The following is a 57,671-nucleotide window of genomic DNA, read 5'->3' on the forward strand; positions in this document are numbered from 1 at the left end:
CTACGATAATAGTGGCAGGGCCTTTAAACCGTGTTCATTTTCTAAGCTTTTCTGTGAGATTGATTATCTGTAGATCAGTATAACATCAGTTCCTTTACATCGCAAGAAGAATCACACACAATATATATGTATGTGTGTGATTCCTTAAGAGAATTGTCATCATCTATTCTCTTTGTTATCTTTTTTCATCTTTTAGTCTGAATGTCTTATTCCGATTCATTATCAACATCATCAAAGAACCGAGCAGTGGCTTCGCTGATAAAGTAGTTCATGAAGTTTTCCAACACCTGCTCCCGCACTTCTCTTTTGGGAGGGGTGCCCCTTATCAGCTTGTCGATCAGCACATGCGCTAATGTGTTGATCGTATTGTTGATTGATCCGAATGATGTCGATTTGACCGCGTACTTTCCGTCGCTCAGTTCATCCGAAACGATCAGGATGCCGGATGATTTGAGCTCTGCTTTGGGATCGGCTTCCAGTTTCTTCCTTGCGGCCTCCAGTCTTTTTCTGAAGCCCTGAGTATACAGAAGATCTGATAGCGGAAAGCTGAAACCGACGGTTTCCTTTTCGATATCGTGATTCTTTTTCTGTTCGTTCTTATCCATTATACGAACCTCCTTTATATTTATAATATGTATCTGCTATAGAGGAATAGTTTTTTCAAACCGATTCCGCTGTTGTTGATTGCAGTGTTAATGTCATCGTACCGATCTATTGCTCTCTGATCGATCCTACTCTGAGCGACGGTCTCTCTGCTGTCTCTTTCAGTATACCCAAATCCCGATCCTGACAAATGATATAATTCATCTTTGCGTTGGTTTCAGCGTTATGGATAAACAACCTGAGCGTTACAGCATTGATATTCCCGGGGCAAAACCATACCGGGGCATCATGATAGAATCCTGTGCCGATCCGGAGCCGATACCTGCCCTCATCATCTCTGTCGGTGGTTTCTATGTCGCCCTGTTCGATCAGCCTGTGCATTAAATCGCTGTGATCGTTATACAGATCTTCAAAACGGCTGTAAAAGTTATCTCCGCTATCGAAAACATAGAACTCCGAATATTTGGCGGTATTGATGCCTTTTTTATCATCGTTTCGGTAGTTGGCGATGATTTGTTTTGTGATATCGATCACCGACTTTTCATCATTGCAGATCAGTATGGCGCCGCTTACGGGAATCGAATATACTTGAGTTAAGAAGTAGGGGAGTAACCCTTCTTGCTTTGAAAAGGTCTTCATATCATGATTTGTCCGATAGACAGGGATGATCTTTCCTCTTCCTCCGAAAAAGCCTAAGACCCTTGACCCCTTAAATACGGTTGACCTGACACCCAGCATGCGCTTGAAATCCAACGCGGTATAGAAGTATACTTGATGATTGCTTTGGTCGATCGTCTCCGAAATATCCGGCTTTTCATCGGATTCATAGGGGATCCCCATACGGTCGAGGAGGGCGTAAAGATATGCGAATTGCCTTTTTCTGGTTCGGTGCTTGATATCGTACTGCCGATTATCGTCCTCGAGACAGCTCTTATACTTTATGTAATGAGGGTGTGAGGTCAGCAACTTCCCAGAGTTTGTCAGGATATATCCGATAGCGCCGTCTCTGCTGATCCGCTTGATATATCCTCTTTGCTTCAGGATCGAGATTGCCTTTCTGAAGTTGGTGCTTGACATATTCATGTGTTGATATAGATCGCTGGGGATCTCTTTTGAATAATACAGGATATTCAAAAGACGGTCATATCTCGAGTCGTATTTTTCTCTGCTGAAGTCGATGTGATATCCGGGATTGTTTTCATTATTTGACATCTTTTGTTCTCCTTATCATTATAGTATTTTGCTACACTGTTTTTGTACTTTATATTTTTGTTCCTTAGGAAGGTGGAGCGGCGAATTTGTTTCAATCGTCTCTCGAACCGCATCAACAGTGAAATGCCTGAATCATTACCCCTGTCACGTTACTTGATTTTGTTTTTGGGTATTTGTGACAGGGGTAATTCAAAGATTTGTGACACCTAAATTACGAGTTGCCGTCACGGCGTATATCATGTATCAGAAACATAAGATCAATTTCATGTTCATTATCTGTGATATAGATCTCGGTTTTGTTCTGACCGACTCCTTTCGATTTGCAGTAATAGGCGGTGTCACACGTATATGGTGAATCATCGATCAGAAAGTGACCGATCAATCCGTTGATGATGACGGACGCTTCTTTATTGTCATTGTCAATGGCAAACTGCGGATGATTGCAGTAGGTCAGAAACGCCACCTTTGCGTGCTCAAACGGTTGGATGCCGTTTTTTATGCAGAAGTGATGCACAGCCTCGTTGACCGTTTGTGCCAGAGCGTTGTTGTAATCCTCCTTTCTTCTGCGCATATTGGGCAGGAGCATCGGGAGTGTGATCTTGTACATCGGGAAGTCAAAATCTGCAACCTGTTCGACAGAGATACCCATGATCTCACATTCGATATGGTTGATCCGGTCAAGCCCCGGAAAGGATGGAATAGATTCTTTGAGCGAAAGCAAAAGCTCCCGATACAATAAAAACATGTTGGAAGTAATGCGCGCTCCCTTTTTGGTTGTGCTGACAAAACGATCAAAATCACACTCGTCTTGATGCTTTTGCAACAATCGCGTGTTGGTGAGCAGCTCCTGAGATAATTGCTGTATTCTCTCTGTGTTGTTATAAATGGTATCCATCGTTTTTCCCCCTTTGCTGATACCTCAGCGTATGTTTTTCTTCGTCATTATGTACTAATCAAGGCCGGCTCTTTTGCCTAAATCTAACATTGCAAAGCAGAATTTTTGCCGAGTTGTCAATGTTGTCAGTGACTGGTCACCCTCGCGGATACGCAGGGTGCGGCGGATCTCCTTGGGGATGACGACGCGGCCGAGGTCATCGATGCGTCTGACGATTCCTGTTGCTTTCATATCTGAATCTCCTTGTTTTGGTTTACAAAAGTTTGCAGATATAGTGTTTGCACCCATCATAAGAAAATACGGAAATCGCGCAGGAAGAATCTGTCAGCGGAAAATCTTGACAGAAACAGCGGTATCACATAGAATAAAGGAAAGAATTCGGGAGGTGAGAGGATGCCGCGCGTTACGATCAACGGCGATGATTTCGGGATGAACGAGAGCTGTACCAAGGCGATCCTCCGCGCACTGCGCGAGGGGTTGATCACCGATACCACCATGATGGCGAACGGGTCGTTTTTTGATGAAGCTGTTCAGATGGCGAAGGAGTTCGGACTGACCGATCGGATCGGCGTCCACTTCAATCTGACCGAGGGTCGACCGCTGACCGACGGGATCACAAAGGCGCCGCTGTTTGTCAAGGACGGCGGATTTCACCGCGCGTTTTTGCAGCAGCCGCGTGAGTTGGATGCGGCGGAGCGCAAGGCGGTTTTTGATGAGCTTTGCGCGCAGGCGGAACGTATCCGAGGCGCGGGTATCGCGATCACCCATGCCGACTCCCATCATTATTTGCACACCTATCAAACTCTCGCACCGATCTTCGCCGAGGTTTGTCGTCAGTGCGGGATCGACAGTATCCGCCTGAACCGCACGCTCGATACACCCGCGCATCCGCGCGTGACCGACGGGCGGATCGATAACCGATTCTGGCGGGATCAAGGCTTGCGGACCTCGGAGCATTTCGGCAGATATCCCGATCTGTTTGATTCGGAGATCCCGGATCGTACCGAGATATTGGTGCACCCCGATTTGGATAAGGACGGCAGGTTGATCGACCGTACCGCTGTGATCAACGGTCACCCGAGTGGAATACTTTTGGATGGAGCAATCTATCGGGAGAAGTCGCTCACCCTGTGCCGCTATCAAGAACTGGTAACGTAAAAAGATCCGAAGCGTATTGCCTCGGATCTTTTGTCATTTACCAATGATTTTGTAATACTGAATCCTTGTTTGTAAGAGTAAATGTCGGGTATTACTTGCGTTTACTTTTACAATTAACGAAAAGCGATGCGATCCCAGAGTCCCGTTTATTGTCATGATCCTTTGTTATAATAAGATTGTAGGAGTTAGAATGAAAAAGTAAATGTCGAGGAAAGGGTGAGAAAAGTAGAAAAAGTATTGCGTTTAGTATTGCAATAAGGTAGTGTAAAAGTGAGTGGTTACTGTCTGCGGGAAAGAGGTAATCATGAAACAAATTACACTGAGTGACAGAATCATTATCGAAGCCGGATTGTGTTCCGGAAAGTCCATGAGAAAGATATCCGAGGATATCGGTAAATGTCCTGAGACCGTGTCCAGAGAGATACGCGCCAACCGCACAGTTATCCGCGGCTCGTTCTATATGAACAACGACTGTGTCAACGCCAGAAGGTGTGCTCAGAAGAATCTCTGTCCTGAAAACTACTGCAGTATATTGTGTGTGAAATGCCGGTACTACAAGTGTAGCGACATTTGCCCGAGGTACAGACCGTCTAAGTGCTCGGTCGTTGAGCAACCGCCGTATGTATGCAACCGCTGTGCCCGTAAGGATAAATGCAGCAAGAACAGATACATTTATTCCGCAAAGCTGGCTGACGCGGCGGCGAATAGAAGACGGTCGGATTCGAGACGCGGCGTTCATCTAACAGCAGAACAGTTAGATTCCCTTGACAACCTTCTTAAGAAGCAAGTGAATAAGGGACAGCCGCTGTCACATATTTACGCCGAGCATGAAGCGGAAATGCCTGTATCGCTCAGGACGCTGTACAACTACATCGACAGCGGGATCCTTTCGGTGCGTAACATCGATCTGAGAAGAAAGGTAAGGTACAAGCCGAGAAAGCGAAAAAAGCAGGTTGCGTTAAAGGGCGATCATTTTGCCTACCGCTATGAGCATACCTATGAGGACTACAAGAGATTCATAGAGGAACATCCGAACTGCTCGATCGTACAGATGGATACTGTGGTCGGTACAAGGTCAAAAGGACAGCGAATACTTACGATGCTGTTTGTGAAGTCGAACATCATGCTGATGAAGCTGATCCCCGACGGTAAGGCTCAGACGGTAGTCGATTTCTTTGACAGTCTGCTGGATGTTTTGGATATGCCGGAGTTCAAGTCGCTGTTTACAGTGATCCTCACGGATAACGGACCGGAATTCAGGATGACGGATTATCTGGAATACGCGCCGTATACCGGCGAGCAGAGATGCAGAGTATTCTACTGTGATCCGATGGCTTCATGGCAAAAGGCAGAGATCGAAAAGAACCATGAATACATCCGCTATGTGATTCCGAAAGGAAAGAGCCTTGACGGTTACACCGATGATGACATTACCTTGCTGATGAACCATATTAACAGTACCAAACGCATGAGTCTCGGCGGAAAATCTCCGTATGAGATGGTCGCTGAGGGTGATGAGAGCATGAAGTGGTTGATGCAGATAATGGGAATGGACGCCATCCCTGCGGATGACGTCCACCTCAAGCCGGATCTGTTGATCCGGTAACCACAAAATAAATCCAACACGCAGACAGTAAAGCAGACTCGCTATTCAATATTTTGAAGTCACGGCGTATTGCGTTTACTTTTGCGAATCTAAACGCGGTAGGTCAGCTTTGCTGTGCCCTGTGATGTTGAATTTGTGTTCATTATACCATGTTTTCTTCATTTTTCTACCCCTGTTTTCACTTTTAAACACTCTTTTTTCAAATTGCATGATTTGATATGGACATCTACTCTTTCATTCAAGCTAAGATTGTAGGAACGAACAATGCTTATTTGTAAAGGAGAATGACCATGTTATTCGAAAGAACTTTTGACAAGCCCGAGAACATTATGGACGCCGCCGCCCAGGAGACTTCCTCCATGCGCGATATGCGCATCATGCGCGCACAGCGCAGTGAGAGAGGCTGGCTGCTCAAATACATCACCCTCGACGATGATTATCCCATCGCAGCCATCGAGCGCAGTCTGACCCGTAAGCTCGGCGAGGCGGTCAGCATGGTGAATCTGCACTATGACTTCGACACCGCCGCAAGATTGATCTACGCATAAATAAAACAGTATAGCACTGCAAAATATTCCCAACCATCAAACAAGGCTGCCTGATATTCGATCAGACAGCCTGTTATTATATGCTTCTTTCTTTTCGGATCGTTTCCAGCAGCGCCCGACATCCTTTTGTGATATCGTCCCATGTCGCCGCAAAGTCGCCCGTATACCACGGGTCGGCGACGTCGCGCGTACTGCCCGCGTATTCCATCAGCAGGCGCACCTTGTTCTCGGGGTCACTGCCGATGATCCGCATGATGTTGCGCTGATTGTTCCGATCCATGATCGGGATGTAGTCGTAGCGCTCATAATCGGCGGCGGTCATCTGACAGGCGTACTTGCCCGAGCAGGACAGACCGTGCTTTGCAAGCTCTCTGCGCGCGGGAGGATAGACGGGATTGCCCAGCTCCTCGCGGCTGGTGGCGGCGGAGGCGATCTCAAATTCCTTCTCCAGTCCCGCCTTTTTGACATAATCTTTCATCACGAATTCCGCCATCGGACTGCGGCAGATGTTCCCGTGACATACGAATAATATCTTGACCATATCGCACCTCAACACTTTTATTCAAAACAGACATTGTAAGGGGCGCAGAGGATAAGGGTGAGATTGCCGCGTCGAAACGATGTTCCTCCTCGCAATGACAATCTGAAATGCGCCCCGTGGTGATCTCAGCCGATCAAATGATTCTGATATCATTATACCACACTAAGGTAATATTGTACAGTTTTCCGATCATAATCTTGTACGCTATGAGGATAGAAAAAACGTCGACAATACTGGTATAATATAAATGATAGCCTCCCTTTCCTAAGGGAGGTGGGCGCGCTTGCGCGCTCGGAGGGTTGAATCAAAATAACTCCCAGGAGGCACCTATGAAGCAATATATCATGGCGCTGGATTCCGGCACGACCTCGAACCGCTGTATCCTCTTTGACCGCGAGGGCAATATGTGCTCGGTAGCGCAAAAGGAATTCACCCAGTATTTTCCGCAGCCCGGATGGGTCGAGCATGACGCCAACGAGATCTGGCAGACGCAGCTCAGCGTCGCGCGTGAGGCGATGCGCAAGATCGGCGCGACCTATGACGAGATCGCCGCGATCGGCATCACCAATCAGCGCGAGACCACCATCGTGTGGGACAAGGCGACGGGTCAGCCGGTCAGTCACGCGATCGTCTGGCAGTGCAGACGAACCGCCGATTATTCCGATCAGCTCGTCGAAAAGGGCTTGACCGAGAGCTTTCGTGAAAAGACGGGTCTGGTCATCGATCCCTACTTTTCCGCGACAAAGCTGCGCTGGATCTTAGAGAACGTCGAGGGCGCGCGTGAACGCGCCGAGCGCGGCGAACTGCTCTTCGGCACGGTCGACACATGGCTGATGTTCAAGCTCAGTAAGGGCAGGATCCATGTCACCGACTACTCCAACGCCTCGCGTACCATGCTGTTCAATATCAATACCCTTATGTGGGATGAAGATATTCTGCAGGAGCTCGATATCCCCGCCGCCATGCTGCCCGAGGTCAAGCCCTCGAGCTGTATCTACGGCACCTCCGACCCCGAATTCTTCGGCGGCGAGATCCCGATCGCGGGAGCCGCGGGCGATCAGCAGGCGGCGCTGTTCGGACAAACGTGCTTTCATGAGGGCGAGGCGAAGAATACCTACGGTACCGGCTGTTTCATGCTGATGAACACGGGCGAAAAGCCTGTTTATTCCGAGAACGGACTGCTCACCACCATCGCGTGGGGGCTTGACGGAAAGGTGAATTACGCGCTCGAAGGCTCCGTCTATGTCGCGGGCGCGGCGATCCAGTGGCTCCGTGACGAGCTCAAGCTGATCGACGGCTCCCCCGACAGCGAGTACTTCGCGACCCGCGTCAGCGATACGGCGGGCTGTTATGTCGTGCCCGCGTTCACGGGCTTGGGCGCGCCGCATTGGGATCCCTACGCGCGCGGCGCGATCATGGGACTGACCCGCGGTGTGAACAAATACCACCTGATCCGCGCGACCTTGGAATCGCTCGCCTTCCAGACCAACGACGTGCTCCATGCCATGGAGCTGGATTCCGGCATCCGTCTGGATTCGTTGAAGGTCGACGGCGGCGCGAGCATGAACAACTTTTTGATGCAGTTCCAGGCGGACGTGATGAACGCCCCCGTGCACCGTCCCGCCTGCGTCGAGACCACTGCGATGGGCGCATCGTACCTCGCGGGTCTGGCAGTCGGTTTCTGGGCAGATAAAGAGGACGTCAAGCGCCAGTGGCGCATGGAGCGCCAGTTCCTGCCCGAGCGCGACGATGAGTGGCGTGAAAAAGAGATCACCGGCTGGAACAAGGCAGTCGCCGCCACCAAAGGATGGGCGAAGTAGAGTGAGGAGCTAAAAAGGCTTCCCCTCGGGGGGAAGCTGTCAGACAGATTGTCTGACTGATGAGGGGATAACCTATCCTTACGAACTTTTTTACAAAGAGTGGTGAACGATGCAGAATAAACTAACCGATTTTTCGCAAAATCTCCGTAAGAATATGACAAAGGAAGAGAAACACCTTTGGTATGATTATTTGAAACGATTGCCGATTACGGTTAATCGACAAAAGGTGATCGGAGAATACATTGTTGATTTTTATATTTCCGTAGCAAGAATTGTGATTGAACTCGACGGTTCACAGCATTATTCAAAAGAAGGGGAACAAAGCGATAGAAAACGTGATGATTACCTGAGAAGAATCGGAATAAAAGTTTTACGATATACCAATCGTCAAATACATGAAGAGTTTGACGATATATGTAATGACATTGAGCGGAAAATCCGGGACTCAATAAAAGACAAAAAACTCTTTGTATAATAGAGTTAGAGGAAAAGTGAGCCCCTCATCCGTCAACATTGTTGACACCTTCCCCCCGAGGGGAAGGCTATTGATCCAATAAGTGAGGAACAAGATTTATGTACGACATCATCATCCTCGGCGCGGGCGTGATCGGTTGCGCCGTGGCGAGAGAACTCAGCAAATACAATGCCAAGATTCTGGTGCTCGAGAAAAACGAGGACGTATGCTCCGGCACCAGCAAAGCGAACAGCGGCATCGTCCACTCGGGCTATGACGCGCACAACGGTACCCTCAAGGCGAGGTTCAATATCGAGGGCAACCGCATGATGGGCGACGTCTGCGACGAACTGGACGTTCCCTTCGACCGCATCGGGTCACTGACCGTCTGCACGGATGAAAAAAATATCGCCGATCTCGAAGCGCTCAGGGAGAGGGGAGAGAAGAACGGCGTAGAGGGGCTCAGGATCCTCGACCGCGCGGAATTGCTCGCGATGGAGCCGCATATCGGCGACGAGGTCGTCGCCGCGCTCTACGCGCCTACGGCGGGCGTGATCTGTCCGTTCAAGCTGACCATTGCCTTTGCCGAGAATGCCGCCGTCAACGGCGCAGAATTCCGCTTTGACAGCGAAGTGAAAAAGGTATATTGTGATGACGGCGTATGGCACGTTGTGACCGATAACGGAGAATACACCGCCAAAGCGGTAGTCAATGCCGCGGGCGTTTACGCGGATGTATTCCACAATATGGTATCCGAAAAGAAGCTGCGCATCACCCCGCGACGCGGCGACTATATCCTGCTCGACCGCGCGGTACAGGGCTTTGTGAACCATACCGTTTTCCAGCTGCCCACCAAGCTCGGAAAGGGCGTTCTGGTCACGCCCACCGTCCACGGCAATACCATCGTCGGACCCACCGCCGTGGATATGGACGACAAGGAGTGTACCGCCACCTTTGCCGACGGCATCGACAGCGTGATCGAAAAATCGGCGCTCAGCGTCAAAGACCTCCCGACCCGACAGGTCATCACCTCCTTTGCGGGCTTACGCGCGCATGAGGACGGCGGGGATTTCATCCTCGGCGAGCCTGATGACGCGCCCGGCTTCTTTGACTGCGCGGGCATCGAAAGCCCCGGCTTGACCGCGTCGCCCGCCATCGGCGTGTATATCGCCGAGTTGATACGAAAAAAATACAGCCTGAGCGAGAAAGAGGATTACATCGCCCGGCGAAAAGATATTCTGAACCCCTCGACCTTATCGCTCGAGGAGCGTAACGAGCTGATCCGCCGTGAACCCGCATACGGCAACATCATTTGCCGCTGTGAATCCGTCACCGAGGGCGAGATCCTCGACGCGATCCGCCGTCCTGTCGGCGCGCGCTCACTCGACGGCGTCAAGCGCCGCACACGCGCGGGCATGGGTCGCTGTCAGGCGGGCTTTTGTAGCCCTAAGGTGATGGAGATTTTGCGCCGTGAGCGGAACATCGACCTGACCGAGGTCACGAAGAGCGGCGGCAGTTCCAAGATCGTTTTCGCACGGACAAAGGATGGTGACAGCAATGAATAAGGTAGATATCGTCATCGTCGGCGGAGGTCCCGCGGGATTGGCGGCGGCTGTCGCGGCATATGATGACGGCGCAAAAAACATCCTGATCTTAGAGCGTGACGAACAGCTCGGCGGCATCCTCAACCAGTGCATCCACAACGGCTTCGGTCTGCACACCTTCAAGGAGGAACTGACCGGCCCCGAGTACGCCGACCGCTTTATCCGGCAAGTGAATGAGCGCAAGATCCCGTATCTGCTGAACACCATGGTCATGGAGATCTCACCCGACAGGGTCGTGACCGCCATGAACCGTGAGGACGGCATGTTTCAGATCGAGGCAAAGGCGGTCATCCTCGCGATGGGCTGTCGTGAACGTCCGCGTGGGGCATTGAACATCCCCGGCTATCGACCCGCCGGCATTTTTTCGGCAGGAACGGCACAGCGCCTCGTCAATATCGAGGGCTATATGCCCGGCAAAGAGGTCGTCATCCTCGGCTCGGGCGATATCGGACTGATCATGGCGCGCCGCATGACCTTAGAGGGCGCGAAAGTCAAATTGGTCGCCGAGCTGATGCCGTATTCGGGCGGCTTGAAACGCAATATCGTCCAGTGTCTGGATGACTTCGATATCCCGCTGCGGTTATCACATACGGTCGTGGATATTGAGGGCAAGGAGCATATTACCGCTGTGACCATCGCCGAGGTCGGCGCCGACCGCAAGCCGATCAAGGGCACCGAGGAGCGTTATACCTGCGACACCCTGCTCCTGTCCTGCGGTCTGATCCCCGAGAATGAGCTGAGCACCGCCGCGGGCGTACAGCTCAATCCTGTCACAAACGGTCCCGTCGTTAACGAAAGTCTGGAGACCAACATCGAGGGCGTTTTTGCCTGCGGCAATGTCCTGCACGTGCACGACCTCGTGGACTATGTTTCCGAAGAAGCGGCAAAAGCGGGCGTGACCGCCTCACGCTATGCGCGCGGTGAGCATACCGCCGACAGCGGCAGAGAGATCTCTGTCAAAGCCGAGGGCGGCGTGCGTTATACCGTGCCCGTCACCGTCCGACCCGATCATGTGGAAGATCAGCTGACGATCCGTTTCCGTGTGGGGGATGTGTACAAGGATTCCTATGTCAGCGTGTATTTTGACGATACCCGCGTCCGCCATCAAAAGAAGCGCATCTTAGCGCCCGGCGAGATGGAACAGGTCGTCATCCTGAAGAAACAACTGGAAGAGATCCCGGATCTGAAAACGATCACGGTGAAGATAGAAAACAACTGAATGTAGGGGCGGGTCTTGACCCGCCCGACGGATCATCAATTTGATGATCCGGATGGATACACATCTATTCACTTTGCGAACGGGCGGGTCAAGACCCGCCCCTACAATGAAAGGAACAACAATGGAAACAAAGGAACTCACCTGTATCAACTGCCCGATGGGCTGTCTGCTGACCGTCGAGATGGACGGTGATGAGATCAGGGATATCAGCGGCTATACCTGTCCGCGCGGCAAGACCTATGCCGAAAAAGAGGTCACCAACCCCACCCGCGTCGTCACCTCGACCATCAAGGTTGTCGGTGGCAAAAAGGATCGCGTCGCGTGCAAAACGCAGTACGATATCCCCAAGGATAAGATCGGCGCGGTGATGGAGGCGATCAACGCGGCTCAGGCACAGGCGCCCGTCGTGATCGGCGAGGTGCTGATTGCGGACGTCGCGGGCACCGGTGTAGACGTTGTCGCCACCGCTCACGCGGTTTAGTGAGTTAAGGCAATACCGCATCATTCCGGTGTGCGGATTGCGTAGTCATATTTTTCGTCAGAGTGTACAAATAATCCGCGTGCATACTGTCGTATGGACAAGGATTTTTGGGCAATCTGACGGAATAATAGGCAAGCAAGGCGTGCGCCGCGAATTGTGCGGTATTGCCTTGAATCGTTGAAAAGTGCGCAATAATCCATCCTTATCAAATCTCATATTTGGTGAAAACAGAGTAAATGCCGATTGTCCGTTGACTTTCGGCATTTTGTTGTTTATATTCATATTTGACAATCAATTTTGATTTCCAATCGGGCGGGTCAAGACCCGCCCCTGCAAAAATGGGGGATAACCAATGTCCAAAGTCAAAGCGTTTTTAAAACGCAAAAATATTGAGATCTCGTGGAAGCGCTACGGTATCGACGCGCTCGGCGCGATGGCACAGGGCTTGTTCTGCTCACTGCTGATCGGCACGATCATCAAGACCATCGGCGTGCTGTCGGGCTGGCAGTTCTTCACCGATATCGGCACCTACGCGATGGCGGTGTCGGGTCCCGCGATGGCGGTCGCCATCGGCTACGCGCTCAAGGCCGATCCCATGGTGCTGTTTTCGCTGGCGGCAGTCGGCTGGGCGGCAAACGCCGAGGGCGGCGCGGGCGGTCCGCTCGCCGTTTTGATCATCGCAATCATCGCCGCCGAATGCGGCAAGGCGGTCAGTAAGGAAACCAAGGTCGATATCCTCGTGACCCCCGCGGTGACGATCCTCGTCGGCGTGGCGCTGGCGAAATTGATCGCGCCCCCGATCGGTACGGCGGCAAGCTGGTTCGGCTTGCTGATCGACTCGGCGACAAAGCTCCAGCCTTTCCTGATGGGCATCGTGGTATCTGTGCTGGTCGGTATTGCGCTGACCCTGCCGATCAGTTCGGCGGCGATCTGTTCGGTGCTCGCGCTTACGGGACTTGCCGGCGGCGCTGCCGTGGCGGGCTGCTGTGCGCAGATGGTCGGCTTTGCGGTGATGTCCTTCAAGGAAAACCGTTGGGGCGGACTGGTCAGCCAGGGGCTTGGCACCTCGATGCTCCAGATGCCGAACATCGTCAAAAACCCGCGTATCTGGATCGCGCCCATCGTGACCTCGGCGATCACGGGGCCGATCGCGACCTGTGTGTTCAAGCTGCAGATGAACGGCGCGCCGATCAATTCGGGCATGGGCACCTGCGGACTTTGCGGTCAGATCGGCGTGATCACCGGCTGGTTCAACCCGTCTGAAGAAGCGGTCGCCAAAGGCGCTGAGGCGATAGCGCCCGGCGCGATGGACTGGATCGGACTGATCCTGATCTGCATCGTGCTCCCCGCCGTGATCACCCCGCTGATCAACCTGCTCCTGCGCAAGGTCGGCTGGGTCAAGGACGGCGATTTGAAGCTGGCATAATCAATGAATTGTCATTGCGAGGAGCGAACATGCGTGTTCAGCGACGTGGTAATCTCAACCGATATTCATTCAAAAAGCGGCATCCCGAGAGAGCTTATCTCGGGATGCCTTTTTATATACCCAAAAGTCAGGAATATCATTATAAAAAGTCATTGCGAGGCTCCCTGACACGCGTGGACACGCGTGTCAGGGAGCGGTGGCAATCTCAACCTTTTTGTAGGGATGACCATCGGTCATCTGCAAAAAGATGGGCGTTTCCGTTGTCGAAAACGTGTGATTGTGGAGAAATGCTTCTGCCGTGCGGGTCGTCATAAATGTCGACCCCTACAAAACTGTTTCAGCGTTTGTTTTACAGTCCGAACTTCTCCTCAAACTCTGCAAGATCGTTGCCGCAATGGATGGGTTCACCCACGGATCGGATCGCGGAGTCGATGTCCTTGAGCCCGTTGCCCGTGACGATAGACACGATAGTCGTGTCATGCGGCAGCTTGCCCTCGCGGCTGAGCTTCATCAGACCCGCTGTGGCGGTCACACCCGCGGGTTCACCGAACACACCGGCGTTCTTCGCCAGATATTTTTGTGCTTCTCTTATCTCGTCATCGGTGACGTTGACGCAGATGCCGTCGCTGTCTTTGATGGCGTTGATCGCCTTATCCGGATTACGCGGCACGCCCACGGCAATGGAATCCGCATAGGTGTTTTCCTCCTGCGGTCGCCAATCTTCACCGTTCATCACGGCGGTGTTGATCGGACAACAGCCCTGCGCCTGCACGCTGATGATCCGCGGGATCCTGTCGATCAGCCCGACCCTATACATATCGTACAGACCCTTGTACACGCCCGCGATCGTACAGCCGTCGCCGACCGATACCGCGACAAAGTCGGGCGCGTTGAAATCGAGCTGTTCGCATATCTCGTGCGCGACGGTCTTTTTGCCCTCGCTGAGATAGGGGTTGATCGCGGCGTTGCGGTTGTACCAGCCGTATTTGTCAATGGCGGCTTTGGATAATTCAAACGTCTCTTCATAACTGCCGTCCACGGCGGTCAGATTCGCGCCGAACATCATCAGCTGGGCGATCTTGCCCTTCGGCGCGCGGGAGGGGACAAAGATGTAGGTCTTGAGCCCCGCCTTCGCCGCGTTGCCCGCGAGGGATGAGGCGGCGTTGCCGGTGGAACTGCACGCGATGGTGTCATATCCCGCTTCGATCGCTTTGGTCACCGCCATCGCGGAGGCGCGATCTTTGAGAGAAGCGGTGGGGTTGACGCCGTCATCCTTGATGTACAGCCGCTTGACGCCGAGATCCTCGGCGATCTTCTGTGCCTCATACAGCGGCGACATCCCGACCTGCAGTCCCGTGGGAACGGTATCTTCTTCGATCGGCAGCAGCTCGCGATAGCGCCACATGGTGGGATCGTCACGACGCGCGAGCACCTCTTTATTGAATCTGGTTTTGATAGATTCGTAGTCATAGATCACGTCGAGGATACCGCCGCACTCGCAGATGGTGATATCCGCCGCGGGAGCGTATGTCCTCCCGCATTTGACGCATTTGCAGTGAATAATATGGTTCATAGTAACATCTCACCTATAAAGCCTCCCTTTCCTAAGGGAGGTGGCACGAAGTGCCGGAGGGTTGAATCCTTTCCTGAACATGGTTGTTGATGTCTTCACAGACATTTTTGAATTGACGTTGTATTTCCAGGTTTGTGTATCGCAAAACACAAAATCCATATTTTTCTATGCCTTGGGTACGTTTGGAATCATATTCTATTGCGGCATTCTTTTCGTAGTGCTGATTACCGTCCAGTTCAATTATCAGTTTTGCTTTGGGACAAAAGAAATCGACGATATAAGATTCTATAACATATTGTCTGTGAAAACGAATTGGATAGTTTCGTAGAAAATCATACCAAAGATGATTTTCTTCCTTTGTCGGATTCTTTCTTAATATTCGTGCGTTTTTTCTGGATCGTAATTCTCTGGGGATAGGTTTATCTTTACTCATGGCAACCCTCAGTCAGCTGGCGCTGACAGCTCCCTTAGGAAAGGGAGCCGATTAATCCGACTTCCTTATTGAACGCCTCGATGTATTCATCGAGCTGTTCCGCCTGCTTATGCACCGCGTCCCAGGTGTTTTCGGTGTCATACCACAGGGCGTTGAGTTCCTCGACGGTTCTGCCCTGCTGTTCGACCCATGTGTAGTATTTGAGGTTATGCACACGCTTGCGCTCCTTGTAGGTCAGCTCCAGCATGTTGTCGTCCTTGAGGTTGAGGATGTGCAGGTTGTGGTCGAGCTCCGCCTTGTGTGCGTCGTATTCGCCGTACATCTCTGCGAGCTCCTTGATGCGGCTCTGATACATATCGGCGGAGTCGGTCAGCACGGTACCGAGCACATCGTTCTCGGTGAACTCATAGTACTTCGCCATCTTGATACAGCACAGCAGATTCGCGATACCCGAGATGCCTAAGAGGCTGAGCTGTTCGGCAAGCTCACGCTCAACGCCGACGGATACCAGATAATCGATACCCTCGGGTGTGTTGAACAGTCGGAGCAGTCGCTGGCTGTCCTCGTCGTCGATGTCAACCACCATGTCGGTGTTTTTGACGTTGTGGATCCACGGGATATGCTTGTCGCCGATGCCCTCGATGCGGTGACCGCCGAAGCCGTTGTCCAGAATGGTGGGGCACTGTAATGCCTCGCCAACGCCGAGCTTGAGGTTCGGGTACTGCTCCTTGAGGTAGTCGCCCGCGCTCATCGTGCCCGCGGAGCCGGAGGTGAAGCACGCGCCTGCAAAGCGATCCTTCTCGCCCTTGATCGCTTCAAACGCGTCCGCTAACGCGTGACCGGTGACGTTGTAATGCCACAGCGGGTTGCCCATCTCCTCGAACTGGTTGAAGATCATCACCTCGGGGCGCCGTCTGAGCTCCCATGTCTTGTCGAAGATCTCTTTGACGTTAGATTCACATCCGGGGGTCGCGATGACCTCGCCCGCGATCTTTGAAAGCCAATCAAAGCGCTCGCGGCTCATTTCGGCGGGCAGGATCGCGATACTGTCGCAGGACAGCAGCTTTGAGTTGAACGCGCCGCCGCGGCAGTAGTTGCCGGTGGAAGGCCATACCGCCTTGTGCTTTGTCGCGTCGAACTGACCGGTCACCAGTCTGGGCGCCAGGCATCCGAACGACGCGCCGACCTTATGACAGCCGGTGGGGAACCATTTGCCGACGATCGCGAAGATCCGCGCCTTCACGCCGGTGAGAGCGGAGGGCAGCTCGATGATGTTCGGGATCTCACGGAACAGACCGCCGCTTTCCTTGGGCTCATTCTTCCATGTGATACGGAACAGGTTGACGGGATCGACGTCCCATAATCCTGTGTGGCTGAGCTTTTCTTTGATCTGCTCGGGGATCAGCTCGGGGTGCTGCATCTGCTTGATGGTCGGGATGATGATGCCGTTCTCCCGCGCCTTTTCGATATTGTGTTGTAATCCTTCTTTGTTAACGGTAAAGTCGATCATAGGGTCCTCCTTTTATTTGAATGGAAAGTGGAAAATGGAAAATGGAAAATTGAGGGAGGGCGTTGCCCTTGTTAATTTGATTCGTTATCCTCATCCGTCAAGTACGAATAAAGCGTGAACTTCGAGATACCGAAGTAGGTCGCGATCTTGTCGCCGGATTTGGTGATCAGCAACGCGCCCTTGCTGTCCAGATAGCGGATCGCGCGCTGTTTGTCGTCCTTGTTCATCAGGGCGACGGGCTTGCCGATCAGCTCGGTGGATTTCCACAGCAGCTCGTCGAGCAGCTCGCCGACATGCGGCGTGATTTTCTCGGGCTCGGACGCGGTCGCGGGAGCGGTCAGCTCCGTCAGCGACGCGGCGGCGACGCTCAGGGCGGTGATGTCGTGGTTGATGGAGAAGATCGCGATCGCCTTGCCCTTTTCGTCGCGGATGTAGACGGTGGTGGATTTGAGCACCTTGCCGTCGGTGGTTTTGGTGAAGTAGCCGACGCGATCCTCGCGCGTCTGCTCCGCCTGACTGAGCTCCTCGAGCACCACAGCAGAAGCGCCGTCCCCGACACTTCGACCCGTCACCTCGCCGTTTTCGATGTAGATGATGGAGCTGTCGGCGGCGTTTTTGCCCGTCAGGTCGTGGATGGCGACCTCACAGCTTTTGCCGTAGTGCAGGGCTATGGCGTGCGCCAAGGAGCACAGGGTGGTTTTGAGTTGTTCGTTCAGCATATCATGCCCCCGTTTCCGCTGTCGATCTCGGCTTTGTCCGATGGGAGTCAGAAGCGCATTTCAGACAAATTTTTAGCCAATCTAAAAACTATTTATATTGTAATACATTCGCGTGGGTTTATCAATGGTTCCGCGCGAATTTTTTTGAGATTTTTTGCAGATTCCCGTGATATCCATCTTTCAAAATTAACCAGTTGATGATATAATCAATTATATGTATTAGAGCGAGAGGCGGTGCTCCTTTGAAAATATGTGATCTTCATACCCATTCTGTCTATTCCGACGGCACCTTTACGCCCGCCGAGCTGATCGACGGCGCGATCGCCGCGGGACTGTCCGCCATCGCCATGACCGACCACAATACCGTATCGGGGCTGAACGAATTCATTGCCGCGGGTGAGGGGAAGCCGATCGAGTTGGTGCCCGGCGTGGAGTTCACTACTGCCGACAACGGGATCGAGCTGCATATCCTCGGGCTGTTCATCAATCCCGAGACCCATTACACGATCAACAGCTATATCGACAAGGCGGCGACCCTCAAGGAAGAGAGCAACTATCGCCTTGTCAAGAGGTTGCAGGAGCACGGCTACGACATCACCTATGTCGAGATCCTCGAAAACTCCAAGGGACACGTCAATCGCGCCAACATTGCCGCCGAGCTGGTCAAGAAGGGCTATATCGAAAGCATCGACTGGGCGTTTAAGAACATCCTGCACAAGGACTACGGACTGTATGAGCCGCCCGAGCGCCTGTCGTCGATCGAGACCATCCGCTTCATCCGTGAGATCGGCGCCGTAGCGGTATGGGCGCACCCGTACTTCCACATGACCTTTGATCAGGCGGAGGAGTTTTTGCCGCGCGCCGTAGCCGCGGGATTGCAGGGGATGGAAACGATCTACAGCACCTATGATGACGCTACGACCGAAAAGGCAAAAGAGGTATGCCGTCGGTTCGGCATCTGTGAGAGCGGCGGCAGTGATTTTCACGGCGCGAACAAGCCGAAGATCTCACTCGGAAAAGGCTTTGGCAATTTGCAAATCCCCTATGATTTCTACGAAAGATTGAAGAGTCTGAAAAACACCTAAAAATCTTTCAGAAAACCGAAAATTTTATTTGACACAAGCCCGTGATGTAGTATAATAAAAGTGTAAAATATATTGCGCCGCGGCGTGTGAAATGCCTGCGGCATGAATTGGCTATGCCGAGAAAAAGGAGGATTACCATGATCGATTATTCCGCAATCAAAAAAGCAGCCGAAAATTATGAAAAGGACATGACCGCTTTTCTGCGCGAGCTGATCGCCATTCCCAGCGAATCTGCCGAGGAAGAGGGCGTCGCCAAGCGTATCGTCGCCGAGATGGAACAACTCGGCTTTGACGAGGCGTTCATCGACAAGATGGGCAACGTCCACGGCGTGATGGGCAAGGGCGAGAAGATCATCGCCTTTGACGGCCACATCGACACCGTCGGACTGGGGGAGCTCTCCAACTGGAAGTTCGATCCCTACAAGGGCTATGAGAATGAGACCGAGATCGGCGGACGCGGCGGAAGTGACCAGACAGGCGGCGTGGTATCCGCTGTCTACGGCGCCAAGATCATGAAGGATCTCGGGCTGATCCCCGAGGGCTACAAGGTGCTGGTCACCGGTACCGTGCAGGAAGAGGACTGCGACGGTCTGTGCTGGCAGTTCATCCATAACGAAATGGACATCACCCCCGAATTTGTCGTCATCACCGAGCCGACCGATCAGGGCATCTATCGCGGCCATCGCGGACGCATGGAGATCCGCGTCGAGGTCAAGGGCGTATCCTGCCACGGCTCCGCGCCCGAGCGCGGCGACAACGCGATCTATAAAATGGCGCAGATCGTGCTGGAGGTCAGAGATCTCAACGAGCATCTGCATTTTGATCCCTTCCTCGGCAAGGGCACCATCACCGTCACCCAGCAGTTCTACAATTCTCCGTCGCGCTGCGCGGTAGCCGATTTCGCGGCGATCTCGCTCGACCGTCGTCTGACCGACGGCGAGACATGGGAGAGCGCTCTGGAAGAGGTGCGCAACCTGCCGTCCGTCAAGGAGTTCGGCGCTCAGGTCAGCATGTATAAATACGAGCGTCCGTCGTGGACGGGGCTGGTCTATCCGACCGAGTGCTTCTTCCCGACATGGGTCATCCCCGAGGATCATCCCGCCTGCAAGGCGATGGTCGCCGCCCACAAGGGCATGTACGGCGAGCCCAGAGTCGACAAGTGGACGTTCTCGACCAACGGCGTTTCCATCATGGGTCGCTACGGCATCCCGTGCATCGGCTTCGGACCCGGCGCCGAGGCGCAGGCGCACGCTCCCAATGAGATCACATGGAAGGCGGATCTGGTGCGCTGTGCCGCTGTGTACGCCGCCGTGCCGATGAACTACAATGCCTCCCTTTCCTAAGGGAGGTGCCCCGGACACACGTGTCAAGGGGCGGAGGGTTGTCGTTTGAGTAAAGATAAACCTATCCCAAGGGAATTACAGTCCAGAAAAAACGCACGTACCTTAAGAAAGAATCCGACCAAAGAAGAAAACCATCTTTGGTATGATTTTCTGCGGAGTTATCCGGTACGTTTTCATAGACAATACGTCATAGAATCCTATATTGTTGATTTTTTCTGCCCTAAGGCAAAATTAGTTGTTGAATTGGATGGTAATCAGCATTACGAAACCGATTCGGCTTTGGACTACGACGTTAACCGTACAAAAACAATAGAAAGGTACGGTTTTTTGGTATTGCGATACACGAACCTTGAAATTCACCGACAATTCAAAAATGTATGTGAAGATATTGACCACCATGTGCAGGAGAGGCTGCAACCCTCCGGCACTGCGTGCCACCTTCCTCGCCGGAAACGGCTCCCCCCTTGTCCGCTTTGCGGACATTCCCCCAACGGGGGTACCTTAGGAAAGGGAGGCTCAGAAAGGAATCTACTATGACTAAAACAGCTGAACTCGCCGCAAAGCTCCGCGGCCTTGATATCAATGACATGTATGAAAACGACTTTTTCCTGACATGGGACAAGTCGGATGACGAGATCGCCGCCGTGTTCGCGGTAGCGGACGCGCTGCGCGACCTCAGAGAACGCAATATTTCCACCAAGATCTTCGATTCGGGTCTTGGGATCAGCAACTTCCGCGACAACTCCACCCGCACCCGATTCTCCTTTGCCTCCGCGTGCAACCTGCTCGGCTTGGAGGTGCAGGATCTGGACGAGGGCAAGAGCCAGATCGCCCACGGCGAGACCGTCCGCGAGACCGCCAACATGATCTCGTTCATGGCGGACGTCGTCGGCATCCGCGACGATATGTATATCGGCAAGGGCCACACCTACCAGAAGGAGGTCGCCGACGCGCTCAAGGAGGGCTATGAGGACGGTGTGCTGGAGCAAAAGCCCACCCTCGTCAACCTGCAGTGCGACATCGACCACCCGACCCAGACCCTCGCCGACCTTGACCACGTGATCCACTATTTCGGCGGCGTCGAGAACCTCAAGGGCAAGAAGATCGCCATGACATGGGCGTATTCGCCGTCCTACGGTAAGCCGCTTTCGGTACCGCAGGGCGTGATCGGTCTGTTCACCCGCTTCGGCATGGACGTCGTCCTCGCTCACCCCGAGGGCTATGATGTGATGCCCGAGGTCGAAGAGGTCGCCAAGGCGAATGTCACCAAGAACGGCGGCAGCTTTACCAAAACCAACGATATGAAAGAGGCGTTCCAAGACGCCGACATCGTCTACCCCAAGAGCTGGGCGTCCTTTGCCGCGATGGAGAGGCGCACCGAGCTCTACGGCAAGGGCGATTTTGACGGCATCGACAAGCTCGAGCAAGAGCTTCTCGCCGAGAACGCGACCCATAAGGACTGGGAGTGCACCGAGGAGATGATGCAGCTCACCAAGGAAGGCAAGGCGCTGTATCTGCACTGTCTGCCCGCCGACATCACCGATGTGAGCTGCAAAGAGGGCGAGGTAGCCGCGTCCGTTTTCGACCGCTATCGCGCGCCGCTGTATAAAGAAGCGTCCTATAAGCCCTATGTCATCGCCGCCATGATCTTTCTCGCTAAGGTCAAAGATCCCGCAACGGCGCTGGAGGAGCTGGAGGCGAAGGCTTGTAATCGAAAGGAATTTTAGGCTCCCTTTCCTAAGGGAGCTGTCGCGAAGCGACTGAGGGTTGCCATGAGTAAAGATAAACCTATCCCAAGGGAATTACAGTCCAGAAAAAACGCACGTACCTTAAGAAAGAATCCGACCAAAGAAGAAAATCATCTGTGGTATGGTTTTCTGCGGAGTTATCCGGTACGTTTTCATAGACAATACGTCATAGAATCCTATATTGTTGATTTTTTCTGCCCTAAGGCAAAATTAGTTGTTGAATTGGATGGTAATCAGCATTACGAAACCGATTCGGCTTTGGACTACGACGTTAATCGTACAAAAGTAATAGAAAAGTACGGTTTTTTGGTATTGCGATACACGAACCTTGAAATTCACCGACAATTCAAAAATGTATGTGAAGATATTGACCACCATGTGCAGGAGAGGCTGCAACCCTCCGGCACTGCGTGCCACCTCCCTTAGGAAAGGGAGGCTGAGGTTTCTGCTATGAAAAAAATTGTCGTCGCTCTGGGCGGGAACGCTTTGGGCAAAACCTTAACCGAACAATTAAAGGCGGTGGAATATACCGCCAAGGCGATCGCCGACCTGATCGAGGACGGCAATGAGGTCGTCATCACTCACGGCAACGGCCCGCAGGTCGGCAAGATCGACGCCGCGATGAACGCCCTGCTGCTCGAGGATCCCACCGAGGAGAAAACCTCGCTCTCGATGTGCGTCGCCATGAGTCAGGCGTATATCGGCTACGATATCCAGAACGCCCTGCGCAAGGAGCTGATGCTGCGCGGGATGTACAAGCCCGTCGTCACCATCATCACGCAGGTCGAGGTGAGCAACGACGATCCCGCGATGAAGCACCCGACTAAGCCGATCGGCAAGTTCATGACCCGTGAGCAGGCTCAGCGGTTGAAAGAGCAGTACGGCTACGCGATCGCCGAGGATTCCGGCAGGGGCTGGCGGCGTGTGGTCGCGTCCCCTCAGCCGCAGTACATCATCGAGATCGACGCCATCCGCGCTTCTCTGCGCGAAGGCTCCGTCGTCGTCTGCTGCGGAGGCGGCGGTATCCCCGTGCGCCGAAAGGGCGATTATCTCAAGGGCTGTGCCGCCGTCATCGACAAGGACTACTGCTCCGCGCTGTTGGCGGAAAACCTCAACGCCGATATCCTGATGATCCTCACCGCGATCGACAAGGTGAAGATCCGGTTCGGCAAGCCTGACGAGCGCAGTCTGGACAGTATGAGCCTTGCCGACGCACAGCGCTATATCGACGACGGCGAGTTCGCTGAGGGCAGTATGCTGCCCAAGGTCGAAGCCTGCGCGACATTCGTCAAAGCCGCCCCCGGCAGAAAAGCGATCATCGCCGCGCTGGATCAGGCGAGCGACGCGGTCAAGGGGAAGGCGGGAACAACCGTTTTTAATGAGGAATTAGGAATGAGGAATTAGGAATTTTGGGAAACGCTGTCGCGTTTTGAATGATAATAATGATATATAACAGTAACGCTCATGACTCTTTTGAAAAGCCATGAGCGTTGTTTCTTTCGGTGGAGATTGCCACGGAGTCAGGTTTGCTGACTCGTCGCAATGACGATTTATAATCGGGTGAGGGCAGCGCCCTCCGTCAATTTTTCACTACAAAAGGGTGAGGGCGAAGCCCTCCCAAAATTCCTAATTCCTCATTCCTAATTCCTAATTATCACATTCCCCCTGCAATACTTCGCCTCCATCGCCTTGACGTCGCCGCCGAGGTAGATCGCTCTCTCTAAGCGTTCCTGCAGGCTCAGACCCTGCGGATGGGGGAGAAGGCTGTCGTTGAGGATGACCACGTCACATTCGTAGCCCTCTTCAAAGGAACCGACCTTGCCGAAGAACGCGCCGCCGCCCTTGGTCGCCAGATAAAAGACCTCCGTGACGTTCAGCGGCTTTTTGCTCTGATCGACCAGCCGCCAGTACAGCCGACTTACCTGCAGCGCGTCCACCATCGCGGTAAACATGCTTTCGCTGTGACCGCCCGCCACATCCGAGCCCAGTCCGAGGTTCATGTCCAGCTCAAGGTATTTGCGCATCGGCGCGATACCCGATGCGACGTTGGTGTTCGACGCGGGACAGTGCGCGATGAACACGCCGTTTTCCTTCATCCGCGCGATCTCGTTGTCGTCGGAGTACACGCAGTGCGCCATCACGGTCTTTTGGGGCTTGCCGAACAGCCCGAAGCGGTCGTACGCCTCGCCGTAGTTCTCCGCCCACGGACACAGCTCCCTGACCCATTCCACCTCGCCGGGATTCTCGCTTAGATGCGACTGCACGCGCACGCCGTATTTTTTGCTCAGCTCACCCAAGCCCCGCATCAGCTCGTCGGAGCACGAGGGCGTAAAGCGCGGGGTGATGATCGGCGCGGTGTTTTTGTATTTGTGCTGTGTATTCAGGATAAAGCGCTCGGTATCGGCGAGGGATTCCGCTGCGCTCACCTCACGCAGGTTGTCGGGTGAGTTGCGATCCATGTTGACCTTGCCGACGTAGCTGACCATGCCGCTCTTATCGAGCTTATCCATCAAGAGCTCCGTCGCCTCTCTGTGCAGGGTGCCGAAGACCACCAGCCGCGTGGTGGCGCTCCTTTTGATCGCGTCGGTGAAGATGGTATACGCCTTGTCGGCATAGTTGAGGTTGCTGTATTTGCTCTCTTCGGGGAAGGCGTAGGTGTTCAGCCAGTCGAGCAGCTCCTTGTCCATGCCCAGTCCGCGGTAGGCGTACTGCGGCGCGTGGATGTGCAGATCGACCATGCCCGGTATGACCAGCATACCGCCGTACTCGCGCAGCTCGAGGTGGGCGTATTGCTCCGGTACTGTGCCGAACACACCCTTGCAAATGCCGTCCACACATACCAGATAGCCGTTTTCCCGTGTGACCAATGTATTCTTGTCTGCGGCATAGCAGATATCGCCGTGAATGATAAAGCTGTTCATACTGATCTTCCTTCATCCTGAGGTTGAGATTGCCGCGTCGGAACGAGGTTCCTCCTCGCAATGACAATCAGTAATGCGCCCTGCGGCGATCTCAGCCGAAATTATTCTTCGATCCTATTATAACGCGCCGGGTCGAACCTTTCAATATTATTCTGTATTTTTCCCCAACAGAATATAATAAGCGGTTGCTGTAGGCTTCTGTCTGCTCTTTGTTAAAAATGACAAAAAACTGTCATATTTCTCATACTAAATTTGACATAATAACGAATTGTAAAGTGTTGCCTTTTTATGTATAATTTATTTGTTAGGCGTGTTTCCTTTTTCGGAAACGCAGTAAAAAATCCTTATAAAAGTATTAGGAGGAAAAAATGAAGAAAATTATTGCTTTGCTTTTAGTCGCTCTGTTTGTATGCGGCGCGCTCGCAGCTTGCGGCGGCAACAAGCCTGCTGACAACAACACCGCGGCTACTGCGGATCAGAAGAAGTCTGACTTCAAGGCGGGTTTCATCTTCCTGCATGATGAAAACTCCACCTATGACCTCAACTTCATCAACGCTGCGAAGGCTGCTTGTGAGAACCTCGGCGTTGAGTGCATCCTCAAGACCAACATCGACGAGTCCAATGCCTGCAAAGAGACCGCTCTTGACCTGGTAGACCAGGGCTGCGGCTTTGTATTCGCGGATTCCTTCGGTCACGAGTCCTACATGATCGAGGCTGCCAAGGCTAACCCCAAGGTCCAGTTCTCTCACGCGACCGGTACCATGGCTCACACCGAGAAGCTCGATAACTATCACAACGCGTTCGCTTCCATCTACGAAGGCCGTTACCTCGCAGGCGTTGCCGCGGGTATGAAGCTCAACGAGATGATCGAGAGCGGCAAGATCACCGCCGATAAGGCGAAGATCGGTTATGTCGGCGCTTACACCTATGCTGAGGTTAAGTCCGGTTACACCTCCTTCTTCCTCGGCGCTCGCTCCATCTGCCCGACCGCTACCATGGAAGTACAGTTCACCGGTTCCTGGTATGACGAGACCCTCGAGAAGGAAGCTGCTACCACCCTGATCAACAACGGCTGCGTACTGCTTTCTCAGCACGCTGACTCCATGGGCGCTCCGACCGCTTGTGAGGATGCCGGTATCCCCGACGTTTCCTACAACGGTTCTACCCTCTCTTCCTGCCCCAACACCTTTATCGTATCCTCCAGAATCGACTGGACTCCCTACCTCGAGTATGCCATCAAGGCTGCTATGAACGGCGACAAGATCGATGCTGACTGGACCGGTACACTGGGCACCAAGTCCGTTGTCCTGACCGAGGTCAACGACAAGGCTGCCGCGAAGGATACTCAGGCTAAGATCGATGAGGTCAAGGCGAAGCTCGAGAGCGGCGAGATCCACGTATTCGATACCAAGGCGTTCACCGTTACCGTTGACGAGTCTAAGCAGCTCAACGTCGGCGCTAAGGTCGACGAAGAAGGCCATCTGACCAGCTACATGGCTGACGTCGATACCGACGAGGCTTTCGCGGGCGACACCGAGGTAATCGCTGACGGTTACTTCCACGAGTCCGAATACCGTTCTGCTCCTTACTTTGCTCTGGACATCGACGGCATCACCCTGCTGAACACCAAGTTCTAATTTAATGCTCTAATATCGTAAAGGGAAGCTGTTTTCACGGCTTCCCTTTACGTGGTTTATGTCATAGTGGTTAGTGGTCAGTGGTCAGTGAACAGTTTTGGCTGTTCCCGACGTTATCTGATTACTGAACACTGATCACTGATCACTATTCACTTACTTGAAGGGGGAAGATTCTTTGGAAAATAAAGCGGCAGTCAGCTTCCGCCATATCACCAAGGCGTTCGGCAGCAAGGTCGTTGCCAACAAGGACGTTTCGATGGATATCATGGGCGGAGAGATCCTCGCGCTGCTGGGCGAAAACGGTTCCGGTAAAACGACCCTGATGAATATGCTCTCGGGCATCTATCATCAGGATTCCGGTGAGATCTTCGTCAACGGTAAAGAGGTGCACATCAACTCGCCCAAGGACGCCTATGCCTTAGGCATCGGCATGATCCACCAGCATTTCAAGCTGGTCGACGTCTTTTCCGCCACCGAGAACGTGGCGCTGGGCATGAACAAAAAAACCACCGGCGGCACAAAAGAGATCGCGAAGGCGATCACCGAGATCTGCGATCGCTACGGCTTTGACGTAGACCCCAAGAAGAAAGTCTACAGCATGACCGTCTCTCAAAAGCAGACGCTCGAGATCGTCAAGGCGCTGTACCGCGGCGCGAACATCCTCATTCTGGATGAACCTACCGCCGTTCTCACCCCGCAGGAAACGGACAAGCTCTTTGCCGTACTGCGCAACATGAAGGCGGACGGCAAGTCCATCATCATCATCACCCATAAGCTCAACGAAGTCCTTGCGATCTCCGACCGCGTTTCCATCCTGCGCAAGGGCGAATATATCGACACCGTCAAAACGAGCGAGGCGACCGTCCAGTCGCTGACCGATATGATGGTCGGTCAGAAGGTCGAGCTGGATATCGACCGTCCCGAGGTCGAGGACAAGAAGCTGCGCCTCTCTGTCGAGCACCTGACCTGTCTTGACAAGTACGGCGTGACCGCGCTGGATGATGTCAGCCTCGAGGCGTACGGCGGCGAGATCCTCGGTATCGCGGGTATCTCCGGCTCCGGACAAAAACAGCTCCTTGAAGCGATCGCCGGCTTACAGGCGGCACAGGACGGCGGCTCCATCACCTATATCGATCCCGCAACCGGCAAGGAAGTGGAGCTCGTCGGCAAATCCGTTTCCGATATCAAGAAGCTGGGCGTAGCGCTCTCCTTCGTGCCCGAGGATCGACTCGGTATGGGTCTGGTCGGCGCGATGGGCATGTCCGATAACATGATGCTGCGCTCCTATGAAAAGGGCGTCGGACCCTTCACCGACCGCAAGTCCCCGCGCGATCTGGCGAACAAGGTCAAGGATGAGCTCGAGGTCGTCACTCCCGGCATCTCCACTCCCGTCAGCAAGCTTTCCGGCGGTAACGTACAGAAGGTACTGGTCGGCAGAGAGATCGCGTCCGATCCTACGGTGCTGATGGCGGCGTACGCGGTGCGCGGTCTGGATATCAACACATCCTATACCATCTACCGACTGCTCAATGAGCAAAAGAAAAAGGGCGTCGCCGTCATCTATGTCGGCGAGGATCTCGACGTACTGCTGGCGCTGTGCGACCGTATCGCGGTACTGTGCGGCGGCAAGCTTAACGGCGTCGTCGACGGCAGGACCGCCACCAAGGAAGAGGTCGGTCTGCTGATGACCAATCTGAATACAGAAGAAAAGGAGGGTGAGAAGGATGACAACAACGAAAGCAGTCACTAAGGAAGCGAGCTCCCGCGAGAAGCCGTTCCATATCGTGAAGCGCACGGATATGCCGAAATGGAAGTCATGGCTGATCCGTATCCTGTCCGTTCTCGCCTCACTGATCGTTTGCGCAATCATCATCGTCGCGGTAACAGGCGATAATCCTCTTGCGATCTACGGCACCATGGTCAAGGGCGCTGTCGGCTCCGCACGCCGTGTGTGGGTGCTGCTGCAGGAGGTCGCGATGCTTTTGTGCGTATCGCTCGCCGTGACGCCCGCGTTCAAGATGCGATTCTGGAACATCGGCGCCGAGGGTCAGGTGCTGATGGGCGGTCTGGGCGCGACAGCTGTCATGCTGCTGCTCGGCCACAAGCTCCCCGCACCCGTGGTACTGCCGCTGGTCATCGTCGTCAGCATCCTCTGCGGCGCGATCTGGGGCGTGATCCCCGCGGTGTTCAAGGCGTTCTGGAACACCAACGAGACCCTCTTCACCCTGATGATGAACTACATCGCGATCCAGATCGTCTCCTACTTCACCTATATCTGGTCGTCCAACAAGGGCAACAACGTTATCAATACCATCAATACCGATAACCATGCCGGCTGGCTGAACCTGCCTTCGTCGATCGACAAATACGGTTATCTGCTCAATATCATCATCGTCGCCGTGCTGACCGTGCTGATGTACTTCTACCTCAACCGCTCCAAGCAGGGCTATGAGATCTCCGTCGTCGGCGAGAGCATCAACACCGCTCGCTATGCCGGTATCAACGTCAAGAAGGTCATCATCCGCACCATGCTGATCTCCGGCGCGTTATGCGGCGTCGCGGGTATGCTGCTGGTATCCGGTACCGACCATACCATCACCCCCAACACTGCCGCGGGCAGAGGCTTTACCGCGATCATGGTATCCTGGCTCGCCAAGTTCAACCCGTTGTTCATGGTACTGACCTCACTGCTGCTCGTGTTCATGGAGCTGGGCGCGAAAGAGATCTCCACCGTATTCGGACTCAACACCTCTTTCTCGGAGATCATCGCCGGTATCATCATCTTCTTCATCATCGGTTCCGAGTTCTTTATCAATTACAGTATCAAGAGAACACACGCGAAGGAGGTTGAGAGCAAATGATCGTAGCCTTTATCCATCGCGCGGTGATGCAGGGCATCCCGCTGTTGTTCGGCGCTACCGGTGAGATCGTCACCGAGAAGAGCGGTAACCTCAACCTCGGTATCCCCGGCGTGATGTACGTCGGCGGTATCTCCGGCGTTATCGGCGCCTTTATGTATGAAAATTCCCTGCCCGACAAGGACATGGCGAATCCCTTCTTAGCGATCATGATCCCGCTGCTGTGCAGTCTGATCGGCTCGCTGATCATGGGTCTGATCTACTCCTTCCTGACCACCACCCTGCGCGCCAACCAGAACGTGACCGGTCTCGCCATCACCACCTTCGGCGTAGGTCTGGGCAACTTCTTCGGCGGCTCGCTGATCAAGATCGTCGGCGCTGACGTGCCGTCCATCACCCTGAGCACCACCTCAAAATTCTTCTCAGCCCACCTGCCCGTTGCGGACAGCTTAGGCTGGTTCGGCGAGATATTCCTCAGCTACGGCTTCCTCGCGTATCTCGCGGTGATCCTCGCGATCGTGACCTCGCTGTTCCTGAAAAAGACGCGTGCCGGTCTGAACCTGCGCGCTGTCGGTGAGAATCCGGCTACCGCGGACGCGGCGGGCGTCAACGTCACTCGCTATAAGTATTTCGCCACCTGCATCGGCAGTATGATCGCGGGTCTGGGCGGACTGTACTACGTCATGGATTATGTCAGCGGCGTTTGGTCGAACGACGGCTTCGGTGACCGCGGATGGCTGGCGATCGCGCTGGTTATCTTCACCGTCTGGAAGCCGAATTTCGCCATCATCGGCTCCATCCTGTTCGGCGGACTGTACATCATCCACAACTACCTCAACCAGTTCTTCCCGTTCATCCCCGTGGACATGAGCACCCAGGAGCTGATCAAAATGGCTCCCTACCTTGTCACCGTACTGGTGCTGATCGTCAACTCCATGCGCAACAAGCGTGAGAATCAGCCGCCCGAGGCATTGGGACTCTCCTACTTCCGAGAAGACCGCTAAGCGGCGCGCCGCTTTATTCAAAATAGTCATTGCGAGGGGGGACACACGTGTCTTGGTTCCGCCTTTTGCAACCTCTTGATCGTGCGGATACCGCCCATCAACGGCGGGTCGGAACGGCATATTCCGATATCGTCTTTCACATCGTCTGATAGTGCGGAAACCACCACCAACGGGGGGTCGGAACGGCATATTCCCATATCGTTTGGAAAGTTTCTGCTACGGCGGGTCGGAAGTAGAAAAATACTGAAACAAATAATCCATTAACAAGGGAGGGTGTAATTACGCACCCTCCTTTCAGTTTACTAAAAAGCCTTCCCCTCGGGGGGAAGGTGGCTCGGCGTATGCCGAGTCGGATGAGGGGCTTACTTTTCCGGAAGATCATCTTAACAAAGAGTGTAATGCGCTTCCTTGTTTATCGGTAAACGCACAGCCTCACCGAGTCCGCTATCAATAGGAAGAGTTGTCCCCTCATCCGTCACCTTTGGTGACACCTTCTCCTCGCCGGAAGCGGCTCCCCCCTTTTCCGCTTTGCGGACATTCCCCCAACGGGGGCACCCCAAGGGGAAGGCATATAAAAATCAAAACACGCAGTGTTTCCCGAAATTATTCATTCTTCAGTCTTCAGTTCTCGTTACCCCCCGAGGAGAAGGCTTCTCCTCATTTCTACACCCTGACCACTAATCACTAACCACTAACCACTAACCACTACCTTCCTCAACTCTTGATTTTTCCTCGAAATTATATTATGATAGAATCAACATAGAAAGGAGAGTACGATTATGATGTTTCCCAAAGCCAGAAAAGGCGTGACAAAAATCTTTATCGCGGAGCTTTTTACCCTGATCGCCGGCGTGATCGGCGGTATTCTGTACGTGATCGTCACACAGGCGGGCGGTATCGACAATTTCAGCTTTGAAGGCAATAACTCGTCCTCACAGATCGTTCTGATTTGCTTCATCGTGGCGGCGGCACTGCTGCTGCTCTCGGGTCTGCTCAAGATCATCGGCTATATCCAGGCGGCAGGTGATGAAGAATACTTCACCCGCGCCATCATCTACGCGGTCATCGGGGTCGTCCTCTATGTGATCGCCGGCTTTTTACAGAACCAGACGAGCGTCGTGATGGAATGGATCTACACCATCGTGATCGCCATATCGGAGCTGATGCAGCTGCTCGTGATGACGTCCACGATCAACGGACTGTGCGAGCTGTCCTATCGTTGCCGCAGAGATGACCTCGAATCCCGCGGCAGCACCATCAACAAGATCATCGGCACCGTATTCAGCCTGAACATCGCGCTGGTCATCGGCGGCAGAGTGCTCAGACTGTTCGTCAGCGAGAACATCGTCAATACGATCACTATGATCGTCGCCATCATCATCGTGATCCTGACCGTCATTGCCTATATCCTCTATCTGGGTTATCTCGGCAAGGTCAGCTCCATGCTCAGAAGAAACTGATCACTTGATAACGAATCGTAAGCCCTGTACGCAACCATGCGTATGGGGCTTTTGTGATGTCGCGGTGTTTTTCATAGCCTTCCCCTCGGGTAAACGACGAATCAATCGATATACAATAACGGAGTCATTGCGAAGCCCATTAACCGGGGTTCCCGACACGCGTGCCGCTCGCTCCCTCGGAATGACAATACTTAGGTTTTTATGTTGATAACCATGTGGAAAACATGTTGATTTGTTGAGAAACAAACGGTTTTGTATTCTTCTTAGCTTTCTCATTTCATTTCATTATCATTTTCTTTTTCTTTATTCTTTTTCTTTTCTTTCTCTTAGGTTATTTTGCTTAACAAAAAAACCAATTGCTTATTTTGTTAACATTTGTTGACACTTGTTGGTTTTGTTGACAGTTGTTGATGACATGAAAAAGCCCCTGCAAACGCTTTTGCGGATGCAGGGGTGTTTCATATTGAATGATTCTCGGTATCGCGACACCTTTTACTGTACGCTGAACAGAAGTTGACCGTAGCTCGGATAGGGCCAGTGCTTGCTGTCGGTACACATCTCCATCTCGTCGGAGATCGCGCGCAGCTCGGACATGGTCGAGAGCATCTCGTTACAGCAGTATTCGGCGTGGCTCTGGATATTCTTGCGGTAGGCGATGGAGCCGCCGACCTTGGAATCCAGCTCGTCGATCTTGTCGCTGAACTGTGACAGCAGATCGCTCAGCTTCGACAGCAGCTTGACCTCGGCGTCCACACGGATATCGTCGGACACCGCGCGCTTTCCGCGGATGGTCTCGGCGAGCTCGCCGGTAAAGGCGGATACGGCGGGGAAGATGTCCTTCTTCGCCATATCGAGCATCGTCAGCGCCTCGAGGTCGATGATCTTGATGTAGTTTTCGAGCAGGATCTCCTGACGCGCCTTGACCTCGGTCTCATTGAAGATGCTGTTGCGCTTGAAGAGGTCGAGGTTCTTCTTGAGGGTATATTTTTTCAGCGCCTCGGGGGTCGATGTCAGGTTGAGCAGACCGCGCTGTTCCGCCTCGGTGACCCACTCGTCGGTGTAGCCGTCGCCGTTGAAGATGATGCGGCGGTGTTTTTTGAGGTTCTTGCGGATCAGGCGGCGTACCGCGGCGTCAAAGTCAGCCGCGTTCTCCAGCTCGTCGGAGAAGCTCGACAGCACATCCGCGACCATCGTGTTGAGCATGATGTTGGGGCAGGAGATGTTCAGCGCCGAACCTAAGGAGCGGAACTCGAACTTGTTGCCCGTAAACGCGAAGGGCGAGGTGCGGTTGCGGTCGGTGGTATCCTTGCGGATCTCGGGCAGCGTCTCGGCGCCCGTATTCATGACGACCTTGCCCTGACTCTCGTACTCCTCGCGGTTGATGATCGCCTCGACAATCGCTTCCAGGTCGTCGCCTAAGAACATCGAGATGATGAACGGCGGCGCCTCGTCACCGCCCATGCGGTGATCGTTGCCTGCGGTCGCGACAGACAGGCGCAGCAGATCCTGATATTCATCCACCGCGGTGATGACGGCGGTCAAAAACAGCAGGAACTGGGTGTTTTCCTCGGGCTTTTTGCCGGGCTTGAGAAGATTCTCGCCCGTGTTGGTGGATAGCGACCAGTTGTTATGCTTACCGGAGCCGTTCACGCCCTTGAAGGGCTTTTCATGCAGCAGGCAGACCATGCCGTGCTTTCTGGCGATGCGCTTCATCAGCTCCATCGTGAGCTGGTTGTGATCGGCGGCGATATTGACGGTAGTGAAGATCGGCGCCAGCTCATGCTGTGCCGGAGCGACCTCGTTATGCTCGGTCTTGGCGTAGATGCCCAGCTTCCACAGCTCCTCATCCAGCTCCGCCATAAACGCCTTGACGCGCTGTTTGATCGCGCCGAAGTAGTGGTCGTCGAGCTGCTGACCCTTGGGCGAACGCGCGCCGAAGAGGGTGCGGCCGGTATATTTCAGATCCTTGCGGCGTTCGTAAACGTCCTTGTCGATCAAAAAGTACTCCTGCTCGGGGCCGACGGTCGCGTCCACGCGGGTGACGTCGGTCTTGCCGAAGAGGTGCAGGATGCGCACGCTCTCGTGATTGATGCGGTTCATCGAACGCAGCAGGGGCGTCTTTTTGTCCAGCACGTCGCCGGTATAGGACATGAACGCAGTGGGGATGCACAGGGTATTATCCTTAACGAACGCGGGCGAGGTGGGATCCCATGTGGTATAGCCGCGCGCTTCAAAGGTGGCGCGGATACCGCCGGAGGGGAAGGAGGACGCGTCGGGCTCTCCCTTGATCAGCTCCTTGCCCGAGAACTCCATGATGACATGGCCGTCCGCGTGAGGGGAGATGAAGCTGTCGTGCTTTTCGGCGGTGATGCCGGTCATCGGCTGGAACCAGTGGGTGTAGTGGGTACAGCCCTTCTCGATCGCCCATTCCTTCATCGCGTCGGCAACGTCGTTGGCGACCTTGATATCGAGCGGCGTACCGTTCTCGATGCTCTCGCGGTAGGAGTCATAGACCTCCTGCGTCAGCCGCACGCGCATCTTTTCGTCATTGAATACATTTGAGGCAAAAATGCCGGGTACATCTATCATCAAATAACCTCCCATGGCAACAGGAAATTGATACAGCCTCCCTTTCCTAAGGGAGGTGCCCCTGACGCGAGCGTCAAGGGGCGGAGGGTTGTCGTTTGATCGAAAGCGTTTTTGGCAACCCCCAGTCACCGTGACATAAATGTCCGGTGACAGCCCCCTTAGGAAAGGGAGCCTATTTACTAAAGTATATTCGATTCCGTCGCCCGTGTCAACTAAAACCACGCAGTTTCATTTAAATGTCATTGCGAAGGACGCATTAAGCTAAGGTTGAGATTGCCGCGTCGGAATGAGATTCCTCCTCGCAATGACGATCAATATGCGTCCTGTGGTAATCTCAACCGAATAGCTTTGTTGACTTTGCGCACAAATCTCTGTATAATTGACCCGAAAGGGTGATTTTTATGAAAAAACTGCGTTTTACCAAGATGCACGGCATCTCGAACGACTATGTATATATCAGCACATTTGACCAGCCCGAGGAGGATTGGGAGCAGCTCGCGATCCGTCTGAGCGACCGCCGCACCGGTATCGGCGGCGACGGCATCATCCTCGTGTGTCCGTCCGATGTCGCCGACGCGAAGATGCGGATCTTCAACGCCGACGGCAGTGAGGGCAAGATGTGCGGCAACGGCATCCGCTGTGTCGGCAAGTTCGTCTATGACAAGGGACTTGTCCCCGCTGAGAAAACCACCATCACCATCGATACGCTCAGCGGCATCAAAACACTGGAGCTGACCGTAAAGGACGGCAAGGTGCAGTCCGCCCGCGTCGATATGGAGGCGGCGATCCTGCGCCCCGCCGATATCCCCGTCCGATACGACGGCGACAGGATGATCGACGCGCCTTTAGAGGTAGACGGCAGGATATGGAACGTCACCGCTGTTTCGATGGGCAACCCGCACTGTGTGACCTTCGTGGACGATGTGGACAGCCTCGACCTCGAGAAGATCGGCCCGCATTTTGAGAACCACCCCATTTTCCCCGAGAGGGTGAATACGGAGTTCGTCAAGGTCATCGACGACCATACCCTGCAGATGCGCGTATGGGAGCGCGGTTCGGGCGAGACTTGGGCTTGCGGCACCGGCGCCTGCGCGACCGCCGTAGCGGCGTGCCTGAACGGTTACTGCAAAAAGGGCGACGATATCACCGTGCACCTGCGCGGCGGCGATCTGGTCATCCGCTATACCGACGATACCGTCATCATGACCGGCCCTGCGTCCACCGTTTTTGAGGGTACTGTCGAAATATAACTGTATGGTACGGAGGACATGTGCGCCCTATCGATCGTCATTGCGAACCCCATGACACGCGTGTCGGGGGGTGTGGCAATCTCAACCTTATAACAATGAGGAGTGAGGAATGAGGAGTTGATCTCACCGTCCTCACTTTCCTTTTGCCTAAAAAGTTTTCCTCATACTATGCCTGTTCCGTCAAGATGATGAAAGTATCGGGAAGACTTGACTTTATCATGATAAAGTGATAAACTGACTTTAAAAATGAGGAGTTAGGAGTTGTGGGAAGCACTTCGTGCTTTGGATTCCTAAAAGATGGTCAAAAGCGTTGCTGATCCATTTACAAATGGGTGTGGGCATTGCCCACCATTCACTCCTAACTCCTAACTCCTCATTCCTAACTGACAAAAGAGGTATATTATGAACCATTCTCCGTCTGCCGACAGGCTCTTTGAGGCGATCTTGAGCCTGAAAGATATCGACGAATGTTACAATTTTTTTGAAGATCTCTGCACGATCACCGAGCTGCGCGATATGTGTCAGCGGCTCGATACCGCCTTTCTGATCGATGAGGGCGTCAGCTACCAGAAGATCAGCGAGCAGATCGGCGTATCCACCGCCACCATCAGCCGCGTGAGCCGTTGCCTCAACTACGGCGCGGGCGGTTATCGCTCCGTGATCGACCGAATGAAGGAGGGAGAAGAATGAATATCAACGACAGCGTACTCAGCTACGCCGAACGCCTGAACTTCTCGCTCAGAGAATTGTACAGTCAAAACGGCTATCAGCCTTATCGCATGAGCAAATTCGAGGATTATGACCTCTACAGCCGCAATATGGACTTTTTGGTGTCCGACCGCGTCATCACCTTTACCGATCTCAGCGGCAAGCTCAAAGCGCTCAAGCCCGATGTGACCCTCTCCATCATCAAGAACCATACCGATGACGCGACCCGCAAGCTTTATTATAACGAGAACGTGTACCGCGTCAGCAAGGGCGCGGACGGCTATAAGGAGATCATGCAGGCGGGTGTGGAGTGTATCGGCGACGTCGACAACGCCCTTGTCGGCGAGAGCTTGATGCTCGCCGCAAAGAGCCTTGAGCTGATCGGTGGGAACTTTGTCCTCGATGTGTCCGACCTCGACATCCTCAACGCCGCGGCGGAACAAGTCACCGACAGCAAGCCCCTGCAGGATGAGCTGGTCAAGTGCGTGAGCGAAAAGAACGCCCACGGCATCCTCTCACTGTGCGAGAACAACGGCATTGATCCCGCTGCCGCCGACAGCCTGATCGCGCTGCTGACGATGTGCGGCGCTCCCGACAGGGTGCTCCCGAAGCTGAGCGACCTGTGCGAATCTCTCGATTGCCGTGACGCGTATGAAGAACTCAGCGAAGCGCTGTCCGTGTTCCAAGATACGCCGCTGCTCTCCAGGATTCAGATCGACTTTTCGGTCGTGGGAGATCGCAGTTATTATAACGGCGTGATCTTCAAGGGCTTTTTGAGCGGCGTGCCCGACAGCGTGCTTTCGGGCGGCAGATACGATAAGCTCCTGCGCCGCATGAAGCGCAGCGCCAAGGCGGTCGGCTTTGCCGTCTATCTCGATAAGCTCGAGCGTGTCGACGAGACGACCGCGGTCGATGTTCCTGTGGATTCTATGCTGAACGTCGCGCTGCCCAAGGGCAGACTCGGCGAAAAGGTCTACGCGATGTTTGAGGCGGCGGGATTCCCCTGTCCGTCCATCAAGGAAAATAACCGTAAGCTGATTTTTGAGAATCCCGAGGCGGGTGTGCGCTATTTCTGGGTCAAGCCCAGCGACGTGGCGATCTACGTCGAGCGCGGCGCCGCGGATATCGGCGTTGCGGGCAAGGATATTCTGCTCGAATATGAGCCGGAGGTTTATGAGCTGCTCGATCTCGGGTTCGGCAAGTGCCGCATGGCGGTCGCCGCGCCCAAGGGCTTTGAGGATGACAGGCGCCGTACCCTGCGTGTGGCGACCAAGTTCTCGAAGATCGCCGCGGATCACTACGCGCAGAAGGGCAGAGATATCGATATCGTCCACCTCAACGGCTCCATCGAGATCGCGCCCATCTTAGGGCTGACTGACGTTATCGTCGACATCGTCGAGACTGGCACCACCCTCAGGGAGAATAACCTCGAGGTGGTCAAGAACATCGTGCCGATCTCCGCGCGCCTGATCGCGAACAAGAGCAGTTATAAGTTCAAGGGCGATAATATCACCAAGATCGCGCATGAACTGAAGACCCAGATAGAGGTAATGTAGGGACGAGCATTGCTCGTCCGCAGAATGACGGGCATTGCAGGTCGCTGATACGTCAGATAGAAGTATAACACGGCTGCACGCGGACGACCACTGGTCGTCCCTACGGCAAAACAGGAGAATAATCATGATCAAAATACTAAACTACAACGAACTGTCCTATGATGAGATCTTCGCTCGCTTTGAGCCGACCTCATCCGTGGAGGACGTCGTTTCCGATATCATCAAGACCGTCAGAGCGAACGGCGACAAGGCGCTCTTTGACTACACCGCGCGCTTTGACAAGGCACAGCTGACCGCCCTGCAGGTGACGAAGGAAGAGATCGAAGAAGCCGGCTCCATCGTTGAGCCGAAATTCATCGACATCCTCGAGCGCGCCGCGAAGAACATCCGCAAGTTCCATGAGGCGCAAAAGCGTCAGAGCCTCATCATCAACGATGAGGACGGCATCGTCACGGGGCAGAAGATCATCCCGGTCGACCGCGCGGGACTCTATGTGCCCGGCGGTACGGCGGCATATCCCTCCACCGTGTTGATGGACGCGATCCCTGCCAAGATCGCGGGCGTCAAAGAGGTCGTGATGGTCACACCGCCCTCTGCCGACGGAAAGGTGAATCCCGCCATCTTAGCGGCGGCGTCTGTCGCGGGCATCGACAAGATCTTTAAGGTCGGCGGCGCACAGGCGATCGCCGCGCTCGCCTACGGTACCGAGAGCGTTCCCAAGGTGGACAAGATCGTCGGTCCCGGAAACGCATTTGTCGCAGAGGCGAAGAAGCAGGTTTTCGGCACGGTCTCCATCGATATGATCGCGGGTCCGAGCGAGATCCTGGTCGTCGCGGATGAAAAATCCAATCCCCGCTATGTCGCGGCTGATCTGCTCAGTCAGGCGGAGCATGATAAGAACGCCTCCGCGGTGCTGGTCACCGACAGTATGGCACTGGCACAGGCGGTATCCGAAGAACTTGAAAAGCAGATCCCCCTGCTCGACCGCGCCGAGATCGCGCGCGCGTCCATCGACAACAACGGCAAGATCATTGTCGCCGATAATCTCAACGTCGTCGTCGACATCGCCAACGAGATCGCGCCCGAGCATCTCGAATTGTGTGTGGACAACCCCTTTGACTGGCTGGATAAGATCCGCCACGCGGGCTCCATCTTCATGGGACGCAACTGTCCCGAGGCGCTCGGTGATTACTTCGCGGGTCCCAACCACACCCTGCCCACTTCCGGCACGGCGAAGTTCTCCAGCCCCCTGAGTGTCGATGATTTTGTCAAAAAGACCCAGTATACCTACTACACCGCCGACGCCTTGAAGCGTGTTGCCGAGGACGTCGCCTTCTTCGCGAGAAAAGAGGGGCTCACCGGTCACGCCAAGTCCGCGGTGATCCGAACCCGTCCGGAGGATGAGGCATGAGCCGATTTTTCAGTCAGAAATACAATCATTTAGAGGCATATACCCCGGGTGAACAGCCCAAGGATATGCAATATGTCAAGCTCAATACCAACGAAAGCCCCTTCCCGCCGTCCGAAAAGGCGCTCAAATACGCGGCACAGGCGGCAGAGCGGTTACAGCTCTACTGCGACCCCGACTGCACCGTGCTCACGCGTGAATTCTGCAAGCTCTACGGGCTCGAGAAGGATGAGGTGCTCTTCACCAACGGCTCGGATGACGCGCTGAACTTCGCGTTCATGGCGTTCTGCGACGACGATCATCCCGCCGCCTTTCCCGATATCACCTACGGCTTTTATCCGGTGTTTGCGGCGCTCAATCGCGTGCCCTATACCGAGATCCCGCTGAAAGAGGATTTCACCATCAATGTGGACGATTACTGCGGTATCAACAAGACCGTCTTTATCGCCAATCCCAACGCGCCCACGGGCATCCCGCTGAGCCTGTCGGATATTGAGAAGATTCTCAAAACCAATCCCGACAATGTGGTGATCGTGGATGAAGCGTATGTGGATTTCGGCACGGACAGCGCTGTCGGCTTGATCCATACCTATGACAATCTGCTGGTCACCCAGACCTTTTCCAAGTCGCGGTCGCTTGCGGGCGGTCGACTGGGGATGGCGATGGGTAACCGCTCGCTGATACAGGATCTGAACACCATCAAATATTCCACCAACCCCTACAACGTCAACAGCATGACCCAGGCGGCAGGCGTGGGCACGATCCTCGATGATGACTACGCAAAGAAGAATTGCGCCACTATCGCCGAGAACCGCGCTTATCTCACCGCCGAGCTGGAAAAGCTGGGCTTTGTTCATACACCGTCGACGGCGAATTTTGTCTTTGCCAAGCACCCTGAGCTTGACGGCGGAGGGCTTTATGCCGCGCTCAAGGAACGCGGTGTGCTGATCCGCCACTTCACCAAGGAGCGCATCAAGGACTATAATCGCATCACCGTCGGCACCAAGGAGCAGATCGATATCCTGCTCAAAACCATCAGAGAGATCATGGAGGAAACCGCATGAGAATCGCTCAGATCACACGCACCACCAAAGAAACGGATATTCGCCTCACCCTGAACCTCGACGGCACAGGCAAAAGCGAGATACACAGCGGCGTCGGATTCCTCGACCATATGCTGACCCTGTTCGCGAAGCATGGCCGCTTTGATCTGGATCTGACCTGCAACGGCGACACCGAGGTCGACGACCACCACAGCGTGGAGGATATCGGTATCGCGCTGGGTCAGGCGTTTGAACAGGCATTGGGCGACAAGCGCGGCATCGTCCGTTACGGCAGCTTTATCCTGCCGATGGATGAAACGCTCATTCTGTCCGCCGTGGATATCTCCGGCAGGAGCTATCTCAATTATGATCTGCATATCCCCACCCAGAAGGTCGGGACATTCGATACGGAGCTGACGGAGGAATTCTTCCTCGGCTTTGTCCGCAACGCGAACCTCACCCTGCACCTCAAACAACTCGAGGGCAAAAACAGCCATCACATCATCGAGGGCACCTTCAAATCCTTCGGCAGGACGATGAAGCAGGCTGTCGCGATCGATGAAAACTTCCGCGACGAGATCCCGTCCACCAAGGGGGTGCTGTGATGATCGCGATCATCGACTACGGCGTCGGCAACCTGTTCTCCCTGCAATCGTCCTTCGCCGCGATAGGAGAAGAAGCGGTCGTCACCTCGGATGAAGCTGTCATTTCTCAGGCGGATCGTCTGATCCTACCGGGCGTCGGCGCGTTTGAGGACGCGGCGCAGAAGCTGCGTTCCTCCGGCATGGCGGACGTCATCAAGCGTGAAACCGCCGCGGGCAAGCCGCTGATGGGCATTTGCCTCGGTATGCAGCTGTTGTTTGACAAGAGCTATGAGTACGGAGAGCATGAGGGACTCGGGCTGATACGCGGCAATGTGCGCCCGATCGCCGAGGTGATCGACAAGGATCTCAAGATCCCGCACATCGGCTGGAACCGCCTGATCGTCAAGAAACCCAGCCCGCTGTTCCAATACCTGAACGACGGCGACTGTGTGTATTTTGTCCATTCCTACTACGCCGCTGACTGCGACGACAGCGTGACCGCGGTCGCGGAGTACAGCGCGGAGCTGACCGCCTCGGTGGAAAAGGGCAATGTCTTCGGATGCCAGTTCCACCCCGAAAAGAGCGGTGATGTGGGATTGAAGATATTGAAAGCGTTTTGTGAACTTTAGGCTCCCTTTGGTAAAGGGAGCTGTCACCGAACGGTGACTGAGGGATTGCATAAATGATCGAGCGTCAGCGAGAAACGATTGATAATATGGTTGCCGCTAAAGCGGGCGATCAATACAATCCCTCCGAGCTTGCCGATGGCAAGCCCACCTCCCTTTACCAAAGGGAGGCTCTAAGGAGGTTATGAACTTATGATATTATTCCCCGCTATCGACCTTGTCGGCGGCAAGGCGGTGCGCCTGTATAAGGGCGACTATGACAAAATGACCGTTTACAGCGATCATCCCGAGGAGATCGCGCTGGATTTCAAAAACTGCGGCGCGACCCATATCCATATCGTGGATCTTGAGGGCGCTCGTGACGGCGGCACCCCGAATCTCGACACGGTATTAAAGATCAAAAAAGAAAGCGGCTTGTTCTGCGAGGTAGGCGGCGGCATCCGTTCTATGGAGGTCGTCGACCGTTATCTGAGCGCGGGCGTCGACCGCGTGATCCTCGGCACTGCCGCGATCAGCGACGAAGCCTTTTTGAAAAAGGCGATCGAAAAATACGATGCGCGCATCGCTGTGGGCGCGGATATCCGCGAGGGCTTTATCGCCGTTAAAGGCTGGCTGGAGCGCAGCAGCGTGACCGCCGACGAGTTCTTTGAGAGAATGCAGAACCTCGGCGTGAAGACCATCATCTGTACCGATATCAACCGTGACGGCGTGATGGCGGGCACCAACCGCGATTTGTACCGCACCATGAGCCGCCGTTACAGCATGGACATCACCGCCTCGGGCGGCGTGAGCTCGATGGATGATATCCTCGCGCTCCAAACGATGGGCTTGTACGGCGCGATCATCGGCAAGGCTTACTACACCGGCGCGATCGATCTGAAACAGGCAGTGGAGGCGGTACAATGATCACAAAACGTATCATCCCCTGTCTGGACGTCAAGAACGGCAGGGTCGTCAAGGGCGTGAACTTTGAGGGACTGGGCGACGTCGCCTCTCCCGTGGAGCTCGCGCAGTATTATTCATCCTGCGGCGCGGATGAGCTGGTGTTCTACGATATCACCGCGTCCGCCGAGGGCAGGTCGCTGTTCACCGATATCCTGACCGAAACGGCGCGCAAGGTGTTTATCCCGCTCACCGTCGGCGGCGGCATCAATACTGTCGATGACTTTGACCGCGTGCTCAAATGCGGCGCGGATAAGGTCAGCGTCAACTCGGGCGCGATCCGCAACCCCGACCTGATCTATCAGGCGGCGAAGCTCTACGGCGACCAGTGCGTGGTCATCTCCGCCGACGTCAAGCGTCAGGACGGCGAATTCCGTGTCTATGCCAAGGGCGGCCGTGAGGATACCGGCATGGAGGCGATCTCTTGGATCAAACGCTGTGTCGATAACGGCGCGGGTGAGGTCGTGCTCAATTCCATCGACACCGACGGCGTCAAGCAGGGCTTTGACCTCGAAATGCTCGAGGCAGTGAGCAGTGTCGTGAACGTACCCGTCATCGCGTCCGGCGGCGCGGGCAAGATAGAGGACTTTATCACTCTGTTCCGGACATTACCGAAAGTCGATGCGGGACTTGCCGCCTCGATCTTCCACTTCGGCGAGGTCAAGATCTCCGACCTCAAAGCGGAAATGGCAAAAGCAGACATCCCGACGAGAATATAGCCTCCCTTTGGTAAAGGGAGGTGCCGAGGTACGAGGCGAAGGGATTGCATAATTGAACGAGCGTCAGCGAGAAACTATATGATTAGGTTGGTCGCGTGACAAATGTCGCGCTCCATTCATGCAATCCCTCAGTCACCGTTTGGTGACAGCCTCCTCGCCGGAAGCGGCTCCCCCCTTGTCCTTCGGACATTCCCCCAACGGGGGTACCTTTACCAAAGGGAGCCATAATAAGGAGGAAAACATGATCAACATCAATGAACTCAAATTCGACGAAAAGGGTCTGATCCCTGCTGTGGTGGTGGACAGCATCACCAAGCAGGTGCTCACCGTTGCATATATGAATGAGGAAAGCCTCAGGATCTCGATGGAGAAGGGCTTAACCTGCTTCTGGAGCCGTTCGCGTCAGGAGCTTTGGCTCAAGGGCGAGACCTCGGGCAACTATCAGCATATCGTCAGCATCACCGCCGACTGTGACAAGGACGCGCTGGTCGTGATGGTAGAGCCCGACGGTCCCGCGTGCCATATGGGCACCACCTCGTGCTTCACCAATCCCGTATGGGAGAGCGACGAGCTCAAGGAGTTCTCGTATGAGGGACTGATCGAGCTGATCAAGGGTCGCAAGACCGATCCGCAGGAAGGCTCCTACACCACCTACCTCTTCGACAAGGGTCTGGACAAGATCCTCAAAAAGGTCGGCGAGGAGTGCACCGAGGTCATCATTGCCGCCAAGGCAGAGGATAAGAAGGAGACGATCTATGAGATCGCCGACCTCGCCTACCATGTCATGGTGCTGATGATCGAGCAGGGCATTTCGCTCGAGGATATCCACCGTGAGCTCGCTTCCCGCCATGTGATCGACAAAAAAGTCAAGCAGGAGAAGATGACCGGTGATAACTAAGGATCTGCATATGCACACCTGCTATTGCGACGGGGCGCGTGCGCCTGAGGAGATGATCCTTTCTGCAATCGAGAAAGGATTGAACACCGTCGGCATCAGCGGTCACAGCTACACCTTTTTTGATGAAAGCTACTGTATGCAAAAGACGGCGGTACCGCGTTATCTCGCCGAGTGCCGCTATCTGCGCGCGAAATACTTCGATCGCATCCATGTGCTCTGCGGTGTGGAGCAGGATTATTATTCCGACTACCCGACCGACGAGTTTGATTACGTCATCGGCTCGGTGCATTATGTCAAGGTCGATGAGGAGTACATCCCCGTTGATGAGAGCGTTGCGATACTGAAAGACGCTGTTGAAAAGCATTTTAACGATGATATCTACGCGCTGTGTGAGCTGTATTTCGCGACGGTCGCCGATGTGGTGAACAAAACCGGCTGCGACATCATCGGACATTTTGACTTGATCAGTAAGTTTATCGAAGTAGGGGACGACGCTTGCGACGTCCCGCATACGGGCGATTCCGCGAATGCGATCTTTGATATCCACCATCCCCGCTATATCGCGGCATGGCAGAAGGCGGTCGACGAACTCTTACAGCATGATGTACCTTTTGAGATCAACACCGGCGCTATCTCACGCGGTTATCGCACCTCGCCTTATCCGAATAAGGACATGATCGCCTACATCAAGGAGCATGGCGGACGTTTTGTCCTGTCCTCCGACGCACACAGCACCGATACAATTGCATACAGATTTGAAGACTATGAAGCGTTGACCGAATAGTTGAACGTTTTTGATAATCGTAGGGGAGGGGCTTTGAGGAGTTGTCCAAATCTGCGATTTGGTTTACAACTCCCATGCAACAGCGCTCCAAGAACAGGCAAAGCCTGTGATTGGTTAAGCGCCACTGTGCTCCTCCCGAAAACGATATTTCATATGTTGTTTAAAGGCAACGCAAATAAGTAACCCGACAGGTATTCAGCCTGTCGGGTCGTTTGTTTTATTCGGTTGAGATTGCCACGGCTCCTTGACGGAGCCTCGCAATGACAATTGATAGTGTGGTTTTTAGAAGTTGATTTTCTCCGCGATATACGCTTCGAGGTCAGCGATGGCGACGCGTTCCTGCTGCATGGTGTCGCGGTCACGGACGGTCACGCAGTTATCTTCAAGGCTGTCAAAGTCATAGGTGATGCAGAACGGCGTGCCGATCTCATCCTGACGGCGATATCGCTTGCCGATGGAGCCCGCGTCGTCGTAGTCGACCATGAATTTCTTGGAGAGTTCATCCGCCAGTGCGCCCGCCTGCTCGCTCAGCTTCTTGGAGAGCGGCAGCACGGCAGCCTTGAAGGGGGCGAGGAACGGATGCAGGCGCAGTACCACGCGGGTATCGTTCTTCGCTTCATCCACGAGCTCCTCGTCATACGCCTCGGTCATGATGGTCAGGAACAGACGCTCCACGCCCAGCGACGGCTCGATGACGTAGGGGACGTAGCGGCTGTTGTCGGTGGGATCGAAGTAGCTCAGATCCTTGCCCGAAACATTCTGGTGCTGGGTCAGGTCATAGTCGGTGCGGTCGGCGATGCCCCACAGCTCGCCCCAGCCGAAGGGGAAGAGGTACTCAAAGTCGGTGGTCGCCTTAGAGTAGAAGCTCAGCTCTTCCTTACTGTGGTCGCGCAGTCTGAGGTTCTCTTCCTTGATGCCGAGGCTGTAGAGGAAGTCGCGGCAGTAGGAGCGCCAGTAGTCGAACCATTCAAGGTCGGTATCGGGCTTGCAGAAGAACTCCAGCTCCATCTGCTCAAACTCGCGCACACGGAAGATGAAGTTGCCCGGGGTGATCTCATTACGGAAGGATTTACCGATCTGCGCTACGCCGAAGGGAACTTTCTTGCGGGTGGTGCGCTGGATGTTCGCGAAGTTGACAAAGATACCCTGCGCGGTCTCGGGACGCAGATACAGCTCCGCTTTGGTGTCCTCGGTAACCCCTTGGAAGGTCTTGAACATCAGGTTGAACTGACGGATATCGGTGAAGTTGGATTTGCCGCAGTTGGGGCAGGTGATGCCCTTGTCGCGGATGTAGTCCATCATCTGCTCGTTCGACCAGCCGGCGACGTTGGTACCGTCAAAATCCTCGATCAGGTTGTCGGCACGGTGACGGGTCTTACATTCCTTGCAGTCCATCAGCGGGTCGGAGAAGCCGCCTAAGTGACCCGAGGCGATCCATGTCTGCGGGTTCATCAGGATCGCGGAATCCAGACCGACGTTATATTTGTTCTCCTGCACGAACTTTTTCAGCCATGCCTTTTTGATATTGTTCTTCAGCTCCGCGCCCAAGGGGCCGTAATCCCATGTGTTCGCAAGACCGCCGTAGATCTCCGAGCCGGGATAGACAAAGCCTCTGCCCTTGCACAGAGCGACTAATTTTTCCATTGTTTTTTCTGTATTCTTCATGTTTACCTCCTTGTCGCCACTGGCTGTGACGAACAGATTATTTTTGCTGAAACAGCTAAGATATATAGTACATTTTTCTGCGATCATTGTCAAGATTAAGATGAAGCGCGATGTCGGGTACGGCGCCCGACACGCGTGTCGCATCCGCTTAATGACGGGCGTTTCCGTTATCGAAAGCGTGTGATAGGGGAGAAACGTTTTTGCTATGCGGGTCGTCATGAATGTCGACCCCTACGATTATCGGTAACGTTTATTGTTGGGGATGACGCTTGTGACATCCCGCTACCTTTCCGTCATTCTGCCCAAATACATTTGTGTTTTTTCTACGTTCCGATCAGGCGTAAAACGAGGGAAAATATTGACTGTTTTTTTTTTTTTTTGATATAATGAATATGTATAAATAGATCTGTTTACAAAACCAAAAGGAGGAGTCAGCATGAAAAGAAGGATCATTGCTCTGATGCTCGTACTTTGTATGATGTTCGGTATCGGTGGCTTTTCTGCATTTGCAGGCACACCGATATTCGATGTTACTGATCATTGGAAAAAGAATGTTGTAATCTTTTATAACGTTGATGACATTTTCAATGCGGCGACAATCTGTTACTGCGCCGACGGTTCCGAAAATTGGCAGAGCGCAGAGATGTCCTATGGCGGTAAGAACGAGTATCATCAGGACAGCTGGTATTTCACCATGCCGGAAGGCAAGTACCGTTACTATATCACCGACGGTACACACCGCACTCAGGAACAGTATTTTACTAATGAGGTGCTTCTTTATCTGATGAACGAAACCGATGGAAACGGATACTATAAGCTGTACGTGGATAGTATAGCTCTCAAACCTGAGGGTTCGTCGTCTGTGTATGATAAGCTGGTTGAGCATCTCAGCGAGCTTACTCACGGTTATGACACGCAGCTCTATGCTTATGAAGAGCTGTATACCCATTATGATAAGGACGGCAAAGCGGATTGGGTGTTTGTCAATGCGTTTGGCGGAGGCGGAATGCCGTGGATCGCCTGCAAAATTTTCAATCACCGTGTTTATTTGTTGGATACGACCAGCGGATTATTTGAATTCGGTATGGGACTGTACGACGTGAAAGAGGACGTCTTTATCGATATCGCTCGTATGGACGATTACAGCGCCTATGACGGACTTGCCGAAGCGATCGACACTTACGGCAAAGGTGTACTTCTCGGAGATATCGACAGAGATGATGCGATGACGGTTCTCGATGCGACCATGCTCCAGAGATGCAGCGCAAAGATTGCGGAGTATCCCGCGAGTGATAAGATCGAGCCCTATTCCAGCAGTTATACCCATATCCGTTATTATTCCGACTTCAATCTGGACGGTGAGCGCAGTATCCTCGACGCGACCTGTATGCAGCGTTATTCGGCAAGAGTATGATGGAATTAAGGTAGTACGTTGAATTGAAATAGTAGGGGAGGGTCTTTGAGGAGTTGTCCAAATCTGTGATTTGGTTTACAACTCCCATGCAACAGCGCTCCATCGTCGTTACTCGCCGTACTCGATAAGCGTATCCGGTTGGTACGCTTTGATCTCGTGTGGCGGTTCCTCCTCTCCCCATAACTCGGGGAGTTATGGGGTCCCCTGTATCTGTGATTGGCTAAGCGCCACCGTGTTCCCCACCCCGAAACCTATCCGATAAACGTCACCCAAATGCGAAGCAAATCACATCTTCCGTAGGGTACGGCGCTTGTCGACGTACCGAGAATGACGGGCGTTTCCATAATCGAAAGCGTGAGATAGGGGAGGAACGCTTCTGTCATGCGGACGACCGATGGTCGTCCCTACGATACAATACTCCGATAAACAAAAAAGCGGCGGGATTTCCCGTCGCTTTTTTTGGTGATTCGTTTGAGATTGCCACAGGGCGCATGCAAATCGTCATTACGAGTAGGGTCAGACCCATGTCTGATCTGACGTGGTAATCTCATCCTTGTTTATACGCGCCCTTCGCAATGACGATCAGTATTAATACACGATGACCGGTGTGCCGACCTCCATGACGGCGTACATCTCTTTGGCGATCTTGGGGGGCAGGTTGACGCAGCCGTGCGAGCCGTTGCCCTTGTAGATGCTGCCGCCGAAGCTGGAGCGCCAGTCGGCGTCATGCAGACCCCAGCCGCCGCCGATGAACGGCATCCAGTAGGTGACGTAAGAGGTGTAGTCGTCGCCTTTGAGGGTACAGGGCGAGGCCTTGGAGTTGACCTCAAAGAAGCCCTTGGGGGTGTCCGCCGAGCCGTAGTTGCCGGTGACGCAATCGCTGTCGAGATAGACGTCGCCGTCGACGATATACCACATATGCTGATCGTCAAGACTGACCTCGACATAGGTGTCGCCGACCGTTTTGTCATAGATCTCTTTGTTCGCGACAAAGCTCATTTCGGTATAGGTGCCGGTGATGTCGTGACCGTCGACCGTCATGTAGGGGAAGATGCGGAAGTAATAGGTCTTGCCGTCCTCCAGACGCGAGGTGCTGTAGTGGGTGCTCTCGGTGTCGCCGAGGTGCTCCCAGTTCACTTGATCTGTGCTGTAATAGATCTGATAGCCGTCGGCATATTTGCTCTCTTCAAAGTCGAGCGATACCCTGCCGAGCTTGGAGGCGGAGTCGTCGTCCTCGGGACCTAAGAGCCCCGCCACGGTACGAATTGCGGATTTGGCGCCGGGCATCTTGCCGGTGCTGTCCTCACGAAAGGCGCTGATGCGGTAGTAGTACGCTCTGCCGGCTTCCAGATCGGTGTCGGTGAACTCGGTGGTGCTTTGGTCAAAGGTCTGATAATCGCTCCACTTTCCCTTGTAACAGCGCTCGAGCAGATAGCCGTCGGCGCGGTCATTCCGATCCCAGCTCAGCGAGATCGTGGACTTGGTCTCGTCCGTCATCCTGAAGTTCTCCACATCCGTGGGCGCGGTGCCGAAGGTGACCTCGGTGCCCTTGCCCTCTGTGACGGTACCTTTATCCTTGATGTACGGTGTGACTTTGAAGCTGTATTTACTGCCGGTGCCGAGGTTGCGGATGTCCATTCCGGCGGTCTTGGCAATCGAGAACAGCGCGTAATTCGAGCCTGCCTTATTATCGTCGCGGCGGTACACGCGGTAGCCGTCGACGCCCTCGATCTCATCCCAGCCGATTCGGATGCTGTCGGGCTTTTCGCTCAGGCGCTTGAGACCCGTGACCTGCGGGATGGAATCGGCGGTATATTCTTTCTTTTCCTCTGCGGATTTGGTCGCCGTCGTCTTGACTGCTTCATCGGCGGTCGACGCTCCAAAGACGCGTTCACCGGTGACGGTGTGCAGCAGGGGCGTTTCGATCACGGACTTAGCAGCCGCGGCGCCCTGCAGATCGTGCGGCGCAAAGGTGATGCTCTTGGTCATCAGTAATACGCCCGCTGTGAATGCAACGGCAGCGGCGACGATCGCCGTGCCGATAATAAACCATTTGCTTTTCGTATATATCCCTCCATGTTTGGTTCCCTTTGGTAAGGGAGATTCCCCTGCTAGGGGAAATGTCCGCAACGCGGACAAAAGGGTCTGCTGCCTCCGCTAGGAGGGCTCAAACCGATAAAGTGACTGAGAGATTGCATAGTTGTCTGATCGGACATGTGTCCGCAAGTAACCCGATTAAAGGGTTGCCGATGTAATCGGCGATCAATACAATCCCTCTGAGTCGGAACAAGTTCCGACCCACCTCCCTTTACCAAAGGGAGGCTCATTTTCTTAGTGTATGAACTCGATCGTGTTATTATCCATGCTCTTGATGCGGGCGAGGGATTCGACCCTCACGCCCATGTCGCGGATCATTTGACCGCCCTGCTGATAGGCTTTTTCGATGATGATGCCCGCGCCCACGATGGTCGCGCCCGCGTCGCGGATCAGGCTGATGAGTCCCTGCATGGCGGAGCCCATCGCGAGGAAGTCGTCGATGATCAGCACCTTATCCTCGGGCTTCAAAAAGTCCTTGGACACGATGATGTCATAGCTGCGTTTATGCGTGAACGATTCCACCTTGGAGGTGTAAACGTCGTTGGCGATGTTGATGGTCTTGTTCTTCTTGGCGAATAACACCGGCACATGGAACTCCTGCGCGACGATACACGCGATGCCGATACCGCTTGCCTCGATGGTGAGGATCTTGGTGATCTCTTCGCCCTCGTACAGGCGCTTGAATTCCTTGGCGAGTTCGGCGATAAAGTCGACGTCGATCTGATGGTTGACAAAGCTGTCTACCTTCAATACGTTGCCCTCGCGCACGATACCGTCTTTTAAGATTCTGTCTTCCAATAATTTCATGTGCTTTCCCCCAAGACCTTTGCCGTTGTATGCCGCATCGATCCGATGATCTATCCGGCATGAAAAACTGTTGTCATAAAAACCTATATATAGATTTTTGTAATATAGATATTACTACATTTTGTGACGGGTTGCAAGGGCTTTTGACAGGAAACGAAAAATTTAGCCGTTTTGTTGACCAAACCGCATAAATAAGCTATAATTAACTGTGGAATAATACCAAATCAGGCGCGAAAAACTGGCGCCCGATGACCCCGGGAGCGGCAGATGGAACTTGCCCTCCTATGCAATGATCGTTTGGAGATGATAGTGTTGACCGATATTGAGATCGCACAGAGCTGTGAGATGAAACCGATCTGGGAGATCGCCGATACGGCGGGTATCCCCGAAGAATATGTCGAGTATTACGGAAAGTATAAAGCAAAGCTCAATCTGGACATCCTGAAGAAGGAGGACAGAGATAACAGGCTCATCCTCGTGACCGCGATGACCCCTACTCCCGCGGGCGAGGGTAAAACGACAACCACCATCGGACTTGCCGACGGACTGCGCCGACTGGGCAAGAGCGCCAACGTCGCGCTGCGTGAGCCGTCACTCGGCCCGGTGTTCGGCATCAAGGGCGGCGCCGCGGGCGGCGGCTGGGCACAGGTCGTCCCGATGGAGGACATCAACCTGCATTTCACCGGCGATATGCACGCCATCGGCGCGGCGAACAACCTGCTTTCCGCGCTGATCGATAACCACATCTATCACGGCAACAGCCTGAACATCGACCCCCGCCGCATCACATGGAAGCGGTGTGTGGATATGAACGACCGCCAGCTGCGTTTTGTGACCGACGGTCTGGGCGGCAGAGTCAACGGCGTGCCGCGTGAGGACGGGTACGATATCACCGTCGCGTCCGAGGTCATGGCGATCCTCTGTCTTGCCGAATCCATCCGCGATCTGAAAGATCGCCTGTCGCGTATCATTATCGGCTATACCTTTGACGAAAAGCCCGTCACGGTGGGCGATCTCAAGGCGCAGGGCGCGATGACCGCCCTGCTCAAGGATGCGATCAAGCCGAATCTGGTGCAGACGCTGGAGGGTACTCCCGCCTTTGTCCACGGCGGCCCCTTCGCCAATATCGCCCACGGCTGTAACTCCGTGCTCGCGACCAAGGTGGCGCGTAAGCTCAGCGAATACACCATCACGGAAGCGGGCTTCGGCGCTGATCTCGGCGCGGAGAAATTCCTCGATATCAAGTGCCGTTACGCGGATATCAAGCCCGACGCGGTCGTGATCGTCGCAACCATCCGCGCGCTGAAAATGCACGGCGGCGTGGATAAAAAGAATCTTGCTCCCGAGAACTTAGAGGCGCTGGAAAAGGGTCTGCCGAATCTGCTGCGCCATGTCGATAATATCAAGAACGTCTACAAGCTGCCCAGCGTGGTCGCGATCAATCGCTTTCCGACCGATACCGAGGCGGAGATCGATATGGTCATCCGCCGCTGTAAGGAGCTGGGCGTGAACACCGTGCTCTCCAACGTATGGGCTGACGGCGGCGTCGGCGGCGTTGACCTCGCCGATGAGGTCATCCGCCTGTGCGACGAGGAATCGAATGAGGATTTCTCCTACCTTTACGACCTGGACGAACCGGTCGAAAAGAAGATCCGCGCGATCTGCAAGCGCGTGTACCGCGCCAGCCATGTGGCGTTCACAAAGAATGCCGAGAAGGAGATCCAACGCCTGACCTCGATGGGCTACGGCGGTCTGCCGATCTGTATCGCGAAAACGCAGTACAGCTTTTCGGATGAAGCGCATTTGATCGGCGCGCCCGAGGGCTTTGTCATCCATGTGCAGAATGTCCGTCTTTCTGCCGGCGCGGGCTTTATCGTCGCGCTGACCGGCGCGATCATGACGATGCCCGGTCTGCCGAAATCCCCCGCCGCCGAGAGGATCGACGTGAATGATGACGGCGTGATCAGCGGGTTATTCTGAGGTGCTGTCCAAGAGCAGGGAAAACCTGCGATTGGCTTACAGCACCCATGCTCGTCGTCGCCTGTTGGACTCGGTAGGCATATCCGGTTGGTATGCCTTGACCTCGTATCGCGGCTCCTCCTCTCCCCATAATCCGGGGAATTATGGGGTCCCCGATACTCCAAGAATCGGAGTAGGCGCTTACGCCTGCGAACGATGATTGGCTGAGAGCTACTGCATTTAGTTGGAAATTAGAAATGAGGAATTAGGAATTAATCATACAAGCCAAGTTGAGGGACAGAAAGAACCGACTGTTCTGTTCCGGGATGAATCGCTTCTTGTCGCGTACAAGCCTTACGGGGTGCTCAGTGAGTTTGACGCGCACAAGCCGAATATGCCGTCGTTGTTGAAGGATGAAGCGGGGTGCGATCCGGTCTATCCCGTCCACCGCCTCGACCGCACCACACAGGGCGTGATGGTGTATGCGCTGAGTGAGGACGCGGCACGGCGTCTGAGCGCCATGATACAGCAGGGTCAACTCGAAAAAACCTACCTTGCCGTTGTCGAGGGTGTGCCGGAGGGATCGCAGGGGGAATACACCGACCTGCTTTACTTTGACCGCCGCAAGAACAAAAGCTACGTCGTCAAGCGTGAGCGCAAGGGCGTCAAGCAGGCGCTCCTGCAATATGAAGTGCTCCAAACGATCGAGCATGAGGGAAAGAAAATCTCCCTCTTGCGGATCCGCCTGATGACCGGCAGAACGCACCAGATCCGCGTGCAGTTCGCTTCACGAAAAACGCCCTTGGTCGGCGACCGACGCTACGGCAGTCATATCCCCGCCGATCACATCCAGCTCTGTTCGGCAAGGCTGAGCTTCACCCATCCGTTCACGGGCGAGGAACTGAGCTTTTCTTATGACCCGACGGACGGATACTTTAATCGATTTAATCTATAACAAAAAACGCAGTTGAGTTTTACCCCCAACTGCGTTATTTTGTCTTTGCGAGATATGTAGATTTTGCAGTAGCTCTCAGCCAATCATCGTTCGCAGGCGTAAGCGCCTACTCCGATTCTTGGAGTATCGGGGACCCCATAATTCCCCGGATTAGGGTGGGGTCGTTAACGGAACATTTATATTATCTACTTGGTCGGAAGGCGTTTGCCCTCCGACCATTTTCATTATGCCGCGATTATGCGGTAAAGTCAAGTTCTGCAGGTTCTGGGTTGTCGGCTTTACTGAAGTCGTCCTCTTCAAGACCGAACATGACAGCGAGTTGCTCGGGTTTTGTTATCCGGAACTTATAGTAGATCATAATGGGATTCTCTGTTTTGCGGGAATTCTTGTCGATCTTTTTATATACATCTACCCTTTGAATAAAAGTATGGAGCAACTCAACGGTCAGCTTCGGCATCTCAGCATACGCTTTCGCCTTATCAATAAAATCCTGTATTGCATGTTGCTGTTGTGAGTACAGAGACAAGTTGTTCTTCAGTTCTGTCTGCTTTTGTTTGAGCTCAGCCATCTCTTTCTCATAACCGACCACCATCTCATCATACCGTTCCGGGGTAATTCGTCCGACAACTCTGTCCTCATATAGACAGCGGATAATACTGTCGAGCTGCTTAAGCCGCACTTCAATATCTGCTTGCTGCTTAACTGCGCTTTTCTGTATCTTTGCTGCCTCGGTTTTACCTCTTTTTAAAGCCATCTCATAAAACTGTTCAGGCTCAGAACGCGCGAATGAAGTTAACCTTCTCAGATTACTGAGTATGATTTCTTCAATAACATTTTGACGGATGTAGTGGATGCTGCAATCTGTCGTATGTGATTGGTATCCTCCACATTGATAGAAATTATTGCCTGCCTTCTTTTTATAGGTTCGATGCAAATACATACGCTTACCACAGTCTCCGCAATACAGATAACCTGCTAGCATGTCCAATTCACCGGTTCTATCCGGTCGCTTTCTGCCTTCAAAGCGCTTTTGTACGGCATCAAACACACTGCGTTCAACGATTGGCTCGTGCGTGTCTCGGAAGATCAGTATACGGCTCGAATCGTTTCTGATTCGCTTTTTCAGTTTATTGGACTTGGTATAAGTTTTGAAGTTCACCGTATCCCCACAGTAGAACTGATTGCTGAGCATTTTTCTTACTGTCCGTTCAGACCAGTGATACGGTCGGTCAAAGCTCGGTGTGCCGGATTTGCTTCCGGTCTTGCGGAACAGATAGACACTTGGACACAAAATCTGTTCTTGCTCAAACGTTCTGCAAATCGCATATGGGCTTAATCCGCTTGCATTCATATCAAAGATCCGTTTTACTATAGGCGCCGCTTCCGGGTCGATAATCAACCACGGAGCTTCCTTTTGGTTGCCTTTATACTCTGGATTTTTCAGATATCCGTAAGGTACTGTTGTTCCCACAGGCTCACCTCGCTCACCCTTCGCTTTCTGAACGGCTCGGATCTTCTTCGAGGTATCGGCAGCGTAGAAGTCGTTGAAGAAGTTACGTATGCCGGACATCTCATTCAAGCCGTTAATGGTGTCAACTCCGTCGTTCACGGCGATGAAGCGAACGTCGTATTGAGGAAATACCAGCTCCATCATCGCGTCGGTCTCCAGATGATCTCGCCCGAGTCGGGACTGATCCTTGACAATGATCGTTCCGATTAATCCTGCTTCCATATCCTTTTTCATTTGCACATAAGCAGGACGCGTGTTGTTTGTACCGCTGTAACCGTCGTCAATATAGAACTTGCAGTTGCGGAGCCCCAATTGCTCAGCGTGTTTACTGAGAATGAGCTTCTGGTTGGTTATGGAGTTTGATTCACCTGACAGAAGGTCTTCCTGCGAGAGACGGCAGTACAGGGCGGTGATCAGATTGTTATTATATTCGGTAGTGTTCATAGTTCCATCCTTTCCGAGCAGGGCGCTGCTCTGTCACACCGAATAGGATACAAGCACACTATACCCTAAGTCGGCGGAAATATCCAGTGAAATATCTTATTTCCCCTGAACTAATTTCATCAGCTTTTCCTCTGCCGAGGGAAGAGAGCAATCGGCGGTGCCGAGCGGTATCGCCGCCACGACAGGATAGCTCTTTCCGTCATTTTCGACCGACGATCCGATGTAGGTGTAGCGCATATCGTCGGGGATGGGTTCTTCTCTGTCATCCGCCTGTGTAATATAGTTTTTATCGTTCATTCTATCTCCTTTCGGAAAATCCCTATTTCTTTGTATGACAGCTCAAATATTGATGCCGTTAGCTTGTCATATTGAACAATTCTATGAGTTAATCTTTTACTTGTAAAACCTCTCAACCTAAGCTAAAATACACCAAACCGTGAAGGAGGTTTTATCATGAAAATCAAATCTGTTTTATCTTTATCACTCTGTATGGCAATGATGATGTCCGTTTCCGTCAAAGCTGAAAGCCGAATGTTAGGTGACGTCGACGGTGACGGCAAGATCAGTATCACCGACGCAACGGTCATTCAGCGATACACGGTCGGTATCAAGACGCCTGTCGCCGTTACTTCTTCTGTTGCCGACATTGACGGCGATCACGCCGTGACCGTGATGGACGCGTCACACCTGCAACGCCGGTTGGTGAATGTATCAGACAGCTATCCGATCTCAAAACCTGTCTACGAACCGTCTCCGACCGATCGGTATGTTACGGTAGAAGGCGTCACCTTCGATTTGAAGAAGGTCCCGTTGGAGATCACGCTTACAGATAAAAGCGTTACATTGATGCTCTTGCCTAAGAGCGAGATTGATCCGCACGATATCACAGCGGTTGTCAATAATGGTCACTACATTAATCAGATCGACTACACTGACAGCCGTTTCAAGGAAAGTTACCTGATCGAAAAGGAAAACGGAATACTTCACGGCTACGATTGCGAAGTGACCGACAGAGAGGATAATTCGCTCGCGTATGTTTACGCTCACTACAGGAGCGGACTGTACTTTCCTTTCCAGACAACGATCAGCTGCATCCGAGAAGCGCACGGGTGTTTCCCAATCGAGCTGTACTACAAAGGCAAACTGATCCGCCGAGTAAATGTCAAGGTCGACGTCGACCGTACTCCCGATGATATTGAAAAGACATTACAGATCGTTCGGTCGGCAGAGAAAGCATGCTGGACTTCGTCCATGACTGACAGAGAAAAGATGAAAGCCTTTGCCGAATACATTCGGGATCACTACACATATGAGCAAATCATGTGCGTTAATGGAGCAGTTCTGACCGCTTTTGCTGCGCGAGATTTAGGGCTTGACTCCATGCTTCTGTATCCGGGTGGAGAAGCAACCCAGCACTGTGACCGCCATATCGTTACATATAATCTGTATACCAATACAGCCGTACCGGGCGGCCACTGCGCTTGCCTGGTTGAGTATGACGATTGCACAATGCGCTATGATGTGCAGGGTGAGTTGTGTATCATCAAGGAATAAAAATGCTGATAAATCCACAAGAATCGCCGTCCTTCGGGACGGCTTTTCTATTTACACCCACTTAATCCGGACAGCGTTACATCGACTGACCCCAGCCCTGGCCTTCCTCTTCATCAAGGTCTTCATCATAATCGTCGCCGTATTTCTCTCTGAGATATGCCTCATAATCCTCTTGGATTTTCTCTTCGGACGGCACATGAACACGGCGGAGCTTGGTCGGCTTTTTGTTCAGCAGGATGACGTCAACGGTATCGAGGAGCGGTTCGAGCGAGAAATTCTCGGTCGGCTCTTCCTCTTCTTT

The 57,671-nt window shown here is 53.6% G+C and carries 53 protein-coding genes and 1 pseudogene (1 of these 54 cut by a window edge); 35 read left to right on the plus strand and 19 right to left on the minus strand.

The window, feature by feature from the left end:
• Positions 1–206 precede the first annotated feature (206 nt).
• The 4 genes and pseudogenes from JKK62_RS03195 to abrB form a co-directional block, all read right to left on the minus strand.
• Positions 207–605, minus strand: coding sequence for a hypothetical protein (locus tag JKK62_RS03195; protein WP_201426961.1), 399 nt, complete (start codon positions 603–605; stop codon positions 207–209).
• Between the two features lie 106 nt (positions 606–711).
• On the minus strand, positions 712–1,815 hold the full coding sequence (locus JKK62_RS03200; protein ID WP_201426962.1) for a hypothetical protein: 1,104 nt from the start codon (positions 1,813–1,815) through the stop codon (positions 712–714).
• 211 nt (positions 1,816–2,026) lie between these two features.
• Positions 2,027–2,710, minus strand: coding sequence for a DUF6100 family protein (locus tag JKK62_RS03205; protein WP_201426963.1), 684 nt, complete (start codon positions 2,708–2,710; stop codon positions 2,027–2,029).
• A gap of 135 nt (positions 2,711–2,845) precedes the next feature.
• Positions 2,846–2,941 (minus strand): annotated as a pseudogene (gene abrB, locus JKK62_RS17440) (transition state genes transcriptional regulator AbrB); the annotation flags it as partial.
• Between the two features lie 162 nt (positions 2,942–3,103).
• Here abrB and JKK62_RS03215 point away from each other — a divergent pair.
• From JKK62_RS03215 to JKK62_RS03225, 3 genes are all read left to right on the plus strand, one after another.
• Positions 3,104–3,868 carry a carbohydrate deacetylase gene (locus JKK62_RS03215; RefSeq protein ID WP_201426965.1) on the plus strand — a complete coding sequence of 255 codons (765 nt, stop codon included), beginning with the start codon at positions 3,104–3,106 and terminating at the stop codon, positions 3,866–3,868.
• A gap of 304 nt (positions 3,869–4,172) precedes the next feature.
• The gene (locus tag JKK62_RS03220; protein WP_201426966.1) at positions 4,173–5,474 is read left to right on the plus strand and encodes an IS30 family transposase; all 1,302 of its coding nucleotides are present in this window, start codon (positions 4,173–4,175) and stop codon (positions 5,472–5,474) included.
• A 290-nt stretch (positions 5,475–5,764) separates the two neighbouring features.
• A complete protein-coding gene (locus JKK62_RS03225; protein WP_201426967.1) occupies positions 5,765–6,022 on the plus strand; it encodes a hypothetical protein in 258 nt (85 codons plus the stop codon).
• Between the two features lie 76 nt (positions 6,023–6,098).
• Here JKK62_RS03225 and JKK62_RS03230 read toward each other — a convergent pair whose 3' ends face one another.
• Positions 6,099–6,563 (minus strand): low molecular weight protein-tyrosine-phosphatase, encoded by a 465-nt coding sequence (locus tag JKK62_RS03230; protein WP_201426968.1) that lies wholly within the window; start codon positions 6,561–6,563, stop codon positions 6,099–6,101.
• A 329-nt stretch (positions 6,564–6,892) separates the two neighbouring features.
• Between JKK62_RS03230 and glpK the strand changes: the two genes are divergently transcribed.
• The 6 genes from glpK (at position 6,893) to JKK62_RS03260 (ending at position 13,567) form a co-directional block, all read left to right on the plus strand.
• Entirely contained in the window at positions 6,893–8,383 is a 1,491-nt protein-coding gene (glpK, locus tag JKK62_RS03235; protein WP_201426969.1) for a glycerol kinase GlpK, read from the plus strand.
• Positions 8,384–8,492: 109 nt separating this feature from the next.
• Positions 8,493–8,858, plus strand: coding sequence for an endonuclease domain-containing protein (locus JKK62_RS03240; protein WP_201426970.1), 366 nt, complete (start codon positions 8,493–8,495; stop codon positions 8,856–8,858).
• A gap of 98 nt (positions 8,859–8,956) precedes the next feature.
• Positions 8,957–10,402 (plus strand): NAD(P)/FAD-dependent oxidoreductase, encoded by a 1,446-nt coding sequence (locus JKK62_RS03245; RefSeq protein WP_201426971.1) that lies wholly within the window; start codon positions 8,957–8,959, stop codon positions 10,400–10,402.
• Positions 10,395–11,660, plus strand: coding sequence for an NAD(P)/FAD-dependent oxidoreductase (locus JKK62_RS03250; protein WP_201426972.1), 1,266 nt, complete (start codon positions 10,395–10,397; stop codon positions 11,658–11,660). The genes JKK62_RS03245 and JKK62_RS03250 overlap by 8 nt, the downstream gene beginning before the upstream one ends.
• A 121-nt stretch (positions 11,661–11,781) precedes the next feature.
• The gene (locus tag JKK62_RS03255) at positions 11,782–12,141 is read left to right on the plus strand and encodes a DUF1667 domain-containing protein (protein ID WP_201427019.1); all 360 of its coding nucleotides are present in this window, start codon (positions 11,782–11,784) and stop codon (positions 12,139–12,141) included.
• 352 nt (positions 12,142–12,493) lie between these two features.
• Positions 12,494–13,567 (plus strand): PTS sugar transporter subunit IIC, encoded by a 1,074-nt coding sequence (locus JKK62_RS03260; protein ID WP_201426973.1) that lies wholly within the window; start codon positions 12,494–12,496, stop codon positions 13,565–13,567.
• A gap of 186 nt (positions 13,568–13,753) precedes the next feature.
• On the opposite strand, the gene JKK62_RS17730 is transcribed toward JKK62_RS03260, so the two are convergent.
• The 5 genes from JKK62_RS17730 to JKK62_RS03280 all read right to left on the minus strand — a co-directional run bounded on the left by JKK62_RS17730 (position 13,754) and on the right by JKK62_RS03280 (position 17,802).
• Positions 13,754–13,879 carry a hypothetical protein gene (locus JKK62_RS17730; RefSeq protein WP_279380594.1) on the minus strand — a complete coding sequence of 42 codons (126 nt, stop codon included), beginning with the start codon at positions 13,877–13,879 and terminating at the stop codon, positions 13,754–13,756.
• A 37-nt stretch (positions 13,880–13,916) separates the two neighbouring features.
• Positions 13,917–15,140 (minus strand): threonine synthase, encoded by a 1,224-nt coding sequence (locus tag JKK62_RS03265; RefSeq protein ID WP_201426974.1) that lies wholly within the window; start codon positions 15,138–15,140, stop codon positions 13,917–13,919.
• Positions 15,141–15,171: 31 nt separating this feature from the next.
• Positions 15,172–15,573 carry an endonuclease domain-containing protein gene (locus JKK62_RS03270; protein ID WP_201426975.1) on the minus strand — a complete coding sequence of 134 codons (402 nt, stop codon included), beginning with the start codon at positions 15,571–15,573 and terminating at the stop codon, positions 15,172–15,174.
• Between the two features lie 34 nt (positions 15,574–15,607).
• The gene (locus JKK62_RS03275) at positions 15,608–17,083 is read right to left on the minus strand and encodes a pyridoxal-5-phosphate-dependent protein subunit beta (RefSeq protein ID WP_201426976.1); all 1,476 of its coding nucleotides are present in this window, start codon (positions 17,081–17,083) and stop codon (positions 15,608–15,610) included.
• Between the two features lie 71 nt (positions 17,084–17,154).
• Entirely contained in the window at positions 17,155–17,802 is a 648-nt protein-coding gene (locus JKK62_RS03280) for a helix-turn-helix transcriptional regulator (RefSeq protein ID WP_201426977.1), read from the minus strand.
• A gap of 242 nt (positions 17,803–18,044) precedes the next feature.
• Between JKK62_RS03280 and JKK62_RS03285 the strand changes: the two genes are divergently transcribed.
• The 6 genes from JKK62_RS03285 to arcC all read left to right on the plus strand — a co-directional run bounded on the left by JKK62_RS03285 (position 18,045) and on the right by arcC (position 23,382).
• Positions 18,045–18,887, plus strand: coding sequence for a PHP domain-containing protein (locus JKK62_RS03285; RefSeq protein WP_201426978.1), 843 nt, complete (start codon positions 18,045–18,047; stop codon positions 18,885–18,887).
• A gap of 137 nt (positions 18,888–19,024) precedes the next feature.
• A complete protein-coding gene (locus tag JKK62_RS03290; protein ID WP_207752125.1) occupies positions 19,025–20,230 on the plus strand; it encodes a YgeY family selenium metabolism-linked hydrolase in 1,206 nt (401 codons plus the stop codon).
• A 45-nt stretch (positions 20,231–20,275) separates the two neighbouring features.
• On the plus strand, positions 20,276–20,767 hold the full coding sequence (locus tag JKK62_RS03295) for an endonuclease domain-containing protein (protein ID WP_207752126.1): 492 nt from the start codon (positions 20,276–20,278) through the stop codon (positions 20,765–20,767).
• Positions 20,764–21,957: a knotted carbamoyltransferase YgeW gene (gene ygeW / locus JKK62_RS03300; RefSeq protein WP_201426979.1), complete on the plus strand. Its 1,194-nt coding sequence runs from the start codon at positions 20,764–20,766 to the stop codon at positions 21,955–21,957. Before JKK62_RS03295 ends, ygeW begins: the two co-directional genes overlap by 4 nt.
• Positions 21,958–22,002: 45 nt before the next feature.
• Entirely contained in the window at positions 22,003–22,404 is a 402-nt protein-coding gene (locus tag JKK62_RS03305) for an endonuclease domain-containing protein (protein ID WP_201426980.1), read from the plus strand.
• Positions 22,405–22,428: 24 nt separating this feature from the next.
• Positions 22,429–23,382, plus strand: coding sequence for a carbamate kinase (arcC, locus tag JKK62_RS03310; protein WP_201426981.1), 954 nt, complete (start codon positions 22,429–22,431; stop codon positions 23,380–23,382).
• A 236-nt stretch (positions 23,383–23,618) separates the two neighbouring features.
• Here arcC and JKK62_RS03315 read toward each other — a convergent pair whose 3' ends face one another.
• On the minus strand, positions 23,619–24,899 hold the full coding sequence (locus JKK62_RS03315) for an amidohydrolase family protein (protein ID WP_201426982.1): 1,281 nt from the start codon (positions 24,897–24,899) through the stop codon (positions 23,619–23,621).
• Between the two features lie 368 nt (positions 24,900–25,267).
• Between JKK62_RS03315 and JKK62_RS03320 the strand changes: the two genes are divergently transcribed.
• The 5 genes from JKK62_RS03320 to JKK62_RS03340 all read left to right on the plus strand — a co-directional run bounded on the left by JKK62_RS03320 (position 25,268) and on the right by JKK62_RS03340 (position 31,858).
• Positions 25,268–26,536, plus strand: coding sequence for a BMP family ABC transporter substrate-binding protein (locus tag JKK62_RS03320; protein ID WP_201426983.1), 1,269 nt, complete (start codon positions 25,268–25,270; stop codon positions 26,534–26,536).
• 175 nt (positions 26,537–26,711) lie between these two features.
• The gene (locus JKK62_RS03325) at positions 26,712–28,286 is read left to right on the plus strand and encodes an ABC transporter ATP-binding protein (protein WP_201426984.1); all 1,575 of its coding nucleotides are present in this window, start codon (positions 26,712–26,714) and stop codon (positions 28,284–28,286) included.
• The gene (locus tag JKK62_RS03330) at positions 28,261–29,397 is read left to right on the plus strand and encodes an ABC transporter permease (protein ID WP_201426985.1); all 1,137 of its coding nucleotides are present in this window, start codon (positions 28,261–28,263) and stop codon (positions 29,395–29,397) included. The genes JKK62_RS03325 and JKK62_RS03330 overlap by 26 nt, the downstream gene beginning before the upstream one ends.
• Positions 29,394–30,398, plus strand: a complete 1,005-nt coding sequence (locus JKK62_RS03335) for an ABC transporter permease (protein ID WP_201426986.1) — start codon at positions 29,394–29,396, stop codon at positions 30,396–30,398. The genes JKK62_RS03330 and JKK62_RS03335 overlap by 4 nt, the downstream gene beginning before the upstream one ends.
• A 779-nt stretch (positions 30,399–31,177) precedes the next feature.
• Positions 31,178–31,858, plus strand: a complete 681-nt coding sequence (locus JKK62_RS03340) for a hypothetical protein (RefSeq protein WP_201426987.1) — start codon at positions 31,178–31,180, stop codon at positions 31,856–31,858.
• Positions 31,859–32,350: 492 nt separating this feature from the next.
• On the opposite strand, the gene JKK62_RS03345 is transcribed toward JKK62_RS03340, so the two are convergent.
• Positions 32,351–34,447, minus strand: coding sequence for a glutamine synthetase III family protein (locus JKK62_RS03345; RefSeq protein ID WP_201426988.1), 2,097 nt, complete (start codon positions 34,445–34,447; stop codon positions 32,351–32,353).
• A 401-nt stretch (positions 34,448–34,848) separates the two neighbouring features.
• Here JKK62_RS03345 and dapF point away from each other — a divergent pair, with 401 nt between their 5' ends.
• The 11 genes from dapF (at position 34,849) to JKK62_RS03400 (ending at position 44,965) form a co-directional block, all read left to right on the plus strand.
• Complete coding sequence (dapF, locus tag JKK62_RS03350; RefSeq protein ID WP_201426989.1) at positions 34,849–35,697, plus strand: diaminopimelate epimerase; 849 nt, start codon at positions 34,849–34,851, stop codon at positions 35,695–35,697.
• 402 nt (positions 35,698–36,099) lie between these two features.
• Positions 36,100–36,387: a YerC/YecD family TrpR-related protein gene (locus tag JKK62_RS03355; protein ID WP_201426990.1), complete on the plus strand. Its 288-nt coding sequence runs from the start codon at positions 36,100–36,102 to the stop codon at positions 36,385–36,387.
• Entirely contained in the window at positions 36,384–37,961 is a 1,578-nt protein-coding gene (gene hisG, locus JKK62_RS03360; RefSeq protein ID WP_201426991.1) for an ATP phosphoribosyltransferase, read from the plus strand. The genes JKK62_RS03355 and hisG overlap by 4 nt, the downstream gene beginning before the upstream one ends.
• A gap of 124 nt (positions 37,962–38,085) precedes the next feature.
• Positions 38,086–39,372 (plus strand): histidinol dehydrogenase, encoded by a 1,287-nt coding sequence (gene hisD, locus JKK62_RS03365; RefSeq protein ID WP_201426992.1) that lies wholly within the window; start codon positions 38,086–38,088, stop codon positions 39,370–39,372.
• Complete coding sequence (gene hisC / locus JKK62_RS03370; RefSeq protein WP_201426993.1) at positions 39,369–40,433, plus strand: histidinol-phosphate transaminase; 1,065 nt, start codon at positions 39,369–39,371, stop codon at positions 40,431–40,433. The genes hisD and hisC overlap by 4 nt, the downstream gene beginning before the upstream one ends.
• A complete protein-coding gene (gene hisB / locus JKK62_RS03375) occupies positions 40,430–41,017 on the plus strand; it encodes an imidazoleglycerol-phosphate dehydratase HisB (RefSeq protein ID WP_201426994.1) in 588 nt (195 codons plus the stop codon). The genes hisC and hisB overlap by 4 nt, the downstream gene beginning before the upstream one ends.
• Complete coding sequence (gene hisH / locus JKK62_RS03380; protein WP_201426995.1) at positions 41,017–41,625, plus strand: imidazole glycerol phosphate synthase subunit HisH; 609 nt, start codon at positions 41,017–41,019, stop codon at positions 41,623–41,625. Before hisB ends, hisH begins: the two co-directional genes overlap by 1 nt.
• Before the next feature lie 189 nt (positions 41,626–41,814).
• Positions 41,815–42,528: a 1-(5-phosphoribosyl)-5-[(5-phosphoribosylamino)methylideneamino]imidazole-4-carboxamide isomerase gene (hisA, locus tag JKK62_RS03385; protein WP_201426996.1), complete on the plus strand. Its 714-nt coding sequence runs from the start codon at positions 41,815–41,817 to the stop codon at positions 42,526–42,528.
• The gene (gene hisF, locus JKK62_RS03390; RefSeq protein ID WP_201426997.1) at positions 42,525–43,283 is read left to right on the plus strand and encodes an imidazole glycerol phosphate synthase subunit HisF; all 759 of its coding nucleotides are present in this window, start codon (positions 42,525–42,527) and stop codon (positions 43,281–43,283) included. The genes hisA and hisF overlap by 4 nt, the downstream gene beginning before the upstream one ends.
• 241 nt (positions 43,284–43,524) lie before the next feature.
• Positions 43,525–44,181 carry a bifunctional phosphoribosyl-AMP cyclohydrolase/phosphoribosyl-ATP diphosphatase HisIE gene (gene hisIE, locus JKK62_RS03395; protein ID WP_201426998.1) on the plus strand — a complete coding sequence of 219 codons (657 nt, stop codon included), beginning with the start codon at positions 43,525–43,527 and terminating at the stop codon, positions 44,179–44,181.
• Positions 44,171–44,965: a histidinol-phosphatase gene (locus tag JKK62_RS03400; RefSeq protein ID WP_201426999.1), complete on the plus strand. Its 795-nt coding sequence runs from the start codon at positions 44,171–44,173 to the stop codon at positions 44,963–44,965. The genes hisIE and JKK62_RS03400 overlap by 11 nt, the downstream gene beginning before the upstream one ends.
• Positions 44,966–45,247: 282 nt before the next feature.
• Here the strand turns inward: JKK62_RS03400 and JKK62_RS03405 are convergent, their stop codons facing one another.
• Entirely contained in the window at positions 45,248–46,630 is a 1,383-nt protein-coding gene (locus JKK62_RS03405; protein WP_201427000.1) for a glycine--tRNA ligase, read from the minus strand.
• A 436-nt stretch (positions 46,631–47,066) separates the two neighbouring features.
• On the opposite strand from JKK62_RS03405, the gene JKK62_RS03410 reads away from it, so the two are divergent.
• Positions 47,067–48,044 carry a hypothetical protein gene (locus JKK62_RS03410; RefSeq protein ID WP_201427001.1) on the plus strand — a complete coding sequence of 326 codons (978 nt, stop codon included), beginning with the start codon at positions 47,067–47,069 and terminating at the stop codon, positions 48,042–48,044.
• A 251-nt stretch (positions 48,045–48,295) separates the two neighbouring features.
• Here JKK62_RS03410 and JKK62_RS17735 read toward each other — a convergent pair whose 3' ends face one another.
• From JKK62_RS17735 to JKK62_RS03420, 3 genes are all read right to left on the minus strand, one after another.
• On the minus strand, positions 48,296–48,427 hold the full coding sequence (locus tag JKK62_RS17735; RefSeq protein WP_279380595.1) for a hypothetical protein: 132 nt from the start codon (positions 48,425–48,427) through the stop codon (positions 48,296–48,298).
• A 205-nt stretch (positions 48,428–48,632) separates the two neighbouring features.
• Positions 48,633–50,033, minus strand: a complete 1,401-nt coding sequence (locus JKK62_RS03415) for a L,D-transpeptidase family protein (RefSeq protein WP_201427002.1) — start codon at positions 50,031–50,033, stop codon at positions 48,633–48,635.
• A 342-nt stretch (positions 50,034–50,375) separates the two neighbouring features.
• The gene (locus tag JKK62_RS03420; protein WP_201427003.1) at positions 50,376–50,948 is read right to left on the minus strand and encodes a xanthine phosphoribosyltransferase; all 573 of its coding nucleotides are present in this window, start codon (positions 50,946–50,948) and stop codon (positions 50,376–50,378) included.
• A 303-nt stretch (positions 50,949–51,251) separates the two neighbouring features.
• Here JKK62_RS03420 and JKK62_RS03425 point away from each other — a divergent pair, with 303 nt between their 5' ends.
• Together JKK62_RS03425 and JKK62_RS03430 are read left to right on the plus strand one after the other, a co-directional pair.
• On the plus strand, positions 51,252–52,928 hold the full coding sequence (locus JKK62_RS03425) for a formate--tetrahydrofolate ligase (protein WP_201427022.1): 1,677 nt from the start codon (positions 51,252–51,254) through the stop codon (positions 52,926–52,928).
• 223 nt (positions 52,929–53,151) lie between these two features.
• The gene (locus JKK62_RS03430) at positions 53,152–53,862 is read left to right on the plus strand and encodes an RluA family pseudouridine synthase (protein ID WP_201427004.1); all 711 of its coding nucleotides are present in this window, start codon (positions 53,152–53,154) and stop codon (positions 53,860–53,862) included.
• A gap of 235 nt (positions 53,863–54,097) precedes the next feature.
• On the opposite strand, the gene JKK62_RS03435 is transcribed toward JKK62_RS03430, so the two are convergent.
• The gene (locus tag JKK62_RS03435; protein WP_201427005.1) at positions 54,098–55,816 is read right to left on the minus strand and encodes a recombinase family protein; all 1,719 of its coding nucleotides are present in this window, start codon (positions 55,814–55,816) and stop codon (positions 54,098–54,100) included.
• Positions 55,817–55,912: 96 nt separating this feature from the next.
• A complete protein-coding gene (locus tag JKK62_RS03440) occupies positions 55,913–56,113 on the minus strand; it encodes a hypothetical protein (protein ID WP_201427006.1) in 201 nt (66 codons plus the stop codon).
• 156 nt (positions 56,114–56,269) lie between these two features.
• Here JKK62_RS03440 and JKK62_RS03445 point away from each other — a divergent pair, with 156 nt between their 5' ends.
• Positions 56,270–57,370, plus strand: a complete 1,101-nt coding sequence (locus JKK62_RS03445) for a dockerin type I repeat-containing protein (protein WP_201427007.1) — start codon at positions 56,270–56,272, stop codon at positions 57,368–57,370.
• Between the two features lie 76 nt (positions 57,371–57,446).
• Here JKK62_RS03445 and mobP3 read toward each other — a convergent pair whose 3' ends face one another.
• Positions 57,447–57,671, minus strand: the final stretch of a protein-coding gene (mobP3, locus tag JKK62_RS03450; protein ID WP_201427008.1) for a MobP3 family relaxase. 1,296 nt of this gene lie beyond the right edge of the window; the window shows 225 of its 1,521 coding nt (coding positions 1,297–1,521); its start codon lies off the right edge, out of view; the stop codon is at positions 57,447–57,449.

This window comes from Ruminococcus difficilis (assembly GCF_016680995.1).

What these genes read in the sequence shown, in the direction of transcription:
- JKK62_RS03195 (WP_201426961.1), bottom strand. Translation starts at nt 605, where the DNA reads ATGGATAAGAACGAACAGAAAAAGAATCACGATATCGAAAAGGAAACC.
- JKK62_RS03200 (WP_201426962.1), bottom strand. Translation starts at nt 1,815, where the DNA reads ATGTCAAATAATGAAAACAATCCCGGATATCACATCGACTTCAGCAGA.
- JKK62_RS03205 (WP_201426963.1), bottom strand. Translation starts at nt 2,710, where the DNA reads ATGGATACCATTTATAACAACACAGAGAGAATACAGCAATTATCTCAG.
- JKK62_RS03215 (WP_201426965.1), top strand. Translation starts at nt 3,104, where the DNA reads ATGCCGCGCGTTACGATCAACGGCGATGATTTCGGGATGAACGAGAGC.
- JKK62_RS03220 (WP_201426966.1), top strand. Translation starts at nt 4,173, where the DNA reads ATGAAACAAATTACACTGAGTGACAGAATCATTATCGAAGCCGGATTG.
- JKK62_RS03225 (WP_201426967.1), top strand. Translation starts at nt 5,765, where the DNA reads ATGTTATTCGAAAGAACTTTTGACAAGCCCGAGAACATTATGGACGCC.
- JKK62_RS03230 (WP_201426968.1), bottom strand. Translation starts at nt 6,563, where the DNA reads ATGGTCAAGATATTATTCGTATGTCACGGGAACATCTGCCGCAGTCCG.
- glpK (WP_201426969.1), top strand. Translation starts at nt 6,893, where the DNA reads ATGAAGCAATATATCATGGCGCTGGATTCCGGCACGACCTCGAACCGC.
- JKK62_RS03240 (WP_201426970.1), top strand. Translation starts at nt 8,493, where the DNA reads ATGCAGAATAAACTAACCGATTTTTCGCAAAATCTCCGTAAGAATATG.
- JKK62_RS03245 (WP_201426971.1), top strand. Translation starts at nt 8,957, where the DNA reads ATGTACGACATCATCATCCTCGGCGCGGGCGTGATCGGTTGCGCCGTG.
- JKK62_RS03250 (WP_201426972.1), top strand. Translation starts at nt 10,395, where the DNA reads ATGAATAAGGTAGATATCGTCATCGTCGGCGGAGGTCCCGCGGGATTG.
- JKK62_RS03255 (WP_201427019.1), top strand. Translation starts at nt 11,782, where the DNA reads ATGGAAACAAAGGAACTCACCTGTATCAACTGCCCGATGGGCTGTCTG.
- JKK62_RS03260 (WP_201426973.1), top strand. Translation starts at nt 12,494, where the DNA reads ATGTCCAAAGTCAAAGCGTTTTTAAAACGCAAAAATATTGAGATCTCG.
- JKK62_RS17730 (WP_279380594.1), bottom strand. Translation starts at nt 13,879, where the DNA reads ATGACGACCCGCACGGCAGAAGCATTTCTCCACAATCACACGTTTTCG.
- JKK62_RS03265 (WP_201426974.1), bottom strand. Translation starts at nt 15,140, where the DNA reads ATGAACCATATTATTCACTGCAAATGCGTCAAATGCGGGAGGACATAC.
- JKK62_RS03270 (WP_201426975.1), bottom strand. Translation starts at nt 15,573, where the DNA reads ATGAGTAAAGATAAACCTATCCCCAGAGAATTACGATCCAGAAAAAAC.
- JKK62_RS03275 (WP_201426976.1), bottom strand. Translation starts at nt 17,083, where the DNA reads ATGATCGACTTTACCGTTAACAAAGAAGGATTACAACACAATATCGAA.
- JKK62_RS03280 (WP_201426977.1), bottom strand. Translation starts at nt 17,802, where the DNA reads ATGCTGAACGAACAACTCAAAACCACCCTGTGCTCCTTGGCGCACGCC.
- JKK62_RS03290 (WP_207752125.1), top strand. Translation starts at nt 19,025, where the DNA reads ATGATCGATTATTCCGCAATCAAAAAAGCAGCCGAAAATTATGAAAAG.
- ygeW (WP_201426979.1), top strand. Translation starts at nt 20,764, where the DNA reads ATGACTAAAACAGCTGAACTCGCCGCAAAGCTCCGCGGCCTTGATATC.
- JKK62_RS03305 (WP_201426980.1), top strand. Translation starts at nt 22,003, where the DNA reads ATGAGTAAAGATAAACCTATCCCAAGGGAATTACAGTCCAGAAAAAAC.
- arcC (WP_201426981.1), top strand. Translation starts at nt 22,429, where the DNA reads ATGAAAAAAATTGTCGTCGCTCTGGGCGGGAACGCTTTGGGCAAAACC.
- JKK62_RS03315 (WP_201426982.1), bottom strand. Translation starts at nt 24,899, where the DNA reads ATGAACAGCTTTATCATTCACGGCGATATCTGCTATGCCGCAGACAAG.
- JKK62_RS03320 (WP_201426983.1), top strand. Translation starts at nt 25,268, where the DNA reads ATGAAGAAAATTATTGCTTTGCTTTTAGTCGCTCTGTTTGTATGCGGC.
- JKK62_RS03330 (WP_201426985.1), top strand. Translation starts at nt 28,261, where the DNA reads ATGACAACAACGAAAGCAGTCACTAAGGAAGCGAGCTCCCGCGAGAAG.
- JKK62_RS03335 (WP_201426986.1), top strand. Translation starts at nt 29,394, where the DNA reads ATGATCGTAGCCTTTATCCATCGCGCGGTGATGCAGGGCATCCCGCTG.
- JKK62_RS03340 (WP_201426987.1), top strand. Translation starts at nt 31,178, where the DNA reads ATGATGTTTCCCAAAGCCAGAAAAGGCGTGACAAAAATCTTTATCGCG.
- JKK62_RS03345 (WP_201426988.1), bottom strand. Translation starts at nt 34,447, where the DNA reads ATGATAGATGTACCCGGCATTTTTGCCTCAAATGTATTCAATGACGAA.
- dapF (WP_201426989.1), top strand. Translation starts at nt 34,849, where the DNA reads ATGAAAAAACTGCGTTTTACCAAGATGCACGGCATCTCGAACGACTAT.
- JKK62_RS03355 (WP_201426990.1), top strand. Translation starts at nt 36,100, where the DNA reads ATGAACCATTCTCCGTCTGCCGACAGGCTCTTTGAGGCGATCTTGAGC.
- hisG (WP_201426991.1), top strand. Translation starts at nt 36,384, where the DNA reads ATGAATATCAACGACAGCGTACTCAGCTACGCCGAACGCCTGAACTTC.
- hisD (WP_201426992.1), top strand. Translation starts at nt 38,086, where the DNA reads ATGATCAAAATACTAAACTACAACGAACTGTCCTATGATGAGATCTTC.
- hisC (WP_201426993.1), top strand. Translation starts at nt 39,369, where the DNA reads ATGAGCCGATTTTTCAGTCAGAAATACAATCATTTAGAGGCATATACC.
- hisB (WP_201426994.1), top strand. Translation starts at nt 40,430, where the DNA reads ATGAGAATCGCTCAGATCACACGCACCACCAAAGAAACGGATATTCGC.
- hisH (WP_201426995.1), top strand. Translation starts at nt 41,017, where the DNA reads ATGATCGCGATCATCGACTACGGCGTCGGCAACCTGTTCTCCCTGCAA.
- hisA (WP_201426996.1), top strand. Translation starts at nt 41,815, where the DNA reads ATGATATTATTCCCCGCTATCGACCTTGTCGGCGGCAAGGCGGTGCGC.
- hisF (WP_201426997.1), top strand. Translation starts at nt 42,525, where the DNA reads ATGATCACAAAACGTATCATCCCCTGTCTGGACGTCAAGAACGGCAGG.
- hisIE (WP_201426998.1), top strand. Translation starts at nt 43,525, where the DNA reads ATGATCAACATCAATGAACTCAAATTCGACGAAAAGGGTCTGATCCCT.
- JKK62_RS03405 (WP_201427000.1), bottom strand. Translation starts at nt 46,630, where the DNA reads ATGAAGAATACAGAAAAAACAATGGAAAAATTAGTCGCTCTGTGCAAG.
- JKK62_RS03410 (WP_201427001.1), top strand. Translation starts at nt 47,067, where the DNA reads ATGAAAAGAAGGATCATTGCTCTGATGCTCGTACTTTGTATGATGTTC.
- JKK62_RS17735 (WP_279380595.1), bottom strand. Translation starts at nt 48,427, where the DNA reads ATGACAGAAGCGTTCCTCCCCTATCTCACGCTTTCGATTATGGAAACG.
- JKK62_RS03415 (WP_201427002.1), bottom strand. Translation starts at nt 50,033, where the DNA reads ATGACCAAGAGCATCACCTTTGCGCCGCACGATCTGCAGGGCGCCGCG.
- JKK62_RS03420 (WP_201427003.1), bottom strand. Translation starts at nt 50,948, where the DNA reads ATGAAATTATTGGAAGACAGAATCTTAAAAGACGGTATCGTGCGCGAG.
- JKK62_RS03425 (WP_201427022.1), top strand. Translation starts at nt 51,252, where the DNA reads ATGATAGTGTTGACCGATATTGAGATCGCACAGAGCTGTGAGATGAAA.
- JKK62_RS03435 (WP_201427005.1), bottom strand. Translation starts at nt 55,816, where the DNA reads ATGAACACTACCGAATATAATAACAATCTGATCACCGCCCTGTACTGC.
- JKK62_RS03440 (WP_201427006.1), bottom strand. Translation starts at nt 56,113, where the DNA reads ATGAACGATAAAAACTATATTACACAGGCGGATGACAGAGAAGAACCC.
- JKK62_RS03445 (WP_201427007.1), top strand. Translation starts at nt 56,270, where the DNA reads ATGAAAATCAAATCTGTTTTATCTTTATCACTCTGTATGGCAATGATG.